The organism is Mycobacterium sp. NPDC003323, assembly GCF_053589535.1.
The window spans coordinates 56,970-104,248 of record NZ_JBSFSB010000016.1 but is presented as its reverse complement, the minus strand read 5'-3'; the positions used below and the strand labels follow the sequence as shown (position 1 = coordinate 104,248).

Here is a 47,279-nt window from a genome sequence, read left to right as displayed (position 1 = left end):
ACCACGACACCCGCGAACCCACCCTGCCCACCCGACAGCGGACCCGACAACAGGACCGCGAATACCGCATCAACGCCGAACGCGTCCGCAACGCAACCGAACTCGCACTCGAACACACCCGCAAACACCCGACCGCGAAGACCCGAGCCCCCGACCACACCACCACCTACACCGACAGCGACCCGCCACCGTTCTGAGAACGGGCCACCATGCCCGTCGCCGCGGCAACGATTGCGGGACAAATCGATTCGCGGCGCCTTCACCCGGCCGCGCGGTAACGGCGGTCCGCGAAACGCGGTGTGATATAGATCACCGTTTGCGCGAATTGACCATCGGGGTACCTCTGAGCCAGCGATCGACCTGACCGAAAGGAGCCTGAAGTGGCTGACAGTGGACCCGAGAACGCCGTGAGCGGTGTCGTCGAGGATGTGAAGGGCAAGGCCAAGGAAGTCATCGGCATCGTGACCGACAACGACAGCCTGCGCGACGAGGGCCGAGCCCAGCAGGACAAGGCCGAGGCCGAGCGCAACGTCGCGAAGAAGGAAGCCCAGGCCGACGCGGCCCGCGCCGCCGCCGACGCCGCCGAGGCACGCCAAAAGACCGCTGAGAACGCGAAGTAGAAGCCGGCACAGTTGGACCGACGGGCCCTGTCCTGGAAAAGGACGGGGCCCGTTGACGTGTCAGGCGCGTCGTTGCATCGTGATCGGCAGACCGTCGGCCGGCGTGGGACCGGTGCCCCACACCATCCGGGGCCGATAGCCCGAGCGGATACGCCAGTCGAAGTTGCGCAGCACCGCCAGCATGATCGCCTTGACGCTCATATCGGCGAACTGCTGGCCTATACATTTGTGGACGCCCCCACCGAACGGCGCGAACGCGTATCGATGGACCGCACTCGCATCCGCCCCATCGGTGAACCGGCCCGGGTCGAACGTGTCGGGCTCGGACCACCAATCCGCCAGCCGCATCGACGCGTACACGTTGACGGCCACCTGGCTGCGACGCGGAATGTAGTGACCGGCCACCTCGGTGTCCTTGACCGCCTGTCGGAACAGCGTCCCGGCCGGCGCATACATCCGCAGGATCTCCTTGAAGGCGGCGTCGAGCAGCGGATAGCCCTGCAGGCCATCCACACTGAGCTCCGCATCGCCGGCCAGGGCTTCGGCACGCAACTTCGACTGCCACGAGGTGTGCATACCCAGCTCGTAGACGAGCATCGCGATCGCGATGGCGCTGGTGTCGTGAGCGGCCATCAACAGAAAGATCATGTGGTTGACGATGTCGGCATCGGAGAACCCTTCACCGTCCTCGCTGCGGCTGTGACACAGCATCGAGAACAGATCGGCCCGGTCACCGGCCCGGCGACCGGGCACCTGCCGAGCGAAGTAGCGTTCCAACCGTTCCCGCGCGCGCAGCCCGCGCGCCCACGTGCCACCCGGCACGTCGGCCCGGATGAGCGCCTGCCCGCCGCACACCGTGTCGTGGAAGTCGGCCGCCAGCTGTGCCGACTCCGTGCCCAGCGTCGCACCCACGAACACCTCGGCGGCCAGATCCAGCAGAAGGTCCTTGACGGCGGTGTAGAACGGAAACCGTTGAGCCGAGGGCCAGTCGGCCACCGTCCGGTCGATTCCCGGCCCCATCAGACGCAGGTATCCGTCCAGCGCCGACCGGGTGAAAGCCTGCTGCATGATCCGCCGGTGATCGCGATGTTCCTCGAAGTCCAGCAACATGATCCCGCGATGGAAGAACGGGCCGATGACCGGCGCCCAGCCACGCTCGCTGGAGAAAGCCTTGTCCTTGTTGATCCACACCGCCTCCAGCGCCTCCGGACCCATCAGTGTGACGATCCGGAAGCCGACCCCACCGGCCCACGACACCGGGCCGTACCGGTCGTAGCGTCGGCGCGCGAAATCGAGCGGGTCGACCAGCGAGCTCATGATGTGCCCGATCACCGGAAAGCCGTAGTTGCCCATGACCGGACGCAGACCGGAGCCCGCCGGCGGTCGCGCCAGGGCATGCTCGCGACTGGGAAACCGCGATGTCAACGACGCGGCGGCGTACTGCAGTCGCACCTTCGCGGCCGCGGCGGCCTCGGACCCGACGGCGGTGCTCATTGCCCGATCCGGTCCAAGTAGGCCCGCCGTACATCGGCGTCGAAGTCACCCGGCGGGCGCCGCTGCGTCGCAATGCCTTTCATCCACTGCAGCATGGGTTCGGGTGCCATCTCCTCGATGATCGCCACCGGTGCCAGCCAGCGCGGCACCGTGACCTCGCGCCACGAATGGCTCGCGCTGTCGGCCACCACCTCGGCAATCTGTTCGGGCCGCCGGGTCGGCAGCAGGTCCAGCGATACGCCGGCGGTCAGCTCGGTGTGCACCGCCGTCGGCAGCACGGCGGTGACGGTGACGTCCGAGGAGGCGATCTCGGCACGGACTGCGCGGGACAACGCCGCGACGGCGTACTTCGTGGCGCAGTAGACCGACATTCCCGGCGTGGTGACCTTGGCCGCCATCGAGGCGATGTTGACGATGTGACCGCGGTTGCGCTCGAGCATCCCCGGCAGGAAGGTGTGCATCCCGTTGACGACGCCGGTCAGGTTGACCGCGATCTCGCGGTGGTAGAGCTCGATCCGCTGATCGGCGAAGGCGCCCATGTACTGGATGCCGGCGTTGTTGACCAGCATGGCCGGTGGGCCCAGTTCGGTTGCCCGCGCGTGGAAGTCCGCGACGCTGGCGACGTCGGTGACGTCCAGATGGGTCGCGTGTGCGCCGATCTGACGGGCGGCACGTTCGGCTTCGGCGTGGTCGATATCGCCGATCAGCACGGTGGCGCCGCGGCGGCTCAGTTCGGTTGCGGTGGCCAGTCCGATGCCGCGGGCTCCCCCGGTGACGCAAGCGACCGCACCGCGCAGCGCGATCATGCGTGCACCGCGCCCTCGTCACTGAACTCGCGCAACGCGAAGTAGGCGATCAGGCGCACCTCGCCGTCGGGCATGGTGAGCAGCGCCCGCCCGAGGTACAAACCCGGTGTCAGCTCGACGATCTCATCGCGGGTGCGTTTGATCGGGAAGGTGCGCACGCTGGGATTGCGATACTCCTCGACGCCGTAGTCGAGAGCGCGGACCTTGATGAAGGGAGCCACCGCCGCGGTATCGACGGAGTGCTTGAAGTGGAAGCCGACCATCTCCGATCCGACGCGCCGCAGGCCGCGATAACCGGGAGCAATGACGGGCATCGCCACACGCGAGATCAACGAGAGCCGGTTGAACCCCGTACCGGACCGGTCGTCGAAGGTCTTGCCGCGCCAGGTGGGATCGATCTTGAGCAGCGGGTTGGCCAGCTGCGCCTCGGGAATGCCGAACAACTTGCCCACGATCAAGCCTTCGAATGCACCGTCGAGGCATTGCGGTGCGCTGCCCTGGGCGAACAGTAGGTGCAGTTGACCGCTTCGGCCGTCGTCGCCCAGATCGCGCAGGTAATCCCAGCCATGGCGGCGCGCCAGCGCCGGCGCCGTCGCGGCCAGCGTGCGCAGGTCGGTGAGCACCGAGGCGCCGGCCGAGGGGTGGTGTCCGGTGTCGCGTGCTGCCGACGAAAGGCTCATGATCCTCTTCTCAAATTCTGGTACGAAGTTGTGCCATTCACTCTGGCACCAAACCGTGCCAGAATTATTGGATGCGTGTCAAGGGTGTGCACCGATGAGATGGGACGATCGTGCGGTGCCCGAGGTTTCCCAACGCAGTTACGGCGGTCAGTCCGCCGATGCGCGCCGCCTGTACCGGCGGGCACGCTTGATCGAGGCCGCCCTCGACGTCATCGCGGCCAACGAATGGCGCGCCATCACCGTCGACAAGCTGTGCCGGGCCGCCGGCCTGAACAAGCGCTACTTCTACGAGAGCTTCACCGACCTGGATGCCGTGGCCGCAGCCGCCGTCGACGAGATCGCCCTTGAGGTCAGCGCCGCGACGTTGACGGCGGTGGCAACCGCGACTGCCGAATCGCTGGAACGCCAGGCCACGGTCGCCGTCGACACCGTGGTGCGGACCTTGGTCATGGATCCGCGCCGGGCGCGCGTGCTCCTCGGCGGCGTCTCCACCTCCCCCGCCCTGCACCAACACCGCGAAATGGTGATGCGCGGGCTGACGGCCGTGCTGGTCGGGCATGCCCGCACCGTCCACGATGTCGAACTGGAGTCCGACCCCTTGGCCGAGATCGCGCCGGCCTTCGTGATCGGCGGCACCGCGGATGCGATCCTTGCGTTCATCGATGGCCGCGCACGAGTAACCGTCGAACAGTTGGTGGAGGGGCTCGTCACCCTGTGGCTCATCACCGGCAACGGCGCCGCCGATATCGCGCGCTCGCGGATCGACCGGTGACCCCGGCCCTCAGTGCTGCGCGGCGAACGTGATGGCCGGGCAGGCCAACTGATGGCGCGCACTCTCATCGACCACCGCAATCTCGACCGCGGCGATGATGGCCCTTGCCACGTCCGAATCCGCACGGCACCACAGCTCGGTCGACCCGCCGCTGAGGACGACCCGTCGGATCACCGAGCCGCATGCCCGCACGACCGCCGATCGTGCGACGAGTTTTCATGCTGCACAACCCCATTCATCAGCATCGGCGTCATCGCCGACGTGAGAGTGCAGACCCATCACCCTGAGCCGGCCGTCCCCCAGCATCAATGGGGCCCGATCGTCGAGGTAGAGGTAGCGGACACCGTCCGCCCAGGCCGCCAGGCGGGTCAGTTGCGGTTCCGAGGTGACGACGAAACGTGACACCGCGGAGGCCACGGCACGCCGCAATGCGGTTTCGGCACCGCCGCAGCGGAACACGACCTGGATGGGCCGGATGCGGTGGTAGCGGATGAGGTCGAGGTCACGATCGTCGTGCGCGGTCACCGAGATGCCATGTCCACGAGCCCACTCGGCCACCCGGCGATCGGCAAGGCCGGTGGCCGGCACGCTGTGCCCGGCACTGACAGCGCACCGCGCAGGCGGGAGTGGGTCGACGTCCGGAAGTGTCATGCCTTTTACACCTACGCCATGCGACGCAATCGTGGGTCGGCCCATACGCGGTGTAGACACCCGCAACCGCGTTCTTTGCGCATTGTTCACGGTGCCGGCCGGAGTCAGTCCTTCCTGCGCGCCGACACCCGGTTGTGTGCGGTCAGCAGGATGTTGTCGAACACCGTGCGCGGCGGCAGGGAGTCTCCGCCGGCCACCTCGGTGAAATCGCTCATCAGCTGTTCGGCCAGAGCGCGCAGCTTGACATTCGTTTCCTGGGACCGCCATTTCAGCACCGCGAACGCCGCGTCGGCATCGATGCGGTACAACAGTCGCAGAATGCCTTTCACCTGCTCGATGACGGCCCGGTTGTCGGCGATCTCGGACACCGCCTCGGTGATGGCGACGTCGCGCGCCTTGTCATCGGGCGTCACATCGATGTAGTAGCCCTGCGCACCGACCACCTCCCCTGCGGCATCGCGCAGGCTCTCACCGATCATCATCACCTCGCGCACATCCTCGTGCACATTGACCATGCGATGCCGGATGCTGAACGGCTCATGCGTACGCCGGATGGTCTGCAACGCGGCCGCGACCCGGTCCCGGTCCTCGGGGTGCTTGTGATTGAGCACCAAATCCGTTGTCGGGCGGATACTTCCGGGAGGATACCCGTGCATCGACAGCACGTCGTCCGACCACTCCCAGCGTTCGTCGCCGAAATGGTATCGGTACCAACCCACACGTTGGGTTGTCGACTCCTCACCGCCGTGGCCGTCACGTGGCATAGCATCCCCCTCGGATGTCGATCCGACCGGGTTGACGGGATGTGTTGCGTGCCAGCAAGAGCGACGGCCGGACTTCATTGTTGCCGGATGCACGGCCGCAGTCGACTGACTGCGGCCGTGCGCGATACCCGACTTCTAGGTCGAGCCGGCGGTACTGGACTCGATGGTGCGGGCACCGCCCGCGTGAGTCACCTCGATGCGGCGCGGCCTGGCACGCTCGGCAAGCGGGATGCTCACCGTCAACACACCGTTTTCATAGGTGGCCGAGATACGGGAGCAGTCGATGCCCTCACCGAGAGACAATTGGCGCCGGTAGGTTCCGGAGAATCGCTCGTTGGACAGCCATTGCACCGCCTCATCGGATCGAGCGCTGCGATGCGCGGTCAGGGTCATGGTGCCGTTGTCCACGCTGACATCCACCGAACCCGGATCGACACCCGGCAGGTCCGCGGTGAGCACGTAATGATCGTCGACCTTGTAGAGGTCCATCGGCATGAATCGTGGGGCACGGGCCGAGCCGACCTGGTTTGCGAGTTCCCGGGTCACGGCGTCACCGAATGGATCAAAACGAAGCACAGCAATCCACCTCCTCGTCATGTCCGGAGCCCGCCACCCGGCGGGCAGCCAAATCACTGTGCGATTCAGAATTTAGCACTCGCCACCGCGGAGTGCCAGCATCAGTTCTATCCATTTTGCGAAACCGCGCAAATTCGCACTCCGTCCAGAAGGCCCGGGACATGCTGCGGTGCAGTGGCTCTCGTCGGCGAGCCAGAACAGCAGCACATGCACGGGTGGCGGGCACACGCCCGGCGTGTTTCGGGCCCCAACGGGTGGGTACCTCACGCGCATCCCGCACCAGACCACCGCAGCACCCCTGGAGAGACCATGTCATCGCAATCCGACCCGGCCCCGCACGGTGTCATCCCCTACCCCGGACGCACCGACGAGATGGACCGTCGGCCTCGAGATGAGATGCGCGACTACGTCGGTCGCGATCTGTTGGCCGGTAAGCGAGCACTCATCACCGGCGGCGATTCGGGGATCGGGCGCGCGGTCGCCGCGGCCTTCGCGAAAGAGGGCGCCGACGTGGCGATCGCTTATCTGGAAGAGGACGCCGATGCCGATCACACGGTCGGTCTGATCGAAGCGCAGGGGCGACGCGGCCTCGCACTCCCGGGAGACCTGGCCGACCCCGCACACTGCCGCCAGATCGTCGCCGACACCGTGTCGACCCTCGGCGGGCTGGACATCCTGGTCAACAATGCCGCCTATCAGTCACCCGTCGATGATCTGGCCGAACTCTCCGACGAGCAGTGGCGCCGCACGTTCGCGGTGAACATCGACAGTTTCTTCTACGTCACGAAGGCGGCGCTGTCACATTTGACACCGGGCGGCAACATCATCAACACCAGTTCCATCAACGGACTGCGCGGCAACAAGTCGCTGATCGACTACTCGGCGACCAAGGGCGCCATCCTGGCACTGACCTATTCGTTGGCCCAGGCTCTCAGCGACCGCGGCATCAGGGTGAATTGTGTTGCACCGGGCCCGGTGTGGACTCCGCTGATCCCGGCGACCATGGACGCCGAGAAGACGGAGTCGTTCGGCGAGCAGGCCCCGATGGGACGTGCCGCCGAACCCGATGAGATCGCACCGTCGTATGTGTTCTTCGCCGCCGGCCGGATGTCGTCGTACTACAGCGGTGAGGTACTGGCACCGATCGGCGGCGAGACGCTACCCGGATAACACCACCGAAATCCAGCGGGCAGAGGCGGTTCGATCTATCCCGCCGCCGCTGTGGAAGGACCGAGAGATGCCAGTGCGGTGTCCACGGTGGTGTGCATGTCGACCTCAGTGTCCAGGCCCAGGATCGCCATCGGGCGGCGGGTACGCGGCCCGTCGGCGACCACCGCGAAGGCGATACGGCCGCGCAGCGACGTGTTCGCGCCGATCAGCACATTCATGCCGCGAGCCGCCAGGAAGTCGAGACCGGACAGATCGACCACGATCGCGGTCGGATTCGCCTTGAACCCGGCGCAGATGTGGCTTTCGAGCACGGACGCCGTGGTCACGTCGAGCGCGCCGGTGCAGTCGATGATGAGGGTCGAGCCGACCCACCGTTCGACCACGGTGCATGTCGGGTGAAAATAGGAAAAATTGGAATCGGTCATCGGAGACCTCGCAGACCATAAATGGTAGGGCGCGATGGCTCGCAGGCTGACTCTTAACCGTCGAGCAAAAAGCAGGATGCGTCCAGCTTACGTCACACAGGCACTGGCGAACAGGTCCGTTCGGCAACAAGATCAGGTCCGTGCAGGTCATGTCAGCGAAACCCGGACGGTGCACCGCGTCGGTAGCGTCGGTGACACCGTCACGTATCAAGATCGCGGTGCCATGACCGACAACCCAGCCGAAGTGGTCGAAGAAACCGCACGTCAACCCCGCCGGGCCCGCGTACGCCTGCGTCGTACCGCGGTCGTGATGACCGTGCTGACGTTGCTGTTCGGCGTGCCGTGGTGGACGGTGGTCGCGGCGGGCGGTTGGCCCGCCCCGGTGACCGTGGTCGGCACGCTGATCTTCGCCGCCATGCTCATCGCCTTGCCGACGTTGCTGTTCACCGGGCACGGTAAGCACCGAGATGTCCCGTCCGCCATCGGCGACGTGCTGCTCGGGGTGATCTGGGTGTTGTTCGTGTGGTCGGTGATGGGCAATGTGGCCCGTCTGGTGCTGCTGGCCGCCGGTGTCGAGGATCCGATGCGATCACGGATCGTTGCCACTGCGGTTCTGGCCATTTCGGCCGGTCTGCTGGTCTGGGGATATCGCGAGGCGATGCGCATCCCGCGGATCCGGCAGGTCGAGGTGCATCTGCCGCGGTTGGGCCGTGGTCTGGACGGGCTGCGGGTCGCCATGATCACCGACACCCACTACGGCCCGATCGACCGTGCACGGTGGTCGGCGGACATGGTGGCCCGGGTCAACGATCTCGACGCCGATATCGTCTGCCACGTCGGGGACATTGCCGACGGCACCGTCGACGTGCGCCGCGAACAGGCCGCCCCGCTGGCCACCGTGCGGGCCGCGACGCGGGTCTACGTCACCGGTAACCACGAGTACTTCAGTGAGGCGCAGGGCTGGATGGACCATATGGAGTCCCTCGCCTGGGACGCCCTGCACAATCGCCACCTGATCGTCGAACGCGGCGGTGACCGACTGGTCGTCGCCGGGGTGGACGACGACACCGCGGCGGGCTCGGGTGCCGCGGGGCACGGGCAGGACCTGACCACCGCGCTGGCCGGTGCGGATCCGGGCTTGCCGGTGCTGTTGCTCGCGCATCAGCCCAAGCAGATCCGGCATTCGGTGGCCGCCGGGGTGGACCTGCAGATCTCCGGACACACCCACGGTGGCCAGATCTGGCCGTTCAACTTCCTGGTGCGGCTCGACCAGCCGGTGGTCCACGGGCTCAGCGCGCACGGTGAGCGCACACAGCTCTACACCAGCCGCGGCACCGGGTACTGGGGGCCACCCTTTCGGGTGTTCGCGCCCAGCGAGATCACGCTGCTCACGCTACGCGCCGGATGATGTTGTCTCCCGGCCATTCTGGGCTGCGAGCGGATCGAGCTGATCCGAGGTGAGGTCGTCGGCGGCGGTCGAGACGCTCAGCGCCTCCCACCGCTCGTCGGATGCCAGCAGTTCCCGTCCGGCAGCGGTGGCGTAGCGGTAGGCATCCGGTCCCACCAGCAGCCGCGCCGGCGGCTCGGGCATCCCGACGATCTCGAGGACCAGCGCGGCGACCTTGGCCGGATCACTGGCCACCAGGTTGCCGGTGCGACTCATCGCCATTGCGGCGCCGACGGTCTCGGCGTACTCGGCGCGGACCGGGTCGATACGCATCGACGATCCCGCCCAGTCGGTGCGGATACCTCCGGGCTCCAAGACGGTGACCTTGATGCCCAGCGGCGCCACCTCCATGGCGAGCACACCGGAGAAGCCGGTGACCGCCCACTTCGCCGATTGATACGCGGCCAGTCCGGGCCGGGCCATCCGGCCGCCCACCGACGAGACCTGCACGATGTGCCCGCCGCGTTGGGCCCGCATGATGGGCAGCGCGGCACGGGTCAGGCGGACCACGCCGAGGAAGTTGGTGTCCAACTGTGCGGTGAAGTCGTCGAAGTCGACATCCTCGATGGCCGCCATGTTGGCATAGCCGGCATTGTTGACCAGGACGTCGAGGCGTCCGAAGCGGTTCACCGCGGCGGCAATGGCGGCGCGCACGTGGTCACCGTCGGTGACATCGAGGGCGACGACCGCGAGGCGGTCCGGGTGATCGGCGGCCAGATCGGCCAGCGCCGAGGTGGACCGCGCTCCGGCGACCACCCGGTGACCGGCCGCCAGCGCGGCGGACACGATATCGCGGCCAAGCCCGCGGGAGGCGCCGGAGACCAGGAATACCAGGGATTGCTGTGTCATTGTTCGCTGCTTTCGTTGTGCTGATGGGGATTTCAGGAGACGCTGCGGACGACGCCGCCGTCGACGCGGATGTCGGCGCCGCTGGTGTAGCCGGCGTGTTCGCTCGCCAGGAACGTGACCGCGGCCGCGATCTCCGCGGGTCGGCCGAAGCGTCCGATGTCGTTCGGGAACCACTGCGCCGACGCCGACCGTTCGATGTCCTCCCAGCCGGGCCCCCAACCGTGTTGGTCGGCCACGGAGGTGGTCAGGTCGCGCACCGGATCGGTGAGGATGGCGCCCGGCGCGACGATGTTGGCGGTGACGCCGGTGCCGGCCAGTTCGCGGGCCAGCGACACGGTGAGGTTGTGCCGCGCTGCCAGGGTGGCGTTGTAGTGCGGTTGCAATGCGGCCGGCTGCAGCGCCAGCCCGCCGCCGATCTGGATGACCCTGCCCCAACCGCGCCGTCGCATCCCTGGTACCAGGTGACCGATCAGGCGGACTCCCGAGACCACGTTGACCTGATAGATCCGCAACCATTCCTCGGCGGTGGCCAGCGACCAGGACAGTCCGTCGTAATAGCCGGCGTTGTTGACCAGGATGTCGACCTCCCCGGCGTGGTGGGCCACATCGGCGGCCCCATCGTCGCTGCTCAGGTCGCCCAGCACGGCCGTGGCCTGTCCGCCGGACGTGCGGATCCCGGCGGCAACCTCCTGCGTGCGGGCGGCATCGCGACCGTGGACGATGACCGCCGCCCCCTCCGCCGCGAGCATTTCTGCGATCGCGCGCCCCAGTCCGGTGCTCGATCCGGTGACCAGCGCGCGTCTGCCGGCCAGTCCCATATCCATGACGTCCTCCATATCTACAGCGGTAGACTTATCAACATGTCTACAAATGTAGATTTCGCCCGGGTTATTCCCTACCGTGGCGACATGCCGCCAGCACCGCCGCGCCGCCGCAACGCCGCCGCGACCCGCGAGGCGATCCTGCAATCGGCCGTTGGGCACTTCGCCCGCGCCGGATACGACGGTGTCGGCGTCCGGGAGATCGCCCGCGATGCCGGCGTGACGGCGATGCTGGTCAACCGCTACTTCGGGTCGAAGGAGCAGTTGTTCGCCGAAGCGGTCGACACCTCGTTCGCCACTCCGGTGTTCGTGGCCGAAGACCCCGAGGCGCTCATCGGCGGCATCGTCGAGGCGTTGGTGCAGCGGACCGCTCCGGACGTCGACACCCCGGAGCCCTTCCTGATCCTGCTGCGCTCGGTGTCCAATCCGCGCGCCACCGAGATCGTGCGCGACGCGATCACCCGGCACGTCGGCGCGCGGTTGGCGCGGCGGCTGCCGGGTCCGCAGGGTGCGCTACGCGGCGAGGTTGTGCTGTCGGTGATCGCCGGGGTCCTGTTGATGCGCCGCGTGCTGGGCACGGCCGCACTCGAAGCCGCAGGCGCCGACGAACTGCGGATGCTGCTCAGCAGCACGCTCGCTGCCGCGCTCGGCACGAAATAGGCTCCTCTGTCACCAAACTCACATCGCAAAACTTGCGTTACATCGAATTAACACCGACGATCGAAGCGTTGCACTGTTCGGTGATCCCAACTGTGACACCAGATTTGAAGCCAATGCCCTGTGACCCAGGGCACTTTTAGGAGTGAGAAGAATGTCGTTCGCGAAGTTTCGTGCCGATGTGAAGCGGGCCAACAGCCGGCGACGCCTCTACGCGCGGATCAACGCCATGCCCCACTCGACGGTTCGCGAGGAACTGATCGCCGTGGCGCAGCGCTACGAATTCGGCGACGCCGCACCCCGCTGATCAACGGTTCCACGGGCCGGCGGATCGCCGCGACGGCGCAAGCCATCCGAACGGATCCGCCGCCGCACTGCGGTATTCGAGACTGACGTCGCCGCGGTAGCCGCGCCGGTGCAGATGCGCCAGATGCGTCGAAAAGTCGATGTCCCCGGTCCCGGGTTCGCCCCGGCCCGGGGCGTCGGCCAACTGAACATGTCCGATGCGGTCGGCGTACGCCTCGATGACGCCGGTGAGGTCATCGCCGTTCACGCTCAGGTGGTAGAGGTCGGCGAGCAGGCGCAGTGACGGTGCACCGATCCGGTCGAGCACCGAGATCACCTCGGCCCCGGTGCGCAGCGGGTAACCGGCGACACCACTGAGTGGTTCGATCAGGATGGTGGCCCCGACTTCCTCGGCCCGGGCGCTCACCAGCGCCAGGTTCCCCGCGGCCACCTCGTCCTGGCGCGCGGCGTGGCAGCCCGCGATCCGGTTGCCGTACAGCGCATTGAACGCCGAGGTTCCCAGCCGTGCACCGATACCGAACGCCACCTCGGCATTGTCGCGAAACTCGCTGATGCGCAGCGGATCTGACAGGATGCCGCGCTCCCCTGCCGTCATATCGCCACCGGCGAAGTTCAGCGCGGCCAGGCGCACCCCGGCGTCGCCGATCGCTCGCACGAACGCATCGACCTCGGCGTCACCGGGCACCGAATCGTCGAAGGGCCACCAGAACTCGACCGCCCCGAAGCCGGCATCGCGGGCGGCCTGCGGTCGGCGCAGCAGCGGCAGGTGGGTCAGCAGGATCGAGCAGTTGACCACAAAGTGGCCGGGGTCAGCCACGCCCGACATAGTTCATTCCGCGGGCCATGACCGTGATGGTCGGAACCGACACCGTCACCGGGAGACTGACGATGTGGGCGATGGTGTCGGCGACGTGGGTGACATCGATCGACGGTTCGGTGAAGCCACTGGTCATTTCCGTGGCGGCGTTGCCGATGTCGATCTGGCAGACGTCGATGTCGTGGTCCCGCAGGTCCAGCAGCATCGAGGCGGTCAGGCCGCTGATCGCGTGTTTGGTCACCGCATACGCCACGCTGTCGGGCCGGGGCCGGTGCGCGGCCAGCGATCCGTTGTTGATGATCCGGCCACCGCGCGGCGATTGCGTGGACATGATGCGGGCCGCCTCGCGGGCGCAGAACACCGCACCGTCGACGTTGGTCCGCCACACCGAGTGCCAGGCGTCGTCGTCGATGTCGAGGATCGACGCACCGGGACCGAATACGCCCGCATTGTTGAACAGCACGTCGACCCGTCCGAAAGCCGCCGTCGTCTGCTCGAACAGTGCCCGCACCGAGGCCGGGTCGGTGACATCGGTCGGCACGGTCAGCGCATTCGCCCTGCCGTCGGCCGCCGCGGTCAGGGTCTGCGCCCGCCTTCCCGCCAGGACCACCCGGTGGCCGGCGTCCAGCAGGGCGCGTGCGGTGGCACGGCCGATGCCGCTGCCGGCACCGGTGACGATGATGACCTTGTCCGAGGCGACGTCGCGCATGGCATCGATTGTTTCAGGATTCACTCCGCCTCACACCGGGCACTCCCTGCGCATGAGTGATCCCAGACCCTCGTCCCACGCCGAAAACGACGAAAAGGCCACACCGCCCGGTCCGACCGATCAGGGCCGGACCGGGGGCATGGCCACCCGCGAGGTTGCCCCGGATGTGGTGGAGAAACACCGGGACGAACCCTCGGACTGAGCATCACGTGCTGCTGCGCTGCGCCTGACGTTCGCGCCGCTCGGCTTCGGCCAACTCCTCCACCCGATCGGCCTCGGCCCGTTTGTCATCGGCCGCCCGTTGTTTCGCGCGGGCATCGGCACGCTTGTCCTGGGCGTCGCCGGCCACCGACTTCTCGGCGGCCTTGATCCGATCCAGTTCGCGCTGTTTGGCAGCCTCGGCGGATTCCTTCTTCTGCGCCGCGGTTTGTGCGGCCTGCTGTCGCACCGCAGCGGACTCTTGCGCGGCGCTCTCCTCGGCGTCATGCCGGCGTTGCGCGGCATCCTCGCGGGCACCTTGGACGGCCGACTCCTTCGCGGCGCGGGCCTGCCTGCGGTCCTGCAGCGCGTCGTCCTTCGCATCCCGCAACCGGGCGTCGGCCTGCTGCCGCTTGACATCCGCCTCGGCATCGAGTTGCGCCGCCCGGGCGCGCGCGGCGCTGCGCTCGGCGAGCACGACACCTTCGTGCGCCATCCGACGCTCGCCCAACGCATTACCGATCGCCGCGTCCAGCGCACCGAGGGACCGTTCGTAGATCAGTCGCGCGGGCGCTTCGCTCTCCATCCGCGACATGACGCGATCTTCGAGCAGTTGCAACGGAATTCGGACAATCTGATATTGCAGCCGCAGCACGGTGCGCGGCAGTTCGATGAGGTTCATTTCGGGCTCCTGGTTCTGCGGTTCAGGGAAGGTCGGACTGATCGGTCAGCTTGTCGGCACGTTGTCGCAGCGCGTCGGCTTTGGCCTGTTCCTGCTGTGCGTCGTGCACCTGTGCTGCGTGATCATCGAGCGCCTCCGATACCTCGGCCCCGGCCTGCCGCGCCTCGACATGCTCTCGGGCCTCGGCGCGTCGGACCTCGTGCTCGGCGTCGCGCACGGCTTGCGCCTCCTCGCGCACCGCGTCCTGGTGTACGGCCTGCACCCCGGCCTGCTCCTGCACGGCGCGCTGGCGGTCCACCGAATCCTCCACGGCCGCAGTGCTGCGCTGCACCGCGGTGCGCTGCGTGGCGGCGCGCTGACGCGCCTCGGTCTCTTCGGCGCGGGCCGCGTCGGCCTCGGCGTCGGCGACGGCCTCGGCGCTGTTGGCCTCCTTGCGCTGACGCGCCTGGGTCTGCTCCAGCTGTCCCTCGGCCGTCAACGAGTCGTTGCCGGTCACGGCGCCCGCGATCTCCTTGGCCTTACCCTTCACGGAGTCGATCAGGCCTTTTCGGGCCTGGTCGGACTTGTTCTGATCTGTCATCGGTCCCCCTGCGGCACGCCGGCCGGTGGCTCTGGCGGGCCATCGCTGTCATCGGTCAGGTGGCATCGGCGCGCTGCATCGCCACGCGCCGGGCACCCCGACTGGATACTCGTTCGTCAGGCGTTGAAACGGATCGTGCGCGTGTACGGAGCGTTCTTTCGTTGGATGGACGACGTTGTCGGCATCCTCAGGCTTGCAACCGGTTCTGGCGGGGTACACCGCCGCATGGCCTCCGACGCTGCGGTGCACGCACCGCCCGACGCCGCGCCCGACGGCAAGCTCAAGCGCAGGATCACCGGGCCGCTGCTGTTCCTGTTCATCCTCGGCGACGTGCTGGGCGCCGGTATCTACGCACTGATGGGCGTGCTGTCCGGCGAGGTCGGCGGAGCGTTGTGGGCACCGCTGCTGGTGGCGCTGCTGTTGGCGCTGCTGACGGCCGGTTCGTATGCCGAGCTGGTAACCAAATATCCGAAGGCAGGCGGTGCCGCGGTGTTCGCCGAGCGTGCCTTCCGCCGGCCGCTGATCTCGTTCCTGGTCGGCTTCTGCATGCTGGCTGCGGGGGTGACCAGCGCGGCAGGCCTGTCGCTGGCGTTCTCCGGTGACTATCTGGCCACCTTCATCGATGTGCCCGCCGTTCCGGCCGCCATCGTCTTCCTCGGTTTGGTGGCCGCGCTCAACGCCCGCGGTATCAGCGAGTCGATGAAGAGCAATGTGGTGATGACCGCCATCGAGCTGACCGGTCTGCTGATCGTGATCATCGCGGGTGCGGTGATGGTGGGTCAGGGCCGCGGCGATATGGGTCGCGTCGTCGAATTTCCCAACGGTTCGACGCCGGCGGTGGCGATCCTGGGTGGGGCGATCATCGCCTACTACTCGTTCGTCGGATTCGAGACATCGGCCAATGTCGTCGAGGAGATCCGCGATCCGAGCAAGGTCTATCCGATGGCGCTGTTCGCATCGTTGATCACCGCGGGCATCGTGTACGTCCTCGTCGGTCTGGCCAGTGCCGCGGTGCTGGCGCCCGAAGAGTTGTCACAGTCCAGCGGCCCACTCCTCGACGTGGTGTCGGCATCCGGTCTGGGCGTACCCGACTGGGCGTTCAGCGCCATCGCGCTGGTTGCGGTGGCCAACGGCGCCCTGCTGACCATGATCATGTCCAGCCGGCTGGCGTTCGGGATGGCCGAGCATGGTCTACTACCGCACCAGCTCAGTCGCGTTCTGCCGCAACGGCGCACACCGTGGGTGGCGATCGTGACCACCACCGCGGTCGCCATGCTGCTCACGCTCATCGGTGACCTGTCCACACTCGCCGAGACCGTGGTGCTGCTGCTGTTGTTCGTGTTCATCTCGACCAACATCGCGGTGTTGGTGCTGCGCCGCGACCGCGTCGACCACCCGCATTTCCGCGTGTGGACGATCGTGCCGGTGCTCGGCGTGGCGTCATGCATCGTGCTGTTGACCCAGCAATCGGCCAAGGTCTGGCTGTTCGCGGGCATCTTGCTGGCTGCGGGCGCGGTGCTGTTCGTGGTGACGCGCGCGGCCGGGCGCCGGCTCAACGGATGACCCCGTATCCCAACCCTAGAGAAGGAAGTCCGATGACATCACCAGATGGCGGCGACACCGAGAATCAACCCGGCGATGAGCCCAATACCGAAGTGCCGACGGCCAATCCCGCATACGCGACGCCGCCGCCGGAGGGTCTGCCCGACGCCGACAACGATTGAGACCACCGCCGTCGACGTCACGGCGGGTAGGGCAGGCCGAACTCGTCGGCCAACAGGCTTTGCACCACGATCATCGCGGTCTGCGAACCCGCGGCGATCGCACCCGCGATATAGGGCTGTTCGGCGCACAGGTCCCCCGCCGCGAACACCGTCGGTGCGTCGGTCCGATGCAACGGATCGATCGTCAGCACGTCCGGCCCGAGCGGTCCGGCGGTGCCCGAGGCACCAAGTTGCTCAGCCAGCGTAGATCGTTGCCGCAGCGGTGCTTCCACCAGTAAACCGTCCCGTTCCAAGCGATCACCGTCGCTGAAGGAAATGGCGGACAGCACCGAATCGGAGCCGATCAGTTCGGTGACGCGGCGCTCGTCGATGGTGACATCCGCCGTCGCGAGCAATTGTGTCTGTGCGGGGTCGAGGTCGGAAGGACCGTCGGTCAGCAGCACCACGTCTTCGCTCCAGCCGCGCAACATCAAAGCCGCGTGTACCGCCTCGGCACCGGATGCCAATGCCGCCAAACGTTTGTCGCGCATTTCCCAGCCGTGACAGAACGGGCACTGGAACACCGAGGATCCCCACATCGCCGCCACGCCGGGCAGGTCCGGCGGCACGTAATCCATCCCGGTCGCGAGCAGGACGCGACGGCTGTGAACCACCTGTCCGTCATCGAGTTCCAAGGCGTAGCCGGCCTCGACGGGCCTACCGGACAGCACCTCGTTGTTGCGGTACTCGACGCTCGGGTATGCCGTCAGCTCCTCACGGCCCTTGGCGTACAGCTCGGCCGGAGATCGCTGATCGAAGCCGAGCAGCCCGCCGATCGCGGGCGCGGCACGGTTGCTCTGTCGGTTGGCATCGATCAACAGCGTCCGCCGCCGAGCCCTGCCGAGCACCAGGGCGGCGCTCAACCCCGCCGCTCCGCCGCCGACGACCACACATTCCCACTCGTTCACGAGCGCTTGAATCCCCGGGCGGGAGCGCCGCAAACGTTATGGCAGCCGTCTCGTCGTCAACTGGTCTTTCGTGAGGTCCCGGGCGAACTGCTCGAGCAGCGAGCGTCGGCGCAGTGGCGGGCTGTCCGTGTGCGCCTCGGCGGCGACTCCGTGCAGCACGTCGGCCAGCGCCGCTGCGGACGTCCACTGCGGCTGCCAGTCGAGTTCAGCGCGCGCCCGCGAGCAGTCGAGCAGCGGAACGCTGAATGCCATGTCCAGCCAGCCGCGGTCGATCGGTTGCAGCCTGGCCCGCCAGCTGACGTCGACCAGTGTGCCCAGAATGCCGGAGGGCAGATGGATGGGCTTGGCGTGCATTGCCGCTGCCACCACGTCACGGGTCACGGGCGGCTCGGCGGCCAGGTTGAAAGCACCTGCGGACCGCCGTTCGATCGCGCTGACGAAGGCGGCGGCCACATCGTCGCTGTGGATCAGCGGGATACACAGCTGGCGATCCAGCGGCAGAACCGGCAACAGCGGCACGATGCGCATCGGCACATAGCCCGGGAGCGCGTAGCGCATCAGGCCGCTGGCCGCGGCGCGCTGGACGATGAACCCGGGCCGCATCCGGGCGATCCTGACGCCGGTGTCGCCGTGGGTGCGTTCGTACTCGTCGAGCAGTGCCTCGGCGGCCGACTTGTGCCGACTGTACGGTGAGGTGGAAATGCCTGCGGTCGACCAGGTTTCGTCGACCGGCGTGCCGTACCGACCGGCCGCGTAGGTGCCGACCGAGGACATGTGCAGCAACTGGCCGACCGATACGGCGTGAGCGGCCTGCAGCACGGCGGCGGTGCCGCCGACGCCCTGCCGCTGCAGGTAATCGATATTGCGGGTGGGCTGAAATCCCCAGGCGAGGTGCACGACGGCGTCCGCACCGTCCAGGATGGGTCGCAGGCCGGCCGAGGCGTCACTGTCGGCCAGGTCCACGCTGTGCCACCGTACGCGCGCGTACACGTCGACCGGTTCGGGCGGGCGGCGCACGATCCCGACTAGTTCATGATCGGTGGTCTCGGTGAGTCGGCGCAGCAGGGCGGTGCCCACATTGCCCGAGGCACCGGTGATGACGATTCGCATGTCACACCAGTTCCGGCTGCGGCGGCGGCGCGGCCGCGCGGCGTTTGACCGCAACGGCCGCCGCGGTGCCGGCCACCGCGCCGGTCAGGATGAGCGTGGGCCACCACAGGGCCTGCGCGATGACGATCCGGCGCTGCATCTTCATCACGAATCGGCTGGCAGATTTCGCACGACCGGTGACACTCACGGGTGTCCCCTTCCTCTAACGGCTTGCTCCGGCCATACCCTCGCCTCCCTGCCCGGAAACGCTTTCACCGCTGTCGGGTTCGTCGAATGTGACATCCACGCGTTGAAAACCCTTGGCCTGCTGTGCCTCGGCCTGGCCGGCGTACATACGGCGGTCGGCGGCGGTCAGATCGACGTTGTCGGTGAAGGGGGTCAGCAGCGCCCGCGGGTGCAACCGGTTCACCCGGACCGCGTTGATCTGCGCACACACCAGCAGCGATGTGGCGACCAGATACAGAAAGGCCAGCAGGCCCAGCACGATGGCGAACACACTGTTGGTGACGCTGGCCGAGGCCACCACGTGCGAGACGTAGGTGGCGCCGAACCATTGCAGCAGTTGCCACAGCACCGCGGCGAGCACCGCGCCGGGAAGGACCTGCAGCACGCTCAGTTCCTGCACGGTGGTGACCCGGAACGCCGCGACGCAGACCGCGGTGTTCAGTGCCAGCGACGCGATGAGGACCACCCCGGTGCCCAGGAATCCCAGGCTCGCCCAATTCTTGCCGATGGCCGTCAACAGTGTGGTGGCGATGAGCGCCGACCCGAGCACGAACAGCAGCATCAGACTGCGCAACCGGGCCTTGATCGGATCGGGACGCACGTAGCGGGGCACGGCCCAGACGGTGTCCATCGCGTTCTGCAGCGCCGTGCCGACACCCAGCCCGCCGTAGAGCGCACCGACGATGCCGATGACGACGGCGGTCGTGCCGCCGCTGAGCGCGCTCGGCTCGCTGAGTTGATCGCCGAGCAGCGGGAACTGGCTGATCGCGGAGTCCACGATCTGCTCGCGCCAGTCGGGCCGGTCCCGCAGTACGACGCCGAGTGCGGTGGTCAGCAGCAGCAACAACGGGAACAGTGAGACGAAGGCGTAATAGGTGATCAGGGCGGCAAGGTAGTTGGCCTGATCATCGATGTACTTGTAGACCACGGCGATGGCGAAGCCGGCCGCGCGGCTGCGTTGCTGCACACGATCCAGCCACTTGAGCATCGTGACCTCCCACCCCTGGCGGCCGTCTGCCGCCGGTCGGGGGTACCCACTGTGGCCCGTGTTCTCACACCTGCGATATCTCTTCCGGCGGTGAGGCTCCGATCCCGCTGGCTGCTCAACGCGGCTGCTGATCACCCTGAGTTCACCTGACATCAGTGCGAAGCAGCCCGCGCCTCCGATGCTGGGGCCAGGCTACCTACTGGGAAACCCGCGGACCCATCATTCGGGCAACGTCGACGCCACCGGACAGTCCAGCAAACGATGCTCTCGGCGCTCTGGTCTGCCGAAATGCCCCGATCGCATACTCTCCTGTCATGGACGACCGGTCCGTGCCCGAATGGGTGGAAATGTTGGGTGCCCTGGCGGGCCAACTCCAGCATCAGCGCGAGACTTCGGCCACGTTGCAGACGATCGTCGCGGGCGCGGTGGACATGGTTCCGGGCGCGCGGTGGGCCGGCGTCTCGGTGGTCACCGACGGTCGCGTCGAGACCGAAGCGGCCACCGGCCCCATCATCGGTGAGCTCGACCATGCGCAGACATCGCTGGACGAGGGGCCGTGGGAGCAGGCGCTGCGCCGCCACCGCAGCGTGCACGTGGCCGACATGTCCACCGACGCTCGCTGGCCCCGGTTGGGGCAGGCGGCCGTCCGACGCGGTGTCCGCAGTGCACTGTGGCTGCGGTTGTTCGCCACCGAGGGCCGCCTGGCGGTGCTGACGATCTATGGCGACGAACCCGGCGTCTTCGCGGCGAACTCGCTGTTGATCGGTGACGTGCTGGCTCAGCATGCGTCCTTCGCCATGCTCGGCGCCGAGGCCGAGGATCAGTTCAATCAAGCCCTGGCCAGCCGCGACCTGATCGGCCAGGCCAAGGGACTGTTGATGCACGAGCGGAAGTTGAACGGCCTGCAGGCCTTCGAGCTCTTGATCAAGACGTCGCAGAACGCCAACATCAAACTGGTGGAGGTCGCCCGCTGGCTGGTGTCGGAGCATGAGGCGACGCTGCCGACCGAGAACCCGGCCGGCGAATGACCGTCGACGACAGCCGGTCCTTCGCGGCCGGTGACGTTTTCGCCGCAGACTCCGAGGTCGGCAAGGACCTTGCCCGAGTCAACTGGGCGGACACACCGTTGGGCGATCCGTCCACCTGGCCGCTGAGCCTGCAAGCCGCGGTGCGGACCGTGCTGAGCTCACGGTTTTCCATGTGGATGGCCTGGGGCCCGGAACTGACGTTCTTCTGCAACGCCTCCTATCGGCACCACACGTTGGGTGAGAAGTATCCGTGGGCGCTGGGACGCCCCGCCCGCGAGGTGTGGGCCGAGATCTGGGGCGATATCGAATCGCGCATCGAACAGGTACTCAGCACCGGGCAGTCGACCTGGGACGAGGGTCTGATGCTGATCGTGCAGCGTTCGGGTTTCCCCGAGGAGAGTTATCACACGTTCTCCTACAGCCCGCTCAGCGGCGACGACGGACGCATCGTCGGCTTGTTGTGCGTGGTGAGCGAAGAAACCATCCGGGTGATCGGCGAGCGGCGCATGGCCACGCTTCGCGAGCTCGGGTCGAATCCCGATCTTCTTCCCTCCGAAGAGCAGACGCTGCACGCGGTGGGCATGAAGCTCAGCCGCAACCCCTTCGATCTGCCATTCACCCTGCTGTACCTGTTCGACCGTGACGGTCGCGCGCGGCTGGCGGCGCGCAGCGGACTCCCGGCCGACCACCCCGCCGCGCCCGAGGTGCTACCCATCACCGCGGATGGCGTCTGGCCGTGCGGACCCGCCTTCGGTGGCCAGACCACGGTCATCGACCTCGACGGCGACGCGTTCGGTGACCTGCCCGCCGGACCGTGGCCGCGCCCGCCCGTCCGGGCGCTGCTGGCGCCCCTTGCCCAGCAAGGCGTCGCACCGTACGGCGTCCTCATCGCCGGCCTGAACCGGTACCGGCCGCCCGATGATGCCTACCGCGGCTTCATCGACCTGGTCGCCCGACATGTCGCCGGCGAGATCGGCCGGGCTCGAAGCTACTCGGCCGAGCAACGGCGCGCCGCCGAACTCACCGAACTGGACCGGGCAAAGACCGTCTTCTTCTCCAACATCAGCCACGAGTTCCGGACCCCGCTGACCTTGATGCTGGGCCCGGTGGCCGAACTGCTCACCGACGATGAGATCGCCGATGATGCGCGTCGCGAACTGGAGGTCGTGCAGCGCAACGGATTACGGCTGATGAAGCTGGTCAACACGCTGCTGGACTTCTCCAGGATCGAAGCCGACCGGATGGAGGCCACTTACGCACCGCTGGACGCCGCCGAACTGACGGCCGAGTTGGCCAGCGGATTTCGCTCTGCGGTCGAGCGAGCGGGTCTGATGTTCATCGTGGATTGCACCCCGCTGGGTGAGCCACTGTTCCTCGACCGCGACATGTGGGAGAAGGTGGTGCTGAACCTCTTGTCGAATGCGGTCAAGTTCACCGCCGAAGGTTCCATCACGGTCCGGACGCAAACAGACAACACCCACGCCATCATCACCGTCGCCGATACCGGAATCGGTGTACCCGCAGATGAGCTGCCGAGACTGTTCGAGCGGTTCCACCGCATCCCGACCGTGTGGGCCCGATCGCATGAGGGCAGCGGCATCGGGCTGGCGTTGGTGCGTGAACTCGTCACCTTGCACGGCGGCACCATCTCCGCCGAAAGCCTAGAGGGCGTGGGCACCAGCTTCACGGTACGCATCCCCTTCGGCAGTGCCCACCTACCGGCCGAGTCCGTCCGCGCGCAGCCCGAGGTGGGCACGGCACCGGCCCCGACACCGCAGCCCTATCTCGCCGAGGCATTGCGCTGGTTCCCCGGCGACGACGCGGCAGCCGACGGCGCTTCGGCGGACTCTCCTGTCCCGAAACAGCATTCACCGGCCCGGGTGCTGGTGGCCGACGACAACGCCGACATGCGGCACTACATCGCGCGGTTGCTCACCGGCGCCGGGTATTCCGTCGAGGAGGCTGCCGACGGCCGGCAGGCGCTGGACCAGATTCGCAGTCACCCACCCGAGTTGGTGGTCAGCGACGTGATGATGCCGAACATCGACGGTCTGCAACTCGTCGCCGCACTGCGCGGTGATCCCCGCACCGCAGCGCTACCGGTCCTGTTGTTGTCGGCGCGCGCCGGCCCGGAGGCCTCCATCGACGGCCTGCGTGCCGGTGCCGACGACTACCTGGTGAAACCCTTCGCCGCCGCCGAACTGTTGGCCCGCGTACAGGTCAACATCTCGTTGGCACGCACGCGCAGCCACCATGAACGCTGGCATGCCGCGCTCATCGACTCGTTGCAGGAGGCGTTCTTCATCTGCGACGAGGCGGGCAACGTCGTCGAGATCAACACCGCCTTCACCGAGATCCTGGGATACGGACACGAAGGCCTGCCCTACAACGCCGTTCATCCCTGGTGGCCGGATCCCGATACCGACCCCGACGCCTATCAACAGGTCGCGGTGGCATTCGATGACCTGTTGCACCGCGACCGCGGTGTGTACACGGTGCCGGTCACGCATCGGGAGGGACACCGCCTCTGGGTCACCTTCACCTTCACCCATGCCGAGGATCCCGATACCGGCGAACGTCTGACCGTCGGTACGTTGCGCGATGCCACCGCCGAACACTACAGCCGCCGCCACGACGCCGCCCTGGCCGAACTGAACCATGCCCTCGTCAGTGCCGAAAGTGTCGGGGCGGCCGTCGAGTCCACCGCCGCGGTGCTACGCGAGGTCTGGCAGGCCCGGCGCGTGCTGGCGGCCGTGTTCACCCTTGCCGACGCCACCGATGTTCCACGGTTGATCGTCGCCGGGCCGGCCATCGAGTGGACCGAGCTAGCGCCGAACACCCGCAGCTTCATCGAATCGCTCTGCGACACAGATCCGCTCACCCCGCTGACCGAGGGGTCCGGCGCGGCGGCGATCGCCGTACAGCACCCCGACGGGCTGCTGGTGATATGGATCGAACTCGCCGAGAACCGTCCGTTCACCGAACCGGACCGCACGCTGTTGACGGTACTGGCCGGACATTTCGGTCAGGGACTGCACCGGGCGCATCGGCTCGACCAACAGCACCAGACCGCCGTCGCGCTGCAACACGCCATCCTCGGACCATCGGCGCTGCCGCCCGGATTCACCGCGCGCTACCGGCCGGCGACCACACCGCTGCAGGTCGGCGGCGACTGGTACGACGTCATCGACCTGGCCGACGGGCGCGTCGGTGTGATCGTCGGCGATTGCGTCGGACATGGGCTCGACGCCGCCACGGTGATGGGTCAGCTACGCAGCGCATGCCGCGCGCTGCTGCTCGAAAACCTGTCCCCCGCAACCGCTCTGACCGGTCTCGACCGGTTCGCCGCGCAACTGCCGGGGGCGCGGTGTACCACGGTGTTCTGCGGCGTGCTCGACACCGACAGCGGAAAGCTCACCTATTCCAACGCGGGCCATCCACCGCCGATCGTTGTGGACGCCGGCGATACCGTGCACACCCTCGATCACGGGCGGGGGCTGCCCGTGGGTGTCCGTCCCGGCCGCGGTCGCACCGACGCGCAGGCCGTGCTGTCCGCACGTGCCATGCTGTTCATCTACACCGACGGCCTGGTCGAACGGCGCCGTGAATCCCTGGACGACGGTATCGCACGCGCCGGCGAACTGCTGCGCGACGCGAGTTCGATCGAGCCCGCCGATGAGCTGGCCGACCATCTGATCGCCGCGATGACCCCGCCGGAGGGGTATTCCGACGATGTGGCCGTTCTGCTGTACCGGCATCCCGGGCCGCTGCACATCAGCGTGCCCGCCGATGTCGGGCAGCTCGCCACCACCCGGGATGCGCTGCGGATCTGGTTGACGCGCAACGCGGTCAACGCCGAACAGGTCCAGGATCTGCTCGTCGCGGTCGGCGAGGCGATCGCCAACTCGATCGAACACGGTCACCGCGGCGGGCGGGTCGGCACCGTCACGCTGACCGGGTATGTCAGCGGCGACAACGTGCACCTTCGCGTTGCCGACACCGGCGCCTGGAAGCCCGCCGATGCGGTACCCCATCCCACCCGTGGGCGCGGCCTGCAGCTGATGCGCGCCCTCACCCAGCAGGTCGCCATCCAATCCGATGATCTCGGCACCACCGTCGACATGCACGCAAGGATCAACTGATGAACACCGCTCTCACCGTCATCGAGAACCGCTCCGCCGATGGCACTCTCGCCGTGAAAGCCACCGGAGAGATCGATCTGAGCAACGTGGACGCCTTCACCACCGCGCTACAGGCGGCCTTGAGCCAGACCGGCGATCTGCTCACCGTGGACCTCGCCGAGGTGAACTACCTCGACAGCGCGGCCATCAATGCGCTGTTCCAGCACGCCGACCACATACGCATCGTGGCCAATCGGTTGCTCACGGCCATCTTGACCATCAGCGGACTGGCGGACATGGTCGAGGTGACGACCGTTTGAGCTCCGGCAAGCCGGGTACGCATGACACATGTCGGTGCAAAGCAATGACGTCCACGGCCACGAGACCCGCGGCGGGCGGCCGAAGGTCGTACTGAATTGGGCGCTGGCACTCGCCACCATCCTCGGCGCCGCTGCCCTGGTCATCCTGGCCTACGGCAAGGTCATGGGGACCGCGGCCTGCACGACCACCGCCTGCGAGGCTCCGTCAGAAGGATTGTTCACCGTCTTGCTGTACGGGCCGCCGGTGGTGGCCGTCGCCGCGGTCGCCCTGTCGTTCTTCACGGCCAAGCGACCCCGCGGCATCGTGGTGCCGATCGTGGCGTGGCTGCTGCTGGCTGTCGATCTCGTGCTGCTGATGACATCGTTCAGGTGAGCGATCGGCCTCCGCGCCACCTCCTGTTCGGCCACCGCAGACGCGAACCAACGCGTTAATGTCGCGTTTTCACCGAACTGCGCCGCCGTTCCCGCGATGATTGTCGGATGGTCGACACCGATGTCACTGTGGTGGGCGCGGGCCCCACGGGGCTGGCCTTGGCCTGCGGCCTGCGTATGCACGGCGTCGCGGTGCAGGTGATCGACCGCGCAGTCGGGCCGGCGACGACATCGCGAGCGAACTTCCTTCATGCGCGCGGCTCGGAGGTGCTGGATCGGCTGGGCGCGCTGGGCTCGCTGCCCGAGCAGTCGTTGCGTGCCATGCGGATCACCAACTATCTGGGCGACCGTCCGCTGATGACCGTGGAATTCGGCGACCCAGGGCTGGGTACCGCGGCCCCACCGATGGTGATCTCGCAGGCCAAGGTCGAAGCGGCGCTGCGGAACCGTCTCTGCGAATTGGGCACCACCCCGCAGTGGGGCCGGCGCCTGGCGGACATACAGCAGGACGACGACATGGTGGTGGCGCGCCTCGACGATGGCGGCGTCATCCGAAGTCGGTGGCTGGTCGGCTGTGATGGCACATCGAGTCGCACACGCGATTCCGTCGGAATCGACTTTCCCGGAGTCAAACTGACCGAGCGATTCCTGCTGGCCGATCTGCACCTGGACTGGGACGTGGATCGCGACGGCACATCGGGTTGGGTGCACCCGAGCGGGATCTTCGGCGCCATGCCGATGCCCGACGATGCCGGCCGGGGCGACCTGTGGCGGCTTTTCGCGTATGACCCGGACTTCGACCGTGCGCCCAGCGACGAGGCGATCATGGCGCGGCTGCGCGACATCATCCCCGAACGGACCGGTCGACGCGTGTCCATCGGAGAACCCGAGTGGTTGTCGGTTTTCACCGTGCATCGCAGGCTGGCAGACACCTACCGGCGCGGCCGCGTGCTGATCGCCGGTGATGCCGCCCACGCACACGCGCCCTTCGGTGGACAAGGCATGCTGACGGGGATCGGGGATGCCGAGAACCTCGCCTTCAAACTCGCGCTCGTCATCCACGGGCTCGCGCAAGACGCTCTCATCGACACCTACGAAGCCGAACGACGTCCGCTGGCCACCGGCGTCCTGCGCGGCACGAGCGCCGTGACGCGCATCAACATCGCCGGCAATCCCCTCGGCCGGCTGCTGCGCGACCGGGTCGCCCCGTACATCTTCAGCCGCGGTCCGGTGCAGCGCTGGACGACCTACACCGCATCGCAACTGTGGGTCAGTTATCGCAAGGGACCGCTCGGCGGCCGCGGACCCAAACCGCGCCCCGGTGACCGGACCGCCGATCTGGCATGCCGACGGCCGGACGGCACACCCACCCGGTTGTATCGGGAGCTGGGCGGCCGGTGGGCCATGCTGTTACCGATGCAGGCCTTGGTGGACACCGCCGCGGTCACCCGACTGTTCGGCAACCACATCGGCGTACTCACCCACGACGGGCCGCAGATGATGTTGATCCGCCCTGACGGGCATGTGGCCTGGCGCGGCGACCCGCTCGATACGGCCGGGCTCACCGCCTGGGCCACCTCAGCTTTCACCGCCGGTAGCACCCGGTGATACACGGGGCGCAGACATCGATGACGCGCCTGTGCTGCAGCCTGTCGCTGTAGCGCCCCGGACAGCCTGCTGATACGGTCGACCCCGGTGCGCCGGGAAGTCTGGTCGGCAGGTCTTTGTCCTGCGACAACGAGGTGCGGTGATGGTGGCACGCGGCGCTCGAAACGATCCAACGCAGTCCACCGCTGCCCTGGTCGATATCGTCGCCATACCGCAGTCGTTCATCAGCCCCGGCCGGCGCATCATGCGACGGATGGCGTATGCGCTCAGCGCACTCGCCGCCGTGGTCGGCATCGTCTATCTGGATCGCGACGGCTACACCGATGCCAGTGACGGCGCGGTATCCCTGCTCGATTGCATCTATTACGCGACGGTGTCGCTGTCCACCACCGGTTATGGCGATATCGTCCCAGCCACCCCCGCCGCCAGATTCATCAATGTCGTTGCAGTGACTCCCCTGCGTGTGGTGTTCCTGATCATCCTCATCGGCACGACAGTGGAGACGCTGACCGCTCAGTCGCGTCAGGTACTGAAGATCCAACGATGGCGAAGCCGCGTGCGCGACCACATCATTGTCATCGGATACGGCACCAAGGGACGGGCCGCGGTGGCGGCGATGATCGGTGACGGCGTTCCGCCGTCCGGCATTGTCATCGTCGACCAGGACGGTGCCGCACTCGAACGCGCCAAGGGCGCCGCACTGGTCACCGTGCGAGGCGACGCTGCCGACGCCGATGTCCTGCGTTTGGCCAATGCCCGGCGCGCCAGGGCAATCATCGTTGCCACCGACAACGATGCCAGTGCAGTCGTGGTGACATTGACCGCGCGTCAGGTCGCGCCGGAGGCGAAAATCATTGTCAGCGCGCGTGAATCCGAGAATCAGCGCCTGCTCAAGCAATCAGGTGCCAACTCCACCGTCGTGTCCTCTGAGACCGCGGGCCGACTGCTCGGAGTCGCCATCCGGACACCTCGGGTCGTGGATATGATCGAGGATCTGCTCACACCGCACATCGGGTTGGCAATCGCGGAGCGTGACATCGCGTCCGACGAGGTCGGCCGGTCGCCGGCAGACCTGGAAGACACCGTGGTCGGGGTGGTGCACGCCGGCCGGCTCATCCACGTGGACGCACCCGAGGCCGACATACTGCACGCCGGTGACCGCTTGCTCTGTATACGCAGCGCCGGCGACGGCGATTGATTCGCGCCGCTATCCCCTGTCGGTCTGACCGGATCGCTGCCGCCACCGGTCCAGCACCAGGGGCAGTTCGGTCATCAGAAAAGCGTAGAAGTCGCGCATCTGGGCCAGGCGCTCGTAGGCCAGACCTTGCCCGGAAGATACGGCGATTCCGGCCTCCGCCGCGGCCTGCATCGCGGCGATGGTGTCGTTCTTCCCGGTGAACAAGATGGCCCACGCGTCGTCACGCAAGCGGTAATGGTCGCGGCGACTGCCCGGCGCGGCCGCCCGTTCGACCAAGCCCACCGATGTCAGCATCTTCAGCGACCCGGAGATCGCACCGGCGCTGGCCTGCAGCTTGTCGGCGAGTTCGCTCATCGTCATGGTGGCCTGCTCGGTGAACAGCAGCGTGGCCAGGACCCGCGCCGTCATCCGCTGCAACCCATTGGCGCTGAGCACCACCGCGAGCTTTTCGGCCTCGTGCTGCAGATCCGACTCCGCTGACACCGCGAATCCTCTCATCCAGATCGATCTTCACAAATTTCTGAAATCTCAGTATAGTCATCGGCGGTGTTCCGGGAAGTCTGGTCGGAGATGGTGTAACCGTCGCGCGGTGTGCCGCGCCCGACCAGAGAGGTGGCCGTAAAGCCCATGACCATCAGTCCATTGAGCAGTCTGGCACCACCGCCCCCAGAAACCGGTGATGTGATCAGCGTCGCCGGCCTGACGTTCACCTACCCCAAAGCCACCGAACCAGCCATCCGCGGGATGAGTTTCACCGTGCAACGCGGTGAGATCTTCGGATTCCTGGGACCCAGTGGCGCCGGTAAGTCCACCACCCAGAAGATCCTCATCGGACTGCTACGCGGGCACGGCGGGCAAGCCACGGTATGGGGCCGCGACCCCGTGGAGTGGGGTTCGGATTACTACCAGCGGGTCGGAGTCTCGTTCGAACTGCCCAATCACTATCACAAACTCACCGGCCTGGAGAACCTGCGCTTCTTCGCCTCACTGTATGACGGGCCGACCGCCGATCCCATGCGGTTGATGGAGGCGGTCGACCTCGTCGACGCAGCCGACATCCGAGTCGGCAGATACTCCAAGGGAATGCAGATGCGGCTCACCTTCGCGCGATCTCTGATCAACAATCCCGAATTGTTGTTCCTCGATGAACCGACGTCCGGACTCGACCCCGTCAACGCCAGAAAGGTCAAGGACATCGTCTTGTCCTTGAAAGCTGAGGGCCGCACCATCTTTCTCACCACGCACGACATGTCGACCGCAGACGAACTGTGTGACCGGGTGGCCTTCATCGTCGACGGCAGCATCGTCGCCCTCGACTCACCGGCCGAATTGAAGATCGCCCGCAGTCGGCGGACGGTGCGCGTCGGATCGCGCAGCGGTGACGGGCCGATGCAGACAACGGAATTCGCCATCGATGGCTTGGCCGAGAACGCTGACTTCCATACGTTGCTGCGGACCCAGCATGTCGAAACCATCCACAGTACGGAAGCCAGTCTGAACGACATCTTCGTGGAAGTCACCGGTAGGCAACTGGGATGAGTCGGCTACTCACGTCACTTCGCCTGGAACTGACCGTTCAGGCAAGGCAGAAGTTCCTGCACGCCGGAATTTTCTCCGGCCTCATCTGGCTGGCGGTGCTGCTGCCCATGCCCGAGCACCTACGTCCGATCGCCGAACCGTACGTGCTCGTCGGCGATATTGCGATCATCGGGTTCTTCTTCATCGGTGGCGCCGTGTTCTTCGAGAAACAGGAACGCACACTTGCCGCCATCATCTCCACGCCGCTGCGCTTCTGGGAATACCTCGGCGCCAAGTTGATCGTCCTGGTATCGATCTCAGCATCGGTCGCCCTCACGGTGACCACCGTCGCCGAAGGGAGGTCCTATCACCTACTTCCGTTACTGACCGGCGTGATCCTGGGAACGTTGCTGATGCTGCTCATCGGCTTCATCTCGTCGCTGCCGTTCGCCTCGGTCACCGACTGGTTCCTGGCCGCGACCATTCCGTTGACCGTCATGCTGGTTCCGCCGGTGGTCGCCTACTCCGGCCTGTGGCCCCATCCGGTGTTGTCGGTGATACCCACTTACGGCCCGATGCTGCTGTTCGGCGCCGCCTTCGATCAGGTGACGCTGGGGTACGGACAGATCCTCTACGCGGTGGTCTACCCGCTGCTGTGCGTGGCCGGATTGTGCTGGGCCGCAAAGGCGATGTTCAATCGCTTCGTCGTCGAACGGTCGGGTGCGCTGTGACTGCTCTGCGGAGTGCGCTGATCGCACTGGGCCGCAACGATATACGAGGAACTTATCGAGATCCGCTGCTGGTCATGCTGATCGCCGCCCCGATCATCTGGACGACGGCCGTCGCTCTTCTCACTCCGAGAGCCACCGACTTCTTGGCCGAGCGCTACGGATTCGACCTCGTGCCGTACTACCCGCTGGTACTCACCGCTTTCCTGCTGCTGACCAGCGTCATCATCGCCGCCGCCCTGGCAGGACTCTTGGTTCTCGACGAGGTCGACGCCGGTACCCTGACCGCGTTGCGGGTCACGCCGCTGCCGCTGTCGGTGTTTCTGGGATATCGCGCCGCCACGGTCATGCTGGTCACCACGACCTACGTCGTTGCCACGTTGTCCTTCAGCGGAATATTGGACACCGCCCTCATTCCTGTCTTGATTCCCGTGGGGTGTGTCGCCGGGTTGTCGGCCGTGGTCACGCTGCTGCTGATCGTGAGCCTGGCCGGCAACAAGATTCAGGGCATCGCGATGGTGCGGGCGTTGGGCATGCTGATTGCGGGCCTACCGTGCCTGCCGTGGTTCATCGATTCGTCGTGGGACCTGGCCTTCGGTCTGCTGCCTCCCTACTGGGCAGCGAAGGCGTTCTGGGTGGCAACCGAGCACGGCCAGTGGTGGCCCTACATCCTTGCCGGGGCCGCCTACAACTGCGCGATCGCGTGGCCGCTCTACCGCTGGTTCGCGTCGAGGAAGACCTAGCGCCGGGCGTCGGAGGTCACCGGTCGTCACCAGGCTGGCGTCGTTCTTCACCGCGCCCCACCATGGTGTTTTCCTGTCGGGAATATCGGCCTGGCACGCTGGAGTTGGTATGTCGATGTCCGAGGCGCAGCACAGCCGTCCCCGATCCTCCGGGGACCGGCTGCGCCGTCGGCTGCTGATGTTCGGTCTTCCGCTGGTGGCGTTGGCCTCGCTGTACGCCGTCGACCTGATGGTCACCTCGTCCAAGGTGCCCCGGGGTGTCACCGCCGCGGGTGTACCACTCGGCGGTCTGACCCCGAGTGAGGCGCAGCAGCGGCTGCGCGAGGTGATCACCCCGCGACAGTCTCAACCGGTTGCCGTGACCCTCGGCACCGTCGAGGCCACCGTGGACCCGCGCGCGGTCGGCCTGACCGCAGACCTCGACGCCACGGTCGCGCGCGCCGGCGGCCAACCGATCGATCCGATCGCCCGGATCACCTCCTTCTTCGTGAAGACGCCGATAGAGCTCGTCACCACGGTGGATGAACAGGCGCTTGAGACGACGCTCGACGAGCTCGGGTCGGCAATCGCCGAGGAACCCGTCGAGGGCTCCATCGTCTTCGTCGACGGCAAGCCCGAGGCCTCGGACCCGCGGTCCGGACGGCGCCTCGACGTGCCGGCCGCCGTCGATGTGTTCACCCGCAATTGGGCCAGCGGTGCGGCCGTGGCACTTCCGCTGCAGGAGTTGTCGCCGCGCACCACTGCCGCCGATGTCGCCGACGCCCTCGACGAGATCGCCACGCCGGCGGTATCCGGACCGGTCACCGTCAGCGGTCCAGATGTTCGCGGCGTGCTCACCGAGGATGTCATCGCGGCGGCACTCAGTTTCCGCCCCACACAAGAGGGGCTGGAGCCGGCGCTGGACGAGACTCAGATCGTCGACGCGCTGCGCCCGCAACTCGCCGCCTCGGAGATCCCCAAGCGTGATGCCGACATCGACTTCGCCGCCGAGCCGCCGGTCAAGGTGCCCGCACAGGACGGCCGACGGGTGGACTACGACGCCACACTGGACGGCCTGCTCGATGTCCTGGGTCGGACCGACGACCGTGAGATCGATGCGGTGTACACCGACGAGGAAGCCACGTTCACCTTCGAGGATGTCGAGGCGCTGGGCCCCGTCGAGGTGATCGGCGAATTCACCACGGGCGGATTCTCGGGTGACTCGGGCCGCAACATCCGGCGCGCCGCCGAGCAGATCGACGGCATCGTGGTACGTCCTGGCGAGACGTTCAGCCTCAACGGGGCCACCAATCCGCGCAACGCGGCGTCCGGCTACGTCGAGGCGGGCATCATCCAGAACGGCCGTCCCGCACGCGGTGTCGGCGGCGGTGTGTCGCAGCTGGCGACCACACTGTTCAATGCCGCCTACTTCGCCGGCATGGTGGATGTCGAGCACCACGAGCACAGCTACTACATCAGCCGCTACCCGGCCGGGCGCGAAGCCACCGTGTTCGGCGACGTGTTGGACGTCAAGTTCCGTAACGACGGTCCGACGTCGGTGCAGATACAGACCGAGTGGACGAGCAGTTCCATCACCGTCCGGCTGGTCGGCATCAAACGATACGAGGTGACCTCGTCGCAGAGTCCGCGCAGCCGACCGACGAGTCCGTCGACGATCACCATCCCGACCGGGGAAGCCTGCAGCGCCAGCAGTGGCGCACCGGGTTTCACCATCACCGACACCCGCACGCTGGAAGAGGTCGGCACCGGCGACACGCGCACCGAGTCGCGCACCGTCATCTACGATCCGATTCCGCGGGTGATCTGCGGAGGGTGATCCACCCTCAGGCCCGATACCGGCGGGCGTAGGCGCGGTTGCGGACGCTCAGAAGCAGCGGGACGGCTGTGGGATGGCGGTGACCCCAGGCGATGGGGCCCGACAGTGAACTACGTCAAGGAGGTATCCCGGCGAGCTGGCCTACGACCGGGTCGATTGCCGCAGTTCCGGAAAGCGGCAATAGATGCCGTCGATCAAGCGGTGGGCCTCGTACCGGTCACGGCGCAATGCACGGACCCGCGAGTCCGGTGGCCGTCCTAGCGCTCCCGCGCCGGCGTCGCGGTCATCGATGGCTTCGAGCTCGCGCGACGTGACGGCGACCTGTTCGTCGAGCGCCGCGAGCAGAAGCCTGGCCCGCGATACCGCCACATTCTCGGCCATGACTTCGATCGTCCCGTCACCTGCTGGGTCCACTCCGGCACCGCGCCGCCACATCCCGACGTCGCGAACGCATCAATTCACCATTCCCCGATTTGTCAAAGACATTCCGTCAACTGACCAACTCTTCGTTTGACGTCTCCACTGCTTCGGCGCGTTTCGCATGACTCTTTCCGCACCATGCAATCTGCAACGGCGGCCCTACCGTGGGTGGCACCATGCGCGAATGCCGCTCGCAGTCGGCGTGATTCGTATTCGCGACGAACGAGGAGACGCGATGTCGGTGTCACGTGCAGACAATGCCCGCGCACTTGCCGCCCATGTACTCGCCGACATGCCCGAACGGTTCGCACACAGCGAAGCGGTCGCCGTCCAGGCTCACGCGCTGGTCGATACCGTGGCCGCCGAGACAGTGGGCATTCTGGTGTCTGCGGCGTGGTTGCACGACCTCGGCTATGCGAAATCTCTGCGAGACAGCGGATTTCATCCACTCGATGCGCATCGTTCCTCTGCCGGGAGGGGTGGCCGGAGTCGGTGTGTACGTTGGTCGCCCACCACTCCGGCAGCCGATTCCTGGCCCGGGTGCAGGGATTGGAAGAACACCTGGCCGACTACCGATTCATCGAGGATCCACTGTCGGATGCGATCACTGTGGCCGACAACACCGCGGGCCCCGCGGGGGTCATCATGACCGTGGAACAGCGGCTGCGTGACAAGGCCCGCCGCCATGGACCTGACTCGCCCAATGCCCGCGCCAATCCTGAGCGCGACGACTACATCCGGGCGGCCGCGCAGCGCGTGCGGGACCGCCGTGCGGCGGCGAGATAGATGGAGCCCACGTCATGATGGCCGGCAAGCCGTCAGCAGTGTCAGGTCGTCGAACTATCCACGCTTCTTGTTGCCGTTGCCGTTTTGGCCTCCGTTGCCGTTGCCACGGCCTACTTCCCCTTTCTTCTCGTCGCCCTTCTTCTCGTCCTTTTTGTCCTCGACCTCCGGTGGATCGGGTTCTTGGACAACCGGGGTGGCGACGGGAGGTGGCGGGGGCGGCGGCGGTGCGCTCACCGGTGCGGAAACCTGCGTACTGGTGCTCACCGGTTCGGTGACCTGTGTTGTCGAGGACCGGTCGGTGGCGAAAGCCAGAACGGTGACGAGCAGCGCCACGAATACCCCGGAGGCGGCGAGGAACTTCTTGTTGCGGCTGATCGCCGGACGGCGTTTCTTGGCCGGCACGTAGAACGATGCATCGGGTGAGACGAACGTGCCGGATGCTCCGGCCGGCACCGGCGTATCCAGAATCTTGGTCGCAGGCCGCGGTGGAGCGGGCAACACCACCGGTGGCCCCATCGCGGTCTGGTCGCCGCGCAGCGCGGCGTGCATCTGCGCTGCGGAGGTGAAGCGTCGGCGGGGATCGCGAGCCATGGCGCGATCGATGATGTCGGCAAGTGCCGGGTCGACATCGGGCCGCATGTGACGAACCGACGGCGGCCCGGCCTGCATGATGGCGTATGCCATGGCCGCCGGATTGTCCTGCGGAAATGCGAGCAGTCCGGTGACCGCTTCGTAGGCGATGACGCCGACGGCGTAGACGTCATCGGCCACCGATGCAGCCGATCCGGCAATACGCTCGGGACTCATATACGCCATCGTTCCGATGATCTGCCCGGTCATGGTGTGTGCGGATCCCGCGGTCTTGGCAATGCCGAAGTCCGCGACCTTCATGGTGGTGCCGTCGGCGGCCACCAATACGTTGCCGGGCTTGATGTCGCGGTGCAGGATTCCGGCGCGGTGGGCGACGGTCAGCGCTCCCAGAACGTCGGCGAGTATCTCCCGCACGCGCGGCGATGGGATTGGCCCCCGAGCAATGAGGTCGTGCAGGGTGTCGCCGGGCAGGCGCTCCATGACGATGAACGGCGTACCGTCCAGATCGTCACAGTCGTGCACGCCGACGATATTGGGATGACTCAGCGCGGCTGCTGCGCGCGCTTCGTCCTCGAAACGTCGACGGATGTCGGGCTGCGTGACCATGGCCGGATGCAGCGTCTTGATGGCTACGGCGCGGTTGAGACGCGTATCCCAGGCGTCGCGCACCTCGGCCATGCCGCCGCATCCGAGGACACCGCGCAACTCGTAGCGGCCCACGAGCATCTCGTGGCTAGACATGGAACTAACGTAGCCCGTACCTGTACGGCGTAAACCGGCGGCGATACGCCGGCGCACGCATCGTTTCGTATGCCGAGGAGCCGCTACTGCTCTGCGCGGGCGTCACCGGCGATGGCTCGGTCGACCGAGTCGTACAACCGCAGTTCGTCATCGATGCCCAACAATTGCATCGGTCGCAGGGTGACCGAACCGTGCGCCACCACACGACAAGCCGACGACAGTTCGTTGCAACGCCGGTGTGCCTCCATCAGGATGCTCATCCCGGTGGTGGCCAGAAACGTCACGGCGCTGAGGTCGAAGATGAGCAACGCAGGCCGATCGCGCAGCGCGGCACCGACGTGATCGGCGATTTCAGGTGCGGAGGCCATATCGATGACGCCGCTGAGCGCGAGGACGGTGTAGCCCGCCTCGACCTCTGTCGACACGGTGAATCGCGGCCGGGACGCTCTCGCCCGACCGGGGCTATCCGACACCAGTCGACCGCTTCGTCGCCGGAGCGTTCATCGTCGCGCCCCCGTATGTGTCCAATTTGACACAGGCATATATGTCCTTCGGCGCATCGGTTGAAACCTGCACAGGTCGCTGGCAGTCCTTGCCGCGCGCCCGTGCGGGCTGGCAGGACGATGGTCGATGTTTGCTCGCTCGGGCGAAAATGTTTGCTCAAGCGGACTGAAGGGGCATACTCGAATCGAGGTGTCGAGCTCAGCCTCGACGTCCTCACTCAGTGCGGGTCAGGGTTCCGGTAACGATCTTGGAAACATCCAAAATCGGCGCTGCCTACGCACACCGGGACCCTGACCTCGCCTGGTCAGACGGTTATACGGCGGCGACCGCCCGGCACACCATGGTCGCCAGCGTGCGGCAGAAGTCGTCGTCGACCGGCTCCCCCGTGTACAGGATGCGCATGTTGATGGGGGCGAAGATGAGCTGCAGCGTCACGTCGTAATCGACACCGCTTCTCAGTTCGCCACGGTCGGACGCCCGATCGAAGATCGCGCGCATGCGATCGGCGCGCGCTCGCCATGCTGCCCGCCGGATGTTGATGTTCGCTATCTCCGGATCTTCGATGAGGTGGGCACCGTGCAATTTACGGCTGTGCTCATCGGAGACCAGAGCGACCATCGAGGTGGCCAGGACGTACAGATCGTCGAGAAGCGATCCGGTGTCCGGAGCGTCAGGCTGGTCATCGGGGCGCGTGGTCAGCGCCTCGAGAATCAGTTGGTCGGGATGCGGCCAGACCTCGGTGACAGCCGCCAGGTTCCACCCGTGCCGGTCGACCATGGCCGCCGTGTCGAAACGGTCGATCCCCCATCGGGCCAGCTCGTCGAGCACACCCGCGAGCACCCGGTCGCGTTCCAGAGGTGCCGCGGCCTCGCAGCTGTCCCGTGCAGTCACCGTTTACAGAGCCTTTCGACGCAGTATGGTCGCGCAGCTCCCATGGCAGTGCGACTCGATCCGCACTCCACTATCGTGCGATCACGCACTTCGCGCCAGAGGCCGACATAGCCAGAAGACGAACACTCCGGGCATCCGTCGGGTGGGGCGCACCTCAGTGGGTCTTGGCTGCCCGCCGCTGCCTGACCATCAACGTCGCGGCGGCAGCTGCCGATGCCGTGATGATGCCCGCCGCGGTCCGCTGCCGGGGTGAACGCAGGCCGCCGTCGATGACGCCGGCGTCGGGCGAGGGATCGAAGAGGTTGCCGTCGCTGGTGGGGACCTGCTCGGCCCGGTTGAAGTAGGTGTTCATGAAGCGAGCCATGGCGCGCGCGGTCAGTGTCGGACTCACCGCGTGCAGCACCCGTGTGGCGACCGCCATCGCGCCGACCGACGTGGTGGGCTTGGGCTTGTCGGCCACCCGCACGATCGCGGCCGCGACGCGCCGGGCGTCGAGGACCGGCGGTGGCGCCGACATCCGGCGTCCGACGTAGTTGGCTCCGTGCCGGATCCCCGGGGTGTCGACGAACCCCGGGTAGATGTCGCAGATGTGGATGTGCCGGTGCTCGGCCAGCTCACCCCGCAGCGCCTCGGAGAAGCCGCGCAGACCGAATTTGCTTGCGCTATAGGCAGCCGCGAACGGCGCCGCAGCAAAGGCGCCCAGCGAGATCATGTTGACGAACGTCCCGGCACCCTGGCGCAGGAAGATCGGCAGCACCGCGTGCGCGTCGTTCATGTGCCCGAGCAGGTTGCTGCGGATCACTTGTTCATGGGCCTGCATCGGCGTCTCCGGATAGCGCCCGATGGCGCCGACACCGACATTGCTGACCCACACGTCGACGCCGCCCAGTTCGGTCAGCGCGCGGTCGGCCAACGCGCGCACGTCGGCGATGTCGGTGACGTCGGCCCGCACGGCGGTGGCAGCGCCCCCGACCTGCCGGCAGCGCGCCGCGACGTCCTCCAGCGCTTGCAGGTTGCGCGCCGCCACCATCACATGCGCGCCCCGGCGTGCGAAGAGTTCGGCGGTGGCCTGCCCGATCCCGCTGGATGCGCCCGTGATGACGACCCGCAACGGGTCACCACTCTTTCGGCTGGACATGACGATTCCTTTCGTGCAGCAGCAGGCGCGAGACGGCGCGGTTGATCTGACGACGTGGCCAGCCGCGGGCACCGTCGGCCGCCAGCGCGGCGCGTGCGGCATTGCGTCCGCACACACCGTGGACACCGCCACCCGGCGACGCGCCGGCGCTGCCGAGAAACACGTTCTGCAAGGGTGTTTCGGCACGACCGAGGCCTGGCGCCGGGCGGAAGATCAGCTGTTGGAACAGTTGGGAGGTGCCGCCGTTGACAGCGCCGGTGTACAGGTTGGCATCGCTACGCTCCAGATCCGAGGGGCGTTGTACGGTCTTGCCGACGACATGGCCGGTGAATCCCGGTGCATGCTCCTCCAGCACGCGGTCGACGTGCTCGGCCAGCCGCTCGGCGGACTGGTCATCGGCCAGTCCCCGCGGCAGATGGGTATAGGCCCAGGCGCTTTCGGTGCCCGGCGCCGACCGGGTCGGATCGGCGGTCGACATCTGCCCGAACAGCATGAACGGGTGTTGCGGCAGCGTCCGGGTGTTCAGATCGGCCATCCAGCGGATGAGTCCGTCGTGGTCGGCACCGAGATGCACGGTGCCGGCCTCGCCCAGGTTCGTCGAGCGCCACGGTATCGGGGCGTCGAGCGCATAGTTGACCTTGAGCACGGGGGTGTCCCAGATGAAGCGGTCCAACCCCCGCCGCAGTGCGGTGGGCAACGAATACCGCGGCAGCAGACGTTGATACAGCTGCGGTGCGGACGTATCGGCGATGACCGCGCGTCGGCATCTGATGGTGTCGCCGTCGGCCGTGCGGACGGCGGTCGCCCGGTCACCGCTGACCTCGATCGCGGTGACCGGCCGACTGCACTCGACCCGGGCGCCGGAGGATTCGGCGCGACGCACCATCGCCGCGGCCAATTCACCGGCCCCGCCGACCGGAACGGGGAATCCGCCGTCCTGAGCCATCATGGTCAACAGAAATCCCATGACGCCGCTGGCGGGGGCATCGATGGGAACGTCGGCATGCATGGCGTTACCCAGTAGCAGCAGGCGCGCGGCCTCACCGCCGAACAGGTGCTCGGCCATCACCCCGGCCGGCAACAGCAGCAGATGCAGCAGACGCAGCGCCTCGGCAGTACCCAGTCGGCGGACCAGACCGGCGGGTCCGCGCGCCGGTGGGAACGGCGCGAACAGCGTGTCCAGCAATGGATCCTTGATGCGCTGCCACTGTTCGAACAACTCACCCCAGCGTTGCCCGTCGCCCGCGTGACGGCGATCCAATTCCGTTGCCGTGCGGTTGATGTCACGGTAGATGACGGCGGCGTCATCGTCGGCGGCGTCGCGGGTGTGGCCCACCACGGCGGGTGCGTGCGCCCACCGCAGCCCGTGCTCCTCGAGCCGGAGCTCACGCAGCGCCGGTGAAGCCACCGACAGCGGGTAGAACGCGCTGTAGAGGTCGCTGACGTAGCCGGGGATCAGCTCGGCGCTCTTGACGGCGCCGCCGGGCTCGGCCTGGGCTTCGAGCACCAGCACATCCCAGCCCGCGTCGGCCAGCAGCGCGGCGGCCACCAATCCGTTGTGGCCGGCCCCGATCACGACCGCATCGGCGCTAGACATCGACATCGGCACCTCGTCGATCTCCCCACGGCATCATGATCATTCGGTTGGCCACCGCCTTCACCGAGTCCGGCAGCACACTGAACATCGCGCCGGTCAACTTGCTGGCCGGTGAGGACGCGACGACCTTCTGATCACCGCGCATCATGGCGTCGTAGCCTTGCTTCGCGGTCTTGGCGGGATCATCCTTGAACGGCATCCGCCCCAGCAGGGTGTCCACCATGCCGGCGCGGCGGAAGAGTTCAGTGTCGGTGGGTCCGGGCATCAGCGCCGTCACCGACACGCCGGTGTCGCGTAGTTCGTCGTGCAACGCCTCGGCGAACGACTGGATGAACGATTTCGACGCGTTGTACATCGCCTGGTGCGAGCCGGGCATCATCGCCACCAGCGATGACGTGAACAGCACCTTGCCGCTGCCCTGGGCGGCCATGTCGCGCAGGATCAGCTTCGCCAGGTGGACGGTGGACCGGACGTTGAGGTCGATGATGCCCAGGTCCGCCGCCAGATCCCCGTCGATGAAGGGACCGGCGCGGCTCATGCCCGCGTTGAGGGCCACCGCGGCGGGCACCCGACCGTCGTCGGTGATGGTGGCATAGATCTGCGGCACGGCGTCGGCCGCCCGCAGATCCACCTGCACCGGCGTGACCGCAACTCCCGAACGTGCCAAATGAGTTGCAGCAGCTTCGATCTCAGGCTCGTCGGCAACCACGATCAGGTCATAGCCGTCCGCGGCGAACAGCGCGGCCAGTTCCGCGCCGATGCCGCTGGACGCGCCCGTCACCACCGCCAGCTGTCCTTGAGTCACCCTTTCGAGCTACCCGCAGCGCCGAAGGTCAAACCGGATCGGCGGTGGGGCCGTCCCAGTTTTGGAGGCGTGCCGAGCGGGCATGCCTTCCTGCGTGCCTGAAACCCAGCGTCCACCGGCCGTGCTGTTCGATGTCGACGGCACGTTGGTCGATTCGAACTATCTGCACGTCCACGCGTGGCACCGTGCGTTCCGAGAGCTGAACGTGCCGGTGCAGACCTGGCGGATCCACCGGTCCATCGGCATGGACGGCGGGAAGCTGCTGGAAACGTTGGCCGCGGATGCGGACGAGGACACCAGAGCCCGGCTCAAGGATCTGCACAAGCGGTACTACACGGAGACCGCGCCGCTGTTGACCCCGCTGCCGGGCGGCCGGGAAATTCTGGCCCGTATCGACGCGTTGGGGCTGCAGGCCGTCCTGGCCACCTCGGCACCCGAGGACGAACTGGCCATCCTGCGTGCCGTGCTCGACCGCGACGATCTGGTTTCCACGGTTACGTCGTCGAAGGACGTCGAGACCGCCAAGCCCGAGCCCGATATCGTCGAAATTGCGCTGGCACGAGCCGAAGTCGAGGCCGCGCGCGCCGTGTTCGTCGGTGACGCGGTGTGGGACGCCAAGGCCAGCGCGGCCGCCGGCGTCACGTGCATCGGCGTTCTCAGCGGTGGTGTCTCGCGCGGCGAGCTCGAGTCGGCCGGCGCGGCTGTCGTGTTCGACGACGCGCAAGAACTCGGCGCGAAGCTCGGCGAGAGTCCCATACAGCGCCTGCTCGACAAGGGTTGACCCCGCTCGATGTTTGGATCTACCTGAGTTCAGTCCAGTGCACAACCCGCCGACCGAACTGAAGCCACGTAGGCAGAAACCGCCGCGTGGCCTACCAGGGTTCAGCCCAGTGGACATCCGCCCGACCAGACTGAACACAGGTAGGGTCGCCGGAACTCAGCGGTGACCTCGGCCAGATCGAACCTCCCCACGGCCCCTGCTGACGACGGTCGGACCTGACCTCAGTTGAGTGCACCCCTTACCGAGGGCGCGAGGGTGCACCCCGTCAACCCCTCGGCTGGTGCGCACCGACAAACTTCGGCGCTTGGCCGGCGCGCGCGGTGTGCATGGCGAAGGCGTCGTACGCCCGGTAGATGACCAGCATCGCCAAGCCCCAGGCGAACAGGGCAAGACTGTAGAACAGGGTGTAATTGGCGTCGTCGCCGGGGATTCGCCAGAAGTCGTAGATCGAGGCGACCACGACGTTGAGCGCCGTCGCGATACCCATCCACGCTGCGTGCGCGCGCTCCCCGACCCACCACAGCCGCCAGGCGAAATAACCGAGGAACGCGGAGGTGGCCAGCGCGGTGAGCAGGAAGAACACCTTGCCCGGCGTCCCGATCTGCTCGGCGAATTCAGACAGGATGAAGCCGAGCACCGCGGCCAAAGCGAAGACCCCCACCTCGGCCCGGGTCGAGGGCCGGTAGCCGTGGGTGAGGACCAACAAGCCCAACACCAGGATCAGGGTGAACCCGATGGAGCGCGAGAACGCGTCGAGGAAGAACGCGACGCGGTACATCGGTGAATCCTGGCCGGCCTTGAGCAGTCCGTAGAGCAGGAAATTCGATCCGGATACGGCCATGATGATCCATTCCAGACCGATCAGATAGTTGTGATGGCGCCGGATGAATCGCACGCCGTAGACGAATCCGATGGTGATCATCCAGATGTCCGCCGCGGCGAAGAGTAGGTCGCGCACCCGCGCCTCCTTGTCGATGGTGACCGTGATCTCGTACGGCATCCACAGTCGTGCGGCAACGGATCGGCGCGCTATGACGGGTTGCACCATGCTTCGCAAGAAGTGCGTCATGGTGCACCACCTCGCAGCGCGGTAGTGCACTGTGCACCACGCGACTGGACGGAAGTGGGCACGACGGCGTGGCGAAGCTGCGCTTTCGGTTGGGACTGTGAAGCCAGTCCCGCAGACGTACCGAAAGGCCGCCCGTGAACGCATCGAACTCGCAACCCGAAGAATTCGACATCGTCGTCATCGGTGCCGGAATCTCCGGCATCGGCGCCGCGCGCTATTTCACCGAGGCATTCCCCGGCAAGCGCGTCGTGGTGTTCGAGGGACGCGAGAACATCGGCGGCACCTGGGACCTGTTCCGGTACCCCGGCATCCGGTCCGATTCCGATCTGCACACCTTCGGCTACGAGTTCAAACCCTGGAAGGATCGCGCCGCCATCGCCGAAGCGCCCAAGATCCTCGACTATCTCCGAGAAACCGTGCAGGAGAATGACCTCGGCGGGCTGATCCGCCTCGGGCACTGCGTGCAGCGGTCCGAGTGGTCCAGCGCCGACGCCCGGTGGACCATCGAGGTGCGGACCGCCGACGGCCACAGGCGTGTCACGGCCAACTGGATCTTCGCCGGGACGGGCTACTACCGCTACGACGAGGGCTACACGCCGCATTTCGAGGGTCGCGAGGACTTCGCCGGCGACATCATCCATCCGCAGCACTGGCCGCAGGGCTACGACTACGCGGGCAAGAAGGTCGTGGTGATCGGCAGCGGCGCGACCGCCGTCACGCTGATCCCGTCGATGCTGAATCACGACGGGGCCGCGGCTCACGTGACGATGCTGCAGCGCACTCCTACGTATGTGATGCCTTGGCCGAGTGTCGATTCCCTGGCGCTGCTGCTCACCCGGCTGTTCGGGCAGCGCCGTGGTTACGCGATGACGCGGTTCAACAACATCTGGATCGATCGCGGCGTGGTGAAGTTTCTGCGCACCTTCCCCCGCGTGGGTCGTGCGTTGATCCGACGGATCAATGCGAGGTCGCTGCCCGCGGGGTACGACGTGGACACCCACTTCAACCCGCCGTATGCCCCCTGGGACCAGCGCCTGTGTCTGTCACCCGACGGCGACTTCTTCGACGCGATCAGCTCCGGTGACGCCTCGATCGTCACCGACCGGATCGCCCGGTTCACCGAGACCGGGATCGAGCTCGACTCGGGGCGGCTTCTCGAGGCCGACCTGATCGTCACGGCCACCGGCCTGAATGTCCGCATCCTGGGCGGTATCGACATCGTGATCGACGGTGCGCCGGTGAACGTCGCCGACTCCGTGACCTACCGCGGCACCCTGCTGTCGGGAATTCCGAACCTCGCCATCGCGATCGGCTACACCACATCGTCGTGGACGCTGAAGATCGGCATCCTGTGCCGCTATATCTGCACCCTGATGGCACACATGGACACCCACGGCTATGACGGTGTGCGCGTCGAGGCAGATCCCGCGATGCCGACCCGGCCGATCATGGACCTCAGTTCTGGCTATGCCCAGCGGGCCCGCGACGTCACCCCGAAGCAGGGCACCGGCCGGTGGCAGATGTCGATGTCTTATCCCCAGGACGCCAAGCAACTGCGCGGGCTCCTGCTCGACGATGCGCTGCGCTTCACCTCTCGCGCCGACGCACCGACCCGTGAGGTGATCGGTGCCTGAGACCGACCGCTTCGTCACGCTGCCGAATGGCACGCGGATCTGCTACCGGCTCGACGGACGCGAGGAATCGCCTCCGGTCCTGCTGATCGCCGGTCTCGGAGAGGACCTGACCGCGTGGCCGGCGCGCTTCATCTCCGCGCTGTGCACCGCCGGGTATTTCGTGATCCGGATGGACAACCGGGATTGCGGCCGCTCCAGCTTCGCCACCACCGCACCGCCCGGCACGCTGCGGCAGCTGCTGGCCCGGCCCCGCAAGGACGCGTACACGCTGGCCGATATGGCCACCGACGCCGCGCACCTGATCGAACACCTCGGTGTCGGACCGACGCACCTGGTGGGCAGATCCATGGGCGGCATGATCGCGCAGACCGTCGCGGCCCGACATCCCGCCGTTGCGGCGACGCTGACCTCGCTCTACTCGACCACCGGGAGCCCGAAGGTCGGCCAGCCGACCGCTTGGACGAAGACCCTGCTGGTGAGCCCGCCGCCGCGCAACCGTGTGCAGGCGGTCCGATCCCACCTGCGGATGACGGCACACCTGGCCGGCACCGGCCATCCCGTCGACGAGATCGAGGAAGCCGCGCACGCCGTCGAAACCTGGAACCGCACCGCGGGCGACGGCGCCGCAGGGATCGCCCGACAGATCCAAGCCATCCAGGCCTCCGGTGACCGGACGGCCGAACTGACCACCATCACCGCACCGGCCTTGGTGATCCACGGCGACCGTGACCGCATCGTGGCGCCGTCGGGCGGTGCGGCCACCGCGGCCGCCATTGCGCACGCACAGCACATCGTCATCGCAGGTATGGGCCACCACCTGTCGGACTCCCTCGCGCCCCGCATCACCGACCACATCGTCGGCCACCTCGAAAGGGCTCTCGTATGAATGCCATCCGCACCGTCGACGTCGCCATCATCGGCGCCGGAGTCTCCGGACTGACCGCGGCGCGCCGGCTCACCGAGGCCGGGAGATCGGTCGTGGTCATCGAAGCCGGTGACCGGGTCGGCGGCCGCACCGTGAATCTCGACGTCGCCGACGGCGTCATCACCGAGGGCGGTGGCCAGTGGGTCGGTCCGGGGCAGGATCGGGTGCTCGCCCTACTCGACGAACTGGGGCTCGACACCTTCAAGACTTTCGTCGACGGCCAGTCGCTCTACCACCGCAACGGCACGTCCAAGCGATACGACGGCACCATCCCGCCGCTGAGCCCGCCGGTTCTCGCCGACTTCGCCCAACTGCAATTGCGCCGCAGAGCGCGCGGCGGCCGAAGTGCTGGCCCTCGGGCGCGTCGAGGATCGCGGTGCGCGGATCAGTCGCGAAGCTGCACGAGCATGAGCGCGGCCACCACGCTCGCGGCGTTATCCGCGAGCGGCATCGGGAGCAGCTGATCTGCACGGGCCAGCCGCCGTTCGACGGTATTGCGGTGTGTGAACAGTCTTTCCGCGGCGGCAGAGCCGTTGAACCGCTCACGGCCGTACGTCAGGACCGTGTCCCGCAGGACCGCGTCCGCGGTGGCCAGATCGCCGAGGGTATCGGCCACGAATTGATCGGCCTGCGCCATGTCGGCGGTGAGCACCGCGACCAGGGCCACGTCTTCATACCGCACGACACGGTGCGTCGATCCCACCCGCGCCAGCCTCCGTTGCGCGGCCGCGGCATCCAGATGACTGCGGCGAAACCCCTCGAGATCGCGCCCGGGACGCCCGAACGCCACGTGGATTCCCCGGTGGTCGGCGAGTGTTTCTTGCACCGCGTCGGCTGATGGGACCGTGTCGGCCGGAATCCACACCCACAGCGCGGTGGCACTGGCGTTCAGGGTGAGCCGGCGCTGCGCACCACACAGTCGCATCGCGGCTTCCGCGGCCGAGTCGAGGCCGGCGGCCTCGTCGTCGGAGTCGCTCCAGACGATCGCAGCGACGTGACTGCCCGTCAGCGCGTAGCCGAGCCGCGATTCGGCTCGGGCCCGAGCGATCGGGGCGCCCTCGAGCAGGAGTTGCACGGTGGTGTGGCGCTCGGCGCTGGCGCCGCGGGCGAGGTCGGCGCGTTCCTGTTCGACGTACTCATCGAGGGCGGCGATGGAATCGTCGATGAAGGTCGTTATCGACCGCTCGGAGACCTTCATCAGATCCCGCAGCTCATCCAGGTCGGCCGTCGCCGCGAAGCATCCCTCCACCCACAACGCCCACGCGCCGTGCTGAGCACCCCGCCACGAGCCGAGGTCGTGCATGTCCAGCCCGCGGCGCACCAGGTCGCGGGCGAACTGGAGGACCCCGGTGTCGAGGCAGGGACCGACGCGCACACCGGGATGTTGCAGCGTTGCCGACAGCCAGTGCAGCAGATACGCCTTGTTCATGTGTCGGTCGGCCGCCGCCAGCTGCGGATCCTGCAGCAGGACACGGTATTCGGCGCCTTGATGGGCAGCGGCCGTCACCTCGTCCACCGCGGCCTCCGTCGAGGCCAGGACGCGCTCGGCGACGGCGCGCATCAATGTTGCGGTGCGGTGGCTCGGCGGCGGCCAGGATGGGTCCACCGTCGCACTGTAACGCCGCGCTGTCAGCTCAGGCCGAGCTTGCGCAGACGCGGTTCCGGGTCCCGCTTGAACAACTCCAGGAACCGGCGCCGGTCATGGCCCGGGGCGTGGAACACCAGGTGGTTCGGCCACCGTGGCACGGTCCATACCGCGCGCCTCGGCCGCCACGGCCGAATCGACGAGTTCACGCGGCGCGAACTGCTCCGCCGATGCCTTGTAGCCCGGTTTCAGTTTTCATCAGCAGCATCCGCTGCGCGGTGTTGTGACTGCCTCCACCGGTGCGGCGGGCAGCTGACCGTGCCAGGCCACCTGACGCGACGG

53 protein-coding genes and 2 pseudogenes (1 of these 55 only partly in view) are annotated in these 47,279 nt (G+C 67.0%); 25 read left to right on the top strand and 30 right to left on the bottom strand.

Features of this window, described 5'->3' with window-relative positions:
* Nucleotides 1–197 (top strand): annotated as a pseudogene (locus ACWDUN_RS25265) (hypothetical protein); the annotation flags it as partial.
* A 183-nt stretch (nucleotides 198–380) separates the two neighbouring features.
* On the top strand, nucleotides 381–620 hold the full coding sequence (gene mbp1 / locus ACWDUN_RS25260) for a microaggregate-binding protein 1 (protein WP_449932961.1): 240 nt from the start codon (nucleotides 381–383) through the stop codon (nucleotides 618–620).
* A 60-nt stretch (nucleotides 621–680) separates the two neighbouring features.
* On the opposite strand, the gene ACWDUN_RS25255 is transcribed toward mbp1, so the two are convergent.
* Genes ACWDUN_RS25255 through ACWDUN_RS25245 form a run of 3 tightly spaced genes read right to left on the bottom strand, consistent with a single transcriptional unit; the run spans nucleotide 681 to nucleotide 3,600 of the window.
* Nucleotides 681–2,114 carry a cytochrome P450 gene (locus ACWDUN_RS25255; RefSeq protein WP_449932960.1) on the bottom strand — a complete coding sequence of 478 codons (1,434 nt, stop codon included), beginning with the start codon at nucleotides 2,112–2,114 and terminating at the stop codon, nucleotides 681–683.
* A complete protein-coding gene (locus ACWDUN_RS25250) occupies nucleotides 2,111–2,920 on the bottom strand; it encodes an SDR family NAD(P)-dependent oxidoreductase (RefSeq protein ID WP_449932959.1) in 810 nt (269 codons plus the stop codon). Before ACWDUN_RS25250 ends, ACWDUN_RS25255 begins: the two co-directional genes overlap by 4 nt.
* Nucleotides 2,917–3,600 (bottom strand): hypothetical protein, encoded by a 684-nt coding sequence (locus ACWDUN_RS25245; RefSeq protein ID WP_449932957.1) that lies wholly within the window; start codon nucleotides 3,598–3,600, stop codon nucleotides 2,917–2,919. Before ACWDUN_RS25245 ends, ACWDUN_RS25250 begins: the two co-directional genes overlap by 4 nt.
* A 94-nt stretch (nucleotides 3,601–3,694) precedes the next feature.
* Here ACWDUN_RS25245 and ACWDUN_RS25240 point away from each other — a divergent pair, with 94 nt between their 5' ends.
* Nucleotides 3,695–4,372, top strand: a complete 678-nt coding sequence (locus ACWDUN_RS25240; protein ID WP_449932956.1) for a TetR/AcrR family transcriptional regulator — start codon at nucleotides 3,695–3,697, stop codon at nucleotides 4,370–4,372.
* Between the two features lie 216 nt (nucleotides 4,373–4,588).
* Here ACWDUN_RS25240 and ACWDUN_RS25235 read toward each other — a convergent pair whose 3' ends face one another.
* The 3 genes from ACWDUN_RS25235 to ACWDUN_RS25225 form a co-directional block, all read right to left on the bottom strand.
* Nucleotides 4,589–5,023, bottom strand: a complete 435-nt coding sequence (locus ACWDUN_RS25235; RefSeq protein WP_449932954.1) for a hypothetical protein — start codon at nucleotides 5,021–5,023, stop codon at nucleotides 4,589–4,591.
* Between the two features lie 104 nt (nucleotides 5,024–5,127).
* On the bottom strand, nucleotides 5,128–5,787 hold the full coding sequence (locus ACWDUN_RS25230) for a PAS and ANTAR domain-containing protein (RefSeq protein WP_449932953.1): 660 nt from the start codon (nucleotides 5,785–5,787) through the stop codon (nucleotides 5,128–5,130).
* A gap of 135 nt (nucleotides 5,788–5,922) precedes the next feature.
* On the bottom strand, nucleotides 5,923–6,363 hold the full coding sequence (locus ACWDUN_RS25225) for an Hsp20/alpha crystallin family protein (protein WP_449932952.1): 441 nt from the start codon (nucleotides 6,361–6,363) through the stop codon (nucleotides 5,923–5,925).
* A 309-nt stretch (nucleotides 6,364–6,672) separates the two neighbouring features.
* On the opposite strand from ACWDUN_RS25225, the gene ACWDUN_RS25220 reads away from it, so the two are divergent.
* Complete coding sequence (locus ACWDUN_RS25220) at nucleotides 6,673–7,533, top strand: SDR family oxidoreductase (protein ID WP_449932950.1); 861 nt, start codon at nucleotides 6,673–6,675, stop codon at nucleotides 7,531–7,533.
* Nucleotides 7,534–7,568: 35 nt separating this feature from the next.
* Here the strand turns inward: ACWDUN_RS25220 and ACWDUN_RS25215 are convergent, their stop codons facing one another.
* Nucleotides 7,569–7,958: an STAS domain-containing protein gene (locus ACWDUN_RS25215; protein WP_449932948.1), complete on the bottom strand. Its 390-nt coding sequence runs from the start codon at nucleotides 7,956–7,958 to the stop codon at nucleotides 7,569–7,571.
* 223 nt (nucleotides 7,959–8,181) lie between these two features.
* Here ACWDUN_RS25215 and ACWDUN_RS25210 point away from each other — a divergent pair, with 223 nt between their 5' ends.
* Nucleotides 8,182–9,366: a metallophosphoesterase gene (locus ACWDUN_RS25210; protein WP_449932947.1), complete on the top strand. Its 1,185-nt coding sequence runs from the start codon at nucleotides 8,182–8,184 to the stop codon at nucleotides 9,364–9,366.
* Here ACWDUN_RS25210 and ACWDUN_RS25205 read toward each other — a convergent pair.
* Both ACWDUN_RS25205 and ACWDUN_RS25200 read right to left on the bottom strand, forming a co-directional pair.
* Nucleotides 9,352–10,254, bottom strand: a complete 903-nt coding sequence (locus tag ACWDUN_RS25205; RefSeq protein ID WP_449932945.1) for an SDR family NAD(P)-dependent oxidoreductase — start codon at nucleotides 10,252–10,254, stop codon at nucleotides 9,352–9,354. The two genes, ACWDUN_RS25210 and ACWDUN_RS25205, sit on opposite strands and share 15 nt — an antisense overlap.
* Before the next feature lie 32 nt (nucleotides 10,255–10,286).
* Nucleotides 10,287–11,078 carry an SDR family NAD(P)-dependent oxidoreductase gene (locus ACWDUN_RS25200; RefSeq protein ID WP_449932943.1) on the bottom strand — a complete coding sequence of 264 codons (792 nt, stop codon included), beginning with the start codon at nucleotides 11,076–11,078 and terminating at the stop codon, nucleotides 10,287–10,289.
* Between the two features lie 84 nt (nucleotides 11,079–11,162).
* Here ACWDUN_RS25200 and ACWDUN_RS25195 point away from each other — a divergent pair, with 84 nt between their 5' ends.
* Both ACWDUN_RS25195 and ACWDUN_RS25190 read left to right on the top strand, forming a co-directional pair.
* A complete protein-coding gene (locus ACWDUN_RS25195; RefSeq protein ID WP_449932942.1) occupies nucleotides 11,163–11,735 on the top strand; it encodes a TetR/AcrR family transcriptional regulator in 573 nt (190 codons plus the stop codon).
* Between the two features lie 151 nt (nucleotides 11,736–11,886).
* Nucleotides 11,887–12,039 (top strand): hypothetical protein, encoded by a 153-nt coding sequence (locus ACWDUN_RS25190; protein WP_449932941.1) that lies wholly within the window; start codon nucleotides 11,887–11,889, stop codon nucleotides 12,037–12,039.
* Here ACWDUN_RS25190 and ACWDUN_RS25185 read toward each other — a convergent pair whose 3' ends face one another.
* On the bottom strand, nucleotides 12,040–12,855 hold the full coding sequence (locus tag ACWDUN_RS25185; RefSeq protein ID WP_449932939.1) for a hydroxypyruvate isomerase family protein: 816 nt from the start codon (nucleotides 12,853–12,855) through the stop codon (nucleotides 12,040–12,042).
* Nucleotides 12,848–13,564 (bottom strand): SDR family oxidoreductase, encoded by a 717-nt coding sequence (locus ACWDUN_RS25180; RefSeq protein ID WP_449932937.1) that lies wholly within the window; start codon nucleotides 13,562–13,564, stop codon nucleotides 12,848–12,850. The genes ACWDUN_RS25185 and ACWDUN_RS25180 overlap by 8 nt, the downstream gene beginning before the upstream one ends.
* Nucleotides 13,565–13,616: 52 nt before the next feature.
* Here ACWDUN_RS25180 and ACWDUN_RS25175 point away from each other — a divergent pair, with 52 nt between their 5' ends.
* Nucleotides 13,617–13,766 (top strand): hypothetical protein, encoded by a 150-nt coding sequence (locus tag ACWDUN_RS25175; RefSeq protein ID WP_449932936.1) that lies wholly within the window; start codon nucleotides 13,617–13,619, stop codon nucleotides 13,764–13,766.
* A 3-nt stretch (nucleotides 13,767–13,769) separates the two neighbouring features.
* Here the strand turns inward: ACWDUN_RS25175 and ACWDUN_RS25170 are convergent, their stop codons facing one another.
* The gene (locus ACWDUN_RS25170) at nucleotides 13,770–14,444 is read right to left on the bottom strand and encodes an IF2 family translation initiation factor (RefSeq protein ID WP_449932934.1); all 675 of its coding nucleotides are present in this window, start codon (nucleotides 14,442–14,444) and stop codon (nucleotides 13,770–13,772) included.
* Between the two features lie 22 nt (nucleotides 14,445–14,466).
* Nucleotides 14,467–15,024, bottom strand: a complete 558-nt coding sequence (locus tag ACWDUN_RS25165; RefSeq protein ID WP_449932933.1) for a CsbD family protein — start codon at nucleotides 15,022–15,024, stop codon at nucleotides 14,467–14,469.
* 225 nt (nucleotides 15,025–15,249) lie between these two features.
* On the opposite strand from ACWDUN_RS25165, the gene ACWDUN_RS25160 reads away from it, so the two are divergent.
* Nucleotides 15,250–16,587 (top strand): APC family permease, encoded by a 1,338-nt coding sequence (locus ACWDUN_RS25160; protein WP_449932931.1) that lies wholly within the window; start codon nucleotides 15,250–15,252, stop codon nucleotides 16,585–16,587.
* Between the two features lie 32 nt (nucleotides 16,588–16,619).
* Complete coding sequence (locus ACWDUN_RS25155; protein ID WP_449932929.1) at nucleotides 16,620–16,748, top strand: hypothetical protein; 129 nt, start codon at nucleotides 16,620–16,622, stop codon at nucleotides 16,746–16,748.
* Nucleotides 16,749–16,765: 17 nt separating this feature from the next.
* On the opposite strand, the gene ACWDUN_RS25150 is transcribed toward ACWDUN_RS25155, so the two are convergent.
* Genes ACWDUN_RS25150 through ACWDUN_RS25135 form a run of 4 tightly spaced genes read right to left on the bottom strand, consistent with a single transcriptional unit; the run spans nucleotide 16,766 to nucleotide 20,018 of the window.
* A complete protein-coding gene (locus ACWDUN_RS25150; RefSeq protein ID WP_449932928.1) occupies nucleotides 16,766–17,695 on the bottom strand; it encodes an NAD(P)/FAD-dependent oxidoreductase in 930 nt (309 codons plus the stop codon).
* A gap of 36 nt (nucleotides 17,696–17,731) precedes the next feature.
* Nucleotides 17,732–18,805 (bottom strand): NAD-dependent epimerase/dehydratase family protein, encoded by a 1,074-nt coding sequence (locus tag ACWDUN_RS25145; RefSeq protein WP_449932927.1) that lies wholly within the window; start codon nucleotides 18,803–18,805, stop codon nucleotides 17,732–17,734.
* 1 nt (nucleotide 18,806) lies between these two features.
* Complete coding sequence (locus tag ACWDUN_RS25140; protein WP_449932925.1) at nucleotides 18,807–18,992, bottom strand: hypothetical protein; 186 nt, start codon at nucleotides 18,990–18,992, stop codon at nucleotides 18,807–18,809.
* A 15-nt stretch (nucleotides 18,993–19,007) separates the two neighbouring features.
* Nucleotides 19,008–20,018, bottom strand: coding sequence for a YihY/virulence factor BrkB family protein (locus tag ACWDUN_RS25135; protein ID WP_449932924.1), 1,011 nt, complete (start codon nucleotides 20,016–20,018; stop codon nucleotides 19,008–19,010).
* A gap of 314 nt (nucleotides 20,019–20,332) precedes the next feature.
* Between ACWDUN_RS25135 and ACWDUN_RS25130 the strand changes: the two genes are divergently transcribed.
* The 6 genes from ACWDUN_RS25130 to ACWDUN_RS25105 all read left to right on the top strand — a co-directional run bounded on the left by ACWDUN_RS25130 (nucleotide 20,333) and on the right by ACWDUN_RS25105 (nucleotide 28,665).
* Complete coding sequence (locus ACWDUN_RS25130) at nucleotides 20,333–21,046, top strand: GAF and ANTAR domain-containing protein (protein WP_449932922.1); 714 nt, start codon at nucleotides 20,333–20,335, stop codon at nucleotides 21,044–21,046.
* On the top strand, nucleotides 21,043–25,188 hold the full coding sequence (locus ACWDUN_RS25125) for a SpoIIE family protein phosphatase (RefSeq protein WP_449932920.1): 4,146 nt from the start codon (nucleotides 21,043–21,045) through the stop codon (nucleotides 25,186–25,188). Before ACWDUN_RS25130 ends, ACWDUN_RS25125 begins: the two co-directional genes overlap by 4 nt.
* A complete protein-coding gene (locus tag ACWDUN_RS25120) occupies nucleotides 25,188–25,487 on the top strand; it encodes an STAS domain-containing protein (protein WP_449932918.1) in 300 nt (99 codons plus the stop codon). Before ACWDUN_RS25125 ends, ACWDUN_RS25120 begins: the two co-directional genes overlap by 1 nt.
* A gap of 28 nt (nucleotides 25,488–25,515) precedes the next feature.
* A complete protein-coding gene (locus ACWDUN_RS25115; protein WP_449932917.1) occupies nucleotides 25,516–25,860 on the top strand; it encodes a hypothetical protein in 345 nt (114 codons plus the stop codon).
* Nucleotides 25,861–25,967: 107 nt separating this feature from the next.
* The gene (locus ACWDUN_RS25110; RefSeq protein WP_449932915.1) at nucleotides 25,968–27,467 is read left to right on the top strand and encodes an FAD-dependent monooxygenase; all 1,500 of its coding nucleotides are present in this window, start codon (nucleotides 25,968–25,970) and stop codon (nucleotides 27,465–27,467) included.
* Between the two features lie 142 nt (nucleotides 27,468–27,609).
* Nucleotides 27,610–28,665, top strand: a complete 1,056-nt coding sequence (locus tag ACWDUN_RS25105; protein ID WP_449932914.1) for a potassium channel family protein — start codon at nucleotides 27,610–27,612, stop codon at nucleotides 28,663–28,665.
* Nucleotides 28,666–28,674: 9 nt separating this feature from the next.
* Here the strand turns inward: ACWDUN_RS25105 and ACWDUN_RS25100 are convergent, their stop codons facing one another.
* A complete protein-coding gene (locus ACWDUN_RS25100) occupies nucleotides 28,675–29,073 on the bottom strand; it encodes a GbsR/MarR family transcriptional regulator (protein ID WP_449932967.1) in 399 nt (132 codons plus the stop codon).
* A gap of 219 nt (nucleotides 29,074–29,292) precedes the next feature.
* On the opposite strand from ACWDUN_RS25100, the gene ACWDUN_RS25095 reads away from it, so the two are divergent.
* From ACWDUN_RS25095 to ACWDUN_RS25080, 4 genes are all read left to right on the top strand, one after another.
* Nucleotides 29,293–30,204 (top strand): ABC transporter ATP-binding protein, encoded by a 912-nt coding sequence (locus ACWDUN_RS25095; RefSeq protein ID WP_449932913.1) that lies wholly within the window; start codon nucleotides 29,293–29,295, stop codon nucleotides 30,202–30,204.
* The gene (locus ACWDUN_RS25090) at nucleotides 30,201–30,914 is read left to right on the top strand and encodes a fluoroquinolone export ABC transporter permease subunit (protein WP_449932912.1); all 714 of its coding nucleotides are present in this window, start codon (nucleotides 30,201–30,203) and stop codon (nucleotides 30,912–30,914) included. The genes ACWDUN_RS25095 and ACWDUN_RS25090 overlap by 4 nt, the downstream gene beginning before the upstream one ends.
* Nucleotides 30,911–31,654, top strand: coding sequence for an ABC transporter permease (locus ACWDUN_RS25085; RefSeq protein WP_449932910.1), 744 nt, complete (start codon nucleotides 30,911–30,913; stop codon nucleotides 31,652–31,654). Before ACWDUN_RS25090 ends, ACWDUN_RS25085 begins: the two co-directional genes overlap by 4 nt.
* A 109-nt stretch (nucleotides 31,655–31,763) precedes the next feature.
* A complete protein-coding gene (locus ACWDUN_RS25080) occupies nucleotides 31,764–33,470 on the top strand; it encodes a VanW family protein (RefSeq protein WP_449932909.1) in 1,707 nt (568 codons plus the stop codon).
* 141 nt (nucleotides 33,471–33,611) lie between these two features.
* Here the strand turns inward: ACWDUN_RS25080 and ACWDUN_RS25075 are convergent, their stop codons facing one another.
* Entirely contained in the window at nucleotides 33,612–33,851 is a 240-nt protein-coding gene (locus ACWDUN_RS25075) for a hypothetical protein (protein WP_449932907.1), read from the bottom strand.
* Between the two features lie 283 nt (nucleotides 33,852–34,134).
* A complete protein-coding gene (locus tag ACWDUN_RS25070) occupies nucleotides 34,135–34,350 on the bottom strand; it encodes a hypothetical protein (RefSeq protein ID WP_449932905.1) in 216 nt (71 codons plus the stop codon).
* A 32-nt stretch (nucleotides 34,351–34,382) separates the two neighbouring features.
* Here ACWDUN_RS25070 and ACWDUN_RS25065 point away from each other — a divergent pair, with 32 nt between their 5' ends.
* Nucleotides 34,383–34,676: a hypothetical protein gene (locus ACWDUN_RS25065; RefSeq protein ID WP_449932903.1), complete on the top strand. Its 294-nt coding sequence runs from the start codon at nucleotides 34,383–34,385 to the stop codon at nucleotides 34,674–34,676.
* A gap of 54 nt (nucleotides 34,677–34,730) precedes the next feature.
* Here ACWDUN_RS25065 and ACWDUN_RS25060 read toward each other — a convergent pair whose 3' ends face one another.
* The 6 genes from ACWDUN_RS25060 to ACWDUN_RS25035 form a co-directional block, all read right to left on the bottom strand.
* Nucleotides 34,731–36,008, bottom strand: coding sequence for a serine/threonine-protein kinase (locus tag ACWDUN_RS25060; RefSeq protein ID WP_449932966.1), 1,278 nt, complete (start codon nucleotides 36,006–36,008; stop codon nucleotides 34,731–34,733).
* Nucleotides 36,009–36,091: 83 nt separating this feature from the next.
* Nucleotides 36,092–36,433, bottom strand: coding sequence for an STAS domain-containing protein (locus ACWDUN_RS25055; RefSeq protein ID WP_449932901.1), 342 nt, complete (start codon nucleotides 36,431–36,433; stop codon nucleotides 36,092–36,094).
* 391 nt (nucleotides 36,434–36,824) lie between these two features.
* Nucleotides 36,825–37,403, bottom strand: a complete 579-nt coding sequence (locus tag ACWDUN_RS25050; RefSeq protein WP_449932899.1) for a TetR-like C-terminal domain-containing protein — start codon at nucleotides 37,401–37,403, stop codon at nucleotides 36,825–36,827.
* A 154-nt stretch (nucleotides 37,404–37,557) separates the two neighbouring features.
* A complete protein-coding gene (locus ACWDUN_RS25045) occupies nucleotides 37,558–38,541 on the bottom strand; it encodes an SDR family oxidoreductase (RefSeq protein ID WP_449932898.1) in 984 nt (327 codons plus the stop codon).
* On the bottom strand, nucleotides 38,519–40,144 hold the full coding sequence (locus tag ACWDUN_RS25040; protein ID WP_449932896.1) for a phytoene desaturase family protein: 1,626 nt from the start codon (nucleotides 40,142–40,144) through the stop codon (nucleotides 38,519–38,521). Before ACWDUN_RS25040 ends, ACWDUN_RS25045 begins: the two co-directional genes overlap by 23 nt.
* Nucleotides 40,131–40,943, bottom strand: a complete 813-nt coding sequence (locus ACWDUN_RS25035; RefSeq protein ID WP_449932894.1) for an SDR family NAD(P)-dependent oxidoreductase — start codon at nucleotides 40,941–40,943, stop codon at nucleotides 40,131–40,133. Before ACWDUN_RS25035 ends, ACWDUN_RS25040 begins: the two co-directional genes overlap by 14 nt.
* 94 nt (nucleotides 40,944–41,037) lie before the next feature.
* On the opposite strand from ACWDUN_RS25035, the gene ACWDUN_RS25030 reads away from it, so the two are divergent.
* The gene (locus ACWDUN_RS25030) at nucleotides 41,038–41,724 is read left to right on the top strand and encodes an HAD family hydrolase (protein ID WP_449932892.1); all 687 of its coding nucleotides are present in this window, start codon (nucleotides 41,038–41,040) and stop codon (nucleotides 41,722–41,724) included.
* 265 nt (nucleotides 41,725–41,989) lie between these two features.
* Here ACWDUN_RS25030 and ACWDUN_RS25025 read toward each other — a convergent pair whose 3' ends face one another.
* Nucleotides 41,990–42,724 carry a transporter gene (locus tag ACWDUN_RS25025; RefSeq protein WP_449932965.1) on the bottom strand — a complete coding sequence of 245 codons (735 nt, stop codon included), beginning with the start codon at nucleotides 42,722–42,724 and terminating at the stop codon, nucleotides 41,990–41,992.
* 203 nt (nucleotides 42,725–42,927) lie between these two features.
* Here ACWDUN_RS25025 and ACWDUN_RS25020 point away from each other — a divergent pair, with 203 nt between their 5' ends.
* From ACWDUN_RS25020 to ACWDUN_RS25010, 3 genes are read left to right on the top strand one after another with little or no spacing between them, the layout of a single operon-like run.
* Nucleotides 42,928–44,427, top strand: a complete 1,500-nt coding sequence (locus ACWDUN_RS25020; protein WP_449932890.1) for a flavin-containing monooxygenase — start codon at nucleotides 42,928–42,930, stop codon at nucleotides 44,425–44,427.
* Entirely contained in the window at nucleotides 44,420–45,313 is an 894-nt protein-coding gene (locus tag ACWDUN_RS25015) for an alpha/beta fold hydrolase (RefSeq protein WP_449932888.1), read from the top strand. Before ACWDUN_RS25020 ends, ACWDUN_RS25015 begins: the two co-directional genes overlap by 8 nt.
* Entirely contained in the window at nucleotides 45,310–45,816 is a 507-nt protein-coding gene (locus ACWDUN_RS25010; protein ID WP_449932886.1) for a flavin monoamine oxidase family protein, read from the top strand. The genes ACWDUN_RS25015 and ACWDUN_RS25010 overlap by 4 nt, the downstream gene beginning before the upstream one ends.
* On the opposite strand, the gene ACWDUN_RS25005 is transcribed toward ACWDUN_RS25010, so the two are convergent.
* The 3 genes and pseudogenes from ACWDUN_RS25005 to ACWDUN_RS24995 all read right to left on the bottom strand — a co-directional run.
* Nucleotides 45,738–46,958: a PucR family transcriptional regulator gene (locus tag ACWDUN_RS25005; RefSeq protein ID WP_449932884.1), complete on the bottom strand. Its 1,221-nt coding sequence runs from the start codon at nucleotides 46,956–46,958 to the stop codon at nucleotides 45,738–45,740. The two genes, ACWDUN_RS25010 and ACWDUN_RS25005, sit on opposite strands and share 79 nt — an antisense overlap.
* 23 nt (nucleotides 46,959–46,981) lie before the next feature.
* Nucleotides 46,982–47,083 (bottom strand): annotated as a pseudogene (locus ACWDUN_RS25000) (hypothetical protein); the annotation flags it as partial.
* A gap of 112 nt (nucleotides 47,084–47,195) precedes the next feature.
* Nucleotides 47,196–47,279, bottom strand: partial view of an amidohydrolase family protein gene (locus ACWDUN_RS24995; RefSeq protein ID WP_449932882.1) — the end only. It continues 1,143 nt past the right edge of the window; only the last 84 of its 1,227 coding nucleotides appear in the window; the start codon falls outside the window, past its right edge — the gene reads right to left on this strand; the stop codon is at nucleotides 47,196–47,198.

Bases quoted from the DNA above. Each gene is read 5' to 3' on its own strand.
- ACWDUN_RS25255 (WP_449932960.1), bottom strand. From the start codon at position 2,114: ATGAGCACCGCCGTCGGGTCCGAGGCCGCCGCGGCCGCGAAGGTGCGA.
- ACWDUN_RS25250 (WP_449932959.1), bottom strand. From the start codon at position 2,920: ATGATCGCGCTGCGCGGTGCGGTCGCTTGCGTCACCGGGGGAGCCCGC.
- ACWDUN_RS25245 (WP_449932957.1), bottom strand. From the start codon at position 3,600: ATGAGCCTTTCGTCGGCAGCACGCGACACCGGACACCACCCCTCGGCC.
- ACWDUN_RS25240 (WP_449932956.1), top strand. From the start codon at position 3,695: ATGAGATGGGACGATCGTGCGGTGCCCGAGGTTTCCCAACGCAGTTAC.
- ACWDUN_RS25235 (WP_449932954.1), bottom strand. From the start codon at position 5,023: ATGACACTTCCGGACGTCGACCCACTCCCGCCTGCGCGGTGCGCTGTC.
- ACWDUN_RS25230 (WP_449932953.1), bottom strand. From the start codon at position 5,787: ATGCCACGTGACGGCCACGGCGGTGAGGAGTCGACAACCCAACGTGTG.
- ACWDUN_RS25220 (WP_449932950.1), top strand. From the start codon at position 6,673: ATGTCATCGCAATCCGACCCGGCCCCGCACGGTGTCATCCCCTACCCC.
- ACWDUN_RS25215 (WP_449932948.1), bottom strand. From the start codon at position 7,958: ATGACCGATTCCAATTTTTCCTATTTTCACCCGACATGCACCGTGGTC.
- ACWDUN_RS25210 (WP_449932947.1), top strand. From the start codon at position 8,182: ATGACCGACAACCCAGCCGAAGTGGTCGAAGAAACCGCACGTCAACCC.
- ACWDUN_RS25205 (WP_449932945.1), bottom strand. From the start codon at position 10,254: ATGACACAGCAATCCCTGGTATTCCTGGTCTCCGGCGCCTCCCGCGGG.
- ACWDUN_RS25200 (WP_449932943.1), bottom strand. From the start codon at position 11,078: ATGGATATGGGACTGGCCGGCAGACGCGCGCTGGTCACCGGATCGAGC.
- ACWDUN_RS25195 (WP_449932942.1), top strand. From the start codon at position 11,163: ATGCCGCCAGCACCGCCGCGCCGCCGCAACGCCGCCGCGACCCGCGAG.
- ACWDUN_RS25190 (WP_449932941.1), top strand. From the start codon at position 11,887: ATGTCGTTCGCGAAGTTTCGTGCCGATGTGAAGCGGGCCAACAGCCGG.
- ACWDUN_RS25180 (WP_449932937.1), bottom strand. From the start codon at position 13,564: ATGCGCGACGTCGCCTCGGACAAGGTCATCATCGTCACCGGTGCCGGC.
- ACWDUN_RS25175 (WP_449932936.1), top strand. From the start codon at position 13,617: ATGAGTGATCCCAGACCCTCGTCCCACGCCGAAAACGACGAAAAGGCC.
- ACWDUN_RS25170 (WP_449932934.1), bottom strand. From the start codon at position 14,444: ATGAACCTCATCGAACTGCCGCGCACCGTGCTGCGGCTGCAATATCAG.
- ACWDUN_RS25165 (WP_449932933.1), bottom strand. From the start codon at position 15,024: ATGACAGATCAGAACAAGTCCGACCAGGCCCGAAAAGGCCTGATCGAC.
- ACWDUN_RS25160 (WP_449932931.1), top strand. From the start codon at position 15,250: ATGGCCTCCGACGCTGCGGTGCACGCACCGCCCGACGCCGCGCCCGAC.
- ACWDUN_RS25155 (WP_449932929.1), top strand. From the start codon at position 16,620: ATGACATCACCAGATGGCGGCGACACCGAGAATCAACCCGGCGATGAG.
- ACWDUN_RS25145 (WP_449932927.1), bottom strand. From the start codon at position 18,805: ATGCGAATCGTCATCACCGGTGCCTCGGGCAATGTGGGCACCGCCCTG.
- ACWDUN_RS25135 (WP_449932924.1), bottom strand. From the start codon at position 20,018: ATGCTCAAGTGGCTGGATCGTGTGCAGCAACGCAGCCGCGCGGCCGGC.
- ACWDUN_RS25130 (WP_449932922.1), top strand. From the start codon at position 20,333: ATGGACGACCGGTCCGTGCCCGAATGGGTGGAAATGTTGGGTGCCCTG.
- ACWDUN_RS25125 (WP_449932920.1), top strand. From the start codon at position 21,043: ATGACCGTCGACGACAGCCGGTCCTTCGCGGCCGGTGACGTTTTCGCC.
- ACWDUN_RS25120 (WP_449932918.1), top strand. From the start codon at position 25,188: ATGAACACCGCTCTCACCGTCATCGAGAACCGCTCCGCCGATGGCACT.
- ACWDUN_RS25115 (WP_449932917.1), top strand. From the start codon at position 25,516: ATGTCGGTGCAAAGCAATGACGTCCACGGCCACGAGACCCGCGGCGGG.
- ACWDUN_RS25110 (WP_449932915.1), top strand. From the start codon at position 25,968: ATGGTCGACACCGATGTCACTGTGGTGGGCGCGGGCCCCACGGGGCTG.
- ACWDUN_RS25105 (WP_449932914.1), top strand. From the start codon at position 27,610: ATGGTGGCACGCGGCGCTCGAAACGATCCAACGCAGTCCACCGCTGCC.
- ACWDUN_RS25100 (WP_449932967.1), bottom strand. From the start codon at position 29,073: ATGACGGCGCGGGTCCTGGCCACGCTGCTGTTCACCGAGCAGGCCACC.
- ACWDUN_RS25095 (WP_449932913.1), top strand. From the start codon at position 29,293: ATGACCATCAGTCCATTGAGCAGTCTGGCACCACCGCCCCCAGAAACC.
- ACWDUN_RS25090 (WP_449932912.1), top strand. From the start codon at position 30,201: ATGAGTCGGCTACTCACGTCACTTCGCCTGGAACTGACCGTTCAGGCA.
- ACWDUN_RS25080 (WP_449932909.1), top strand. From the start codon at position 31,764: ATGTCGATGTCCGAGGCGCAGCACAGCCGTCCCCGATCCTCCGGGGAC.
- ACWDUN_RS25075 (WP_449932907.1), bottom strand. From the start codon at position 33,851: ATGGCCGAGAATGTGGCGGTATCGCGGGCCAGGCTTCTGCTCGCGGCG.
- ACWDUN_RS25070 (WP_449932905.1), bottom strand. From the start codon at position 34,350: ATGCGCATCGAGTGGATGAAATCCGCTGTCTCGCAGAGATTTCGCATA.
- ACWDUN_RS25060 (WP_449932966.1), bottom strand. From the start codon at position 36,008: ATGTCTAGCCACGAGATGCTCGTGGGCCGCTACGAGTTGCGCGGTGTC.
- ACWDUN_RS25045 (WP_449932898.1), bottom strand. From the start codon at position 38,541: ATGTCCAGCCGAAAGAGTGGTGACCCGTTGCGGGTCGTCATCACGGGC.
- ACWDUN_RS25040 (WP_449932896.1), bottom strand. From the start codon at position 40,144: ATGTCGATGTCTAGCGCCGATGCGGTCGTGATCGGGGCCGGCCACAAC.
- ACWDUN_RS25025 (WP_449932965.1), bottom strand. From the start codon at position 42,724: ATGCCGTACGAGATCACGGTCACCATCGACAAGGAGGCGCGGGTGCGC.
- ACWDUN_RS25010 (WP_449932886.1), top strand. From the start codon at position 45,310: ATGAATGCCATCCGCACCGTCGACGTCGCCATCATCGGCGCCGGAGTC.